The 57671-nt window shown below is 35.5% G+C and carries 61 protein-coding genes, 1 tRNA gene and 1 pseudogene (2 of these 63 only partly in view); 50 read left to right on the forward strand and 13 right to left on the reverse strand.

Features of this window, described 5'->3' with window-relative positions; genetic code table 11:
- From guaB to dhaQ, 27 genes and pseudogenes are all read left to right on the forward strand, one after another.
- Positions 1-775: the 3' portion of an IMP dehydrogenase gene (gene guaB, locus QJV49_RS08450; protein WP_031559132.1), read on the forward strand. The gene continues 707 nt to the left of window position 1, outside the view; only the last 775 of its 1482 coding nucleotides appear in the window; the start codon falls outside the window, past its left edge; it ends in the stop codon at positions 773-775.
- Between the two features lie 175 nt (positions 776-950).
- Entirely contained in the window at positions 951-2069 is a 1119-nt protein-coding gene (gene yqeH / locus QJV49_RS08455) for a ribosome biogenesis GTPase YqeH (protein ID WP_225513055.1), read from the forward strand.
- A gap of 69 nt (positions 2070-2138) precedes the next feature.
- A complete protein-coding gene (locus QJV49_RS08460) occupies positions 2139-2642 on the forward strand; it encodes an NUDIX hydrolase (protein WP_225513054.1) in 504 nt (167 codons plus the stop codon).
- 83 nt (positions 2643-2725) lie between these two features.
- Positions 2726-3970 carry a GTPase HflX gene (gene hflX, locus QJV49_RS08465; protein WP_225513053.1) on the forward strand — a complete coding sequence of 415 codons (1245 nt, stop codon included), beginning with the start codon at positions 2726-2728 and terminating at the stop codon, positions 3968-3970.
- 45 nt (positions 3971-4015) lie between these two features.
- Positions 4016-4330: a ribosome assembly RNA-binding protein YhbY gene (yhbY, locus tag QJV49_RS08470; protein ID WP_003129828.1), complete on the forward strand. Its 315-nt coding sequence runs from the start codon at positions 4016-4018 to the stop codon at positions 4328-4330.
- Positions 4331-4376: 46 nt separating this feature from the next.
- Positions 4377-4976 (forward strand): nicotinate-nucleotide adenylyltransferase, encoded by a 600-nt coding sequence (locus QJV49_RS08475; protein WP_012897052.1) that lies wholly within the window; start codon positions 4377-4379, stop codon positions 4974-4976.
- Positions 4969-5559, forward strand: coding sequence for a bis(5'-nucleosyl)-tetraphosphatase (symmetrical) YqeK (yqeK, locus tag QJV49_RS08480; protein ID WP_225513052.1), 591 nt, complete (start codon positions 4969-4971; stop codon positions 5557-5559). Before QJV49_RS08475 ends, yqeK begins: the two co-directional genes overlap by 8 nt.
- A gap of 45 nt (positions 5560-5604) precedes the next feature.
- Entirely contained in the window at positions 5605-6030 is a 426-nt protein-coding gene (locus QJV49_RS08485) for a GNAT family N-acetyltransferase (protein WP_225513051.1), read from the forward strand.
- Between the two features lie 165 nt (positions 6031-6195).
- On the forward strand, positions 6196-6555 hold the full coding sequence (gene rsfS / locus QJV49_RS08490) for a ribosome silencing factor (RefSeq protein WP_225513050.1): 360 nt from the start codon (positions 6196-6198) through the stop codon (positions 6553-6555).
- Between the two features lie 101 nt (positions 6556-6656).
- Positions 6657-7391 carry a class I SAM-dependent methyltransferase gene (locus QJV49_RS08495; protein WP_225513049.1) on the forward strand — a complete coding sequence of 245 codons (735 nt, stop codon included), beginning with the start codon at positions 6657-6659 and terminating at the stop codon, positions 7389-7391.
- Positions 7392-7441: 50 nt separating this feature from the next.
- Entirely contained in the window at positions 7442-8611 is a 1170-nt protein-coding gene (locus QJV49_RS08500) for a nucleotidyltransferase (RefSeq protein ID WP_225513048.1), read from the forward strand.
- A 69-nt stretch (positions 8612-8680) separates the two neighbouring features.
- Positions 8681-9106 (forward strand): hypothetical protein, encoded by a 426-nt coding sequence (locus QJV49_RS08505; protein ID WP_014570363.1) that lies wholly within the window; start codon positions 8681-8683, stop codon positions 9104-9106.
- Positions 9107-9261: 155 nt separating this feature from the next.
- Complete coding sequence (locus QJV49_RS08510; protein WP_010905223.1) at positions 9262-9978, forward strand: YebC/PmpR family DNA-binding transcriptional regulator; 717 nt, start codon at positions 9262-9264, stop codon at positions 9976-9978.
- Between the two features lie 66 nt (positions 9979-10044).
- Complete coding sequence (locus QJV49_RS08515) at positions 10045-10677, forward strand: GyrI-like domain-containing protein (RefSeq protein WP_225513047.1); 633 nt, start codon at positions 10045-10047, stop codon at positions 10675-10677.
- A gap of 13 nt (positions 10678-10690) precedes the next feature.
- Positions 10691-11350 carry a uracil-DNA glycosylase gene (locus tag QJV49_RS08520; protein ID WP_225513046.1) on the forward strand — a complete coding sequence of 220 codons (660 nt, stop codon included), beginning with the start codon at positions 10691-10693 and terminating at the stop codon, positions 11348-11350.
- 437 nt (positions 11351-11787) lie between these two features.
- Positions 11788-11964 carry a 30S ribosomal protein S21 gene (gene rpsU / locus QJV49_RS08525; protein WP_003129844.1) on the forward strand — a complete coding sequence of 59 codons (177 nt, stop codon included), beginning with the start codon at positions 11788-11790 and terminating at the stop codon, positions 11962-11964.
- Between the two features lie 208 nt (positions 11965-12172).
- Positions 12173-14536, forward strand: a complete 2364-nt coding sequence (locus QJV49_RS08530; RefSeq protein ID WP_281449128.1) for a cell wall anchor protein — start codon at positions 12173-12175, stop codon at positions 14534-14536.
- Positions 14523-15083 (forward strand): hypothetical protein, encoded by a 561-nt coding sequence (locus QJV49_RS08535; protein ID WP_058212104.1) that lies wholly within the window; start codon positions 14523-14525, stop codon positions 15081-15083. The genes QJV49_RS08530 and QJV49_RS08535 overlap by 14 nt, the downstream gene beginning before the upstream one ends.
- Before the next feature lie 14 nt (positions 15084-15097).
- The gene (locus tag QJV49_RS08540) at positions 15098-15514 is read left to right on the forward strand and encodes a hypothetical protein (protein WP_225513200.1); all 417 of its coding nucleotides are present in this window, start codon (positions 15098-15100) and stop codon (positions 15512-15514) included.
- A 42-nt stretch (positions 15515-15556) separates the two neighbouring features.
- Positions 15557-16057, forward strand: coding sequence for a hypothetical protein (locus tag QJV49_RS08545; RefSeq protein WP_225513198.1), 501 nt, complete (start codon positions 15557-15559; stop codon positions 16055-16057).
- 178 nt (positions 16058-16235) lie between these two features.
- Positions 16236-16892, forward strand: a pseudogene (locus tag QJV49_RS08550) (cell wall anchor protein); the annotation flags it as partial.
- 11 nt (positions 16893-16903) lie between these two features.
- On the forward strand, positions 16904-17503 hold the full coding sequence (locus QJV49_RS08555) for a hypothetical protein (RefSeq protein ID WP_225513194.1): 600 nt from the start codon (positions 16904-16906) through the stop codon (positions 17501-17503).
- Positions 17504-17523: 20 nt separating this feature from the next.
- Positions 17524-18123: a hypothetical protein gene (locus tag QJV49_RS08560; RefSeq protein ID WP_281449129.1), complete on the forward strand. Its 600-nt coding sequence runs from the start codon at positions 17524-17526 to the stop codon at positions 18121-18123.
- Positions 18120-18569, forward strand: coding sequence for a hypothetical protein (locus QJV49_RS08565; RefSeq protein WP_225512264.1), 450 nt, complete (start codon positions 18120-18122; stop codon positions 18567-18569). The genes QJV49_RS08560 and QJV49_RS08565 overlap by 4 nt, the downstream gene beginning before the upstream one ends.
- A gap of 88 nt (positions 18570-18657) precedes the next feature.
- A complete protein-coding gene (locus QJV49_RS08570; RefSeq protein ID WP_225512265.1) occupies positions 18658-19470 on the forward strand; it encodes an HAD family hydrolase in 813 nt (270 codons plus the stop codon).
- Between the two features lie 188 nt (positions 19471-19658).
- Positions 19659-20855 carry a phosphoglycerate kinase gene (locus QJV49_RS08575; RefSeq protein ID WP_012897069.1) on the forward strand — a complete coding sequence of 399 codons (1197 nt, stop codon included), beginning with the start codon at positions 19659-19661 and terminating at the stop codon, positions 20853-20855.
- 76 nt (positions 20856-20931) lie between these two features.
- Entirely contained in the window at positions 20932-21918 is a 987-nt protein-coding gene (dhaQ, locus tag QJV49_RS08580; RefSeq protein ID WP_225512266.1) for a DhaKLM operon coactivator DhaQ, read from the forward strand.
- On the opposite strand, the gene dhaS is transcribed toward dhaQ, so the two are convergent.
- A complete protein-coding gene (dhaS, locus tag QJV49_RS08585; RefSeq protein ID WP_225512267.1) occupies positions 21919-22461 on the reverse strand; it encodes a dihydroxyacetone kinase transcriptional activator DhaS in 543 nt (180 codons plus the stop codon).
- Between the two features lie 100 nt (positions 22462-22561).
- Here dhaS and dhaK point away from each other — a divergent pair, with 100 nt between their 5' ends.
- From dhaK to QJV49_RS08605, 4 genes are read left to right on the forward strand one after another with little or no spacing between them, the layout of a single operon-like run.
- Positions 22562-23554 (forward strand): dihydroxyacetone kinase subunit DhaK, encoded by a 993-nt coding sequence (gene dhaK, locus QJV49_RS08590; protein ID WP_225512268.1) that lies wholly within the window; start codon positions 22562-22564, stop codon positions 23552-23554.
- 9 nt (positions 23555-23563) lie between these two features.
- The gene (gene dhaL / locus QJV49_RS08595) at positions 23564-24142 is read left to right on the forward strand and encodes a dihydroxyacetone kinase subunit DhaL (RefSeq protein ID WP_225512269.1); all 579 of its coding nucleotides are present in this window, start codon (positions 23564-23566) and stop codon (positions 24140-24142) included.
- Positions 24139-24510: a dihydroxyacetone kinase phosphoryl donor subunit DhaM gene (gene dhaM / locus QJV49_RS08600; RefSeq protein ID WP_225512270.1), complete on the forward strand. Its 372-nt coding sequence runs from the start codon at positions 24139-24141 to the stop codon at positions 24508-24510. The genes dhaL and dhaM overlap by 4 nt, the downstream gene beginning before the upstream one ends.
- Positions 24511-24519: 9 nt before the next feature.
- Positions 24520-25236 carry an MIP/aquaporin family protein gene (locus QJV49_RS08605; protein ID WP_225512271.1) on the forward strand — a complete coding sequence of 239 codons (717 nt, stop codon included), beginning with the start codon at positions 24520-24522 and terminating at the stop codon, positions 25234-25236.
- A 38-nt stretch (positions 25237-25274) separates the two neighbouring features.
- Here the strand turns inward: QJV49_RS08605 and QJV49_RS08610 are convergent, their stop codons facing one another.
- Complete coding sequence (locus tag QJV49_RS08610; RefSeq protein ID WP_225512272.1) at positions 25275-26654, reverse strand: C69 family dipeptidase; 1380 nt, start codon at positions 26652-26654, stop codon at positions 25275-25277.
- A gap of 192 nt (positions 26655-26846) precedes the next feature.
- On the opposite strand from QJV49_RS08610, the gene QJV49_RS08615 reads away from it, so the two are divergent.
- The 4 genes from QJV49_RS08615 to QJV49_RS08630 all read left to right on the forward strand — a co-directional run bounded on the left by QJV49_RS08615 (position 26847) and on the right by QJV49_RS08630 (position 32113).
- On the forward strand, positions 26847-27593 hold the full coding sequence (locus QJV49_RS08615; RefSeq protein WP_225512273.1) for an ABC transporter ATP-binding protein: 747 nt from the start codon (positions 26847-26849) through the stop codon (positions 27591-27593).
- Positions 27590-28732 carry an ABC transporter permease gene (locus QJV49_RS08620; protein ID WP_225512274.1) on the forward strand — a complete coding sequence of 381 codons (1143 nt, stop codon included), beginning with the start codon at positions 27590-27592 and terminating at the stop codon, positions 28730-28732. Before QJV49_RS08615 ends, QJV49_RS08620 begins: the two co-directional genes overlap by 4 nt.
- A 97-nt stretch (positions 28733-28829) precedes the next feature.
- The gene (locus QJV49_RS08625; protein WP_139917701.1) at positions 28830-30014 is read left to right on the forward strand and encodes a class I SAM-dependent rRNA methyltransferase; all 1185 of its coding nucleotides are present in this window, start codon (positions 28830-28832) and stop codon (positions 30012-30014) included.
- 176 nt (positions 30015-30190) lie between these two features.
- A complete protein-coding gene (locus QJV49_RS08630; protein WP_225512275.1) occupies positions 30191-32113 on the forward strand; it encodes a fructose-1,6-bisphosphatase in 1923 nt (640 codons plus the stop codon).
- 79 nt (positions 32114-32192) lie between these two features.
- Here the strand turns inward: QJV49_RS08630 and QJV49_RS08635 are convergent.
- Positions 32193-32278, reverse strand: a tRNA-Leu gene (locus QJV49_RS08635).
- Positions 32279-32341: 63 nt separating this feature from the next.
- Positions 32342-33619: an NAD(P)/FAD-dependent oxidoreductase gene (locus QJV49_RS08640; RefSeq protein WP_225512276.1), complete on the reverse strand. Its 1278-nt coding sequence runs from the start codon at positions 33617-33619 to the stop codon at positions 32342-32344.
- A 140-nt stretch (positions 33620-33759) separates the two neighbouring features.
- Between QJV49_RS08640 and QJV49_RS08645 the strand changes: the two genes are divergently transcribed.
- From QJV49_RS08645 to QJV49_RS08660, 4 genes are all read left to right on the forward strand, one after another.
- Positions 33760-34587: an NAD(P)H-hydrate dehydratase gene (locus QJV49_RS08645; protein ID WP_225512277.1), complete on the forward strand. Its 828-nt coding sequence runs from the start codon at positions 33760-33762 to the stop codon at positions 34585-34587.
- Positions 34588-34706: 119 nt separating this feature from the next.
- Entirely contained in the window at positions 34707-36518 is a 1812-nt protein-coding gene (locus QJV49_RS08650; RefSeq protein ID WP_225512278.1) for an ABC transporter ATP-binding protein, read from the forward strand.
- Positions 36515-38392 (forward strand): ABC transporter ATP-binding protein, encoded by a 1878-nt coding sequence (locus tag QJV49_RS08655; protein WP_021723426.1) that lies wholly within the window; start codon positions 36515-36517, stop codon positions 38390-38392. The genes QJV49_RS08650 and QJV49_RS08655 overlap by 4 nt, the downstream gene beginning before the upstream one ends.
- Before the next feature lie 95 nt (positions 38393-38487).
- The gene (locus tag QJV49_RS08660; protein WP_225512279.1) at positions 38488-39141 is read left to right on the forward strand and encodes a YcjF family protein; all 654 of its coding nucleotides are present in this window, start codon (positions 38488-38490) and stop codon (positions 39139-39141) included.
- Positions 39142-39187: 46 nt separating this feature from the next.
- Here QJV49_RS08660 and QJV49_RS08665 read toward each other — a convergent pair whose 3' ends face one another.
- The 8 genes from QJV49_RS08665 to QJV49_RS08700 all read right to left on the reverse strand — a co-directional run bounded on the left by QJV49_RS08665 (position 39188) and on the right by QJV49_RS08700 (position 45303).
- Positions 39188-40207, reverse strand: coding sequence for a Gfo/Idh/MocA family oxidoreductase (locus QJV49_RS08665; protein ID WP_225512280.1), 1020 nt, complete (start codon positions 40205-40207; stop codon positions 39188-39190).
- Positions 40191-40358, reverse strand: a complete 168-nt coding sequence (locus QJV49_RS08670) for a hypothetical protein (protein ID WP_003131184.1) — start codon at positions 40356-40358, stop codon at positions 40191-40193. The genes QJV49_RS08665 and QJV49_RS08670 overlap by 17 nt, the downstream gene beginning before the upstream one ends.
- Before the next feature lie 210 nt (positions 40359-40568).
- On the reverse strand, positions 40569-41045 hold the full coding sequence (locus QJV49_RS08675; protein WP_003131187.1) for an S-ribosylhomocysteine lyase: 477 nt from the start codon (positions 41043-41045) through the stop codon (positions 40569-40571).
- A 209-nt stretch (positions 41046-41254) separates the two neighbouring features.
- Positions 41255-42409: a site-specific integrase gene (locus QJV49_RS08680; RefSeq protein WP_058223603.1), complete on the reverse strand. Its 1155-nt coding sequence runs from the start codon at positions 42407-42409 to the stop codon at positions 41255-41257.
- 74 nt (positions 42410-42483) lie between these two features.
- Positions 42484-42678: a hypothetical protein gene (locus QJV49_RS08685; RefSeq protein ID WP_058223641.1), complete on the reverse strand. Its 195-nt coding sequence runs from the start codon at positions 42676-42678 to the stop codon at positions 42484-42486.
- 68 nt (positions 42679-42746) lie between these two features.
- Positions 42747-44108 (reverse strand): Rep family protein, encoded by a 1362-nt coding sequence (locus QJV49_RS08690; RefSeq protein WP_225512281.1) that lies wholly within the window; start codon positions 44106-44108, stop codon positions 42747-42749.
- Positions 44109-44467: 359 nt separating this feature from the next.
- On the reverse strand, positions 44468-44863 hold the full coding sequence (locus QJV49_RS08695; RefSeq protein ID WP_225512282.1) for a hypothetical protein: 396 nt from the start codon (positions 44861-44863) through the stop codon (positions 44468-44470).
- Positions 44860-45303, reverse strand: a complete 444-nt coding sequence (locus tag QJV49_RS08700) for a hypothetical protein (RefSeq protein WP_225512283.1) — start codon at positions 45301-45303, stop codon at positions 44860-44862. The genes QJV49_RS08695 and QJV49_RS08700 overlap by 4 nt, the downstream gene beginning before the upstream one ends.
- Positions 45304-45565: 262 nt before the next feature.
- On the opposite strand from QJV49_RS08700, the gene QJV49_RS08705 reads away from it, so the two are divergent.
- The 10 genes from QJV49_RS08705 to QJV49_RS08750 all read left to right on the forward strand — a co-directional run bounded on the left by QJV49_RS08705 (position 45566) and on the right by QJV49_RS08750 (position 54639).
- Positions 45566-46366, forward strand: a complete 801-nt coding sequence (locus tag QJV49_RS08705; protein WP_225512284.1) for a helix-turn-helix domain-containing protein — start codon at positions 45566-45568, stop codon at positions 46364-46366.
- Between the two features lie 219 nt (positions 46367-46585).
- Positions 46586-47056, forward strand: a complete 471-nt coding sequence (locus QJV49_RS08710; protein WP_225512285.1) for a hypothetical protein — start codon at positions 46586-46588, stop codon at positions 47054-47056.
- 18 nt (positions 47057-47074) lie between these two features.
- Positions 47075-50134: a C47 family peptidase gene (locus tag QJV49_RS08715; RefSeq protein WP_225512286.1), complete on the forward strand. Its 3060-nt coding sequence runs from the start codon at positions 47075-47077 to the stop codon at positions 50132-50134.
- Between the two features lie 9 nt (positions 50135-50143).
- A complete protein-coding gene (locus QJV49_RS08720) occupies positions 50144-50392 on the forward strand; it encodes a hypothetical protein (RefSeq protein WP_225512287.1) in 249 nt (82 codons plus the stop codon).
- Positions 50389-50937, forward strand: a complete 549-nt coding sequence (locus tag QJV49_RS08725; protein WP_225512288.1) for a hypothetical protein — start codon at positions 50389-50391, stop codon at positions 50935-50937. Before QJV49_RS08720 ends, QJV49_RS08725 begins: the two co-directional genes overlap by 4 nt.
- Before the next feature lie 702 nt (positions 50938-51639).
- Positions 51640-52104: a GyrI-like domain-containing protein gene (locus tag QJV49_RS08730; protein ID WP_010905253.1), complete on the forward strand. Its 465-nt coding sequence runs from the start codon at positions 51640-51642 to the stop codon at positions 52102-52104.
- A gap of 64 nt (positions 52105-52168) precedes the next feature.
- The gene (locus QJV49_RS08735; protein ID WP_225512289.1) at positions 52169-53014 is read left to right on the forward strand and encodes an aldo/keto reductase; all 846 of its coding nucleotides are present in this window, start codon (positions 52169-52171) and stop codon (positions 53012-53014) included.
- Between the two features lie 164 nt (positions 53015-53178).
- On the forward strand, positions 53179-53691 hold the full coding sequence (locus QJV49_RS08740; RefSeq protein ID WP_225512290.1) for a cysteine hydrolase family protein: 513 nt from the start codon (positions 53179-53181) through the stop codon (positions 53689-53691).
- 118 nt (positions 53692-53809) lie between these two features.
- Positions 53810-54358 (forward strand): DUF6036 family nucleotidyltransferase, encoded by a 549-nt coding sequence (locus QJV49_RS08745; protein WP_309568398.1) that lies wholly within the window; start codon positions 53810-53812, stop codon positions 54356-54358.
- Positions 54355-54639: a hypothetical protein gene (locus tag QJV49_RS08750; RefSeq protein ID WP_003131192.1), complete on the forward strand. Its 285-nt coding sequence runs from the start codon at positions 54355-54357 to the stop codon at positions 54637-54639. The genes QJV49_RS08745 and QJV49_RS08750 overlap by 4 nt, the downstream gene beginning before the upstream one ends.
- A 37-nt stretch (positions 54640-54676) precedes the next feature.
- Here QJV49_RS08750 and QJV49_RS08755 read toward each other — a convergent pair whose 3' ends face one another.
- Complete coding sequence (locus QJV49_RS08755; RefSeq protein ID WP_225512292.1) at positions 54677-56002, reverse strand: LysM peptidoglycan-binding domain-containing protein; 1326 nt, start codon at positions 56000-56002, stop codon at positions 54677-54679.
- Between the two features lie 343 nt (positions 56003-56345).
- Here QJV49_RS08755 and nrdD point away from each other — a divergent pair, with 343 nt between their 5' ends.
- Positions 56346-57671, forward strand: the 5' portion of a protein-coding gene (gene nrdD, locus QJV49_RS08760; RefSeq protein ID WP_225512293.1) for an anaerobic ribonucleoside-triphosphate reductase. It continues 918 nt past the right edge of the window; only the first 1326 of its 2244 coding nucleotides appear in the window; the start codon lies at positions 56346-56348; its stop codon lies off the right edge, out of view.

Consider the following 57671-nt stretch of genomic DNA (forward strand, 5'->3'; position numbering starts at 1 on the left):
TGAGCGTGCGGAAGCTTTGTTTGCTGCAGGGGCTGATGCGATTGTTATTGATACGGCTCATGGACATTCGGCGGGTGTTTTACGTAAAATTCGTGAAATCCGTAATCATTTCCCAGACCGTACTTTGATTGCTGGTAATATTGCTACTGGTGAGGGTGCCCGTGCTTTGTTTGAAGCTGGTGTTGATGTGGTTAAAGTTGGGATTGGTCCTGGTTCTATCTGTACGACTCGTGTTGTTGCTGGTGTAGGTGTTCCGCAAATTACAGCCATTTATGATGCGGCAAATGTGGCGCGTGAATTTGGTAAAACAATCATCGCTGATGGTGGGATTAAATATTCTGGTGATATTGTTAAGGCACTTGCTGCTGGTGGAGACGCAGTTATGCTTGGTTCAATGCTTGCAGGTACTGACGAATCTCCTGGTGAATTTGAAATCTTCCAAGGCCGTAAGTTTAAAACTTACCGTGGAATGGGTAGCTTGGCAGCAATGAAAAAAGGTTCTAAAGACCGTTATTTCCAAGGGGCTGTTAATGAAGCTAACAAACTTGTTCCAGAGGGAATTGAAGGGCGTGTGGCTTATAAGGGAACAGCGACAGATATCGTTTTCCAAATGCTTGGTGGTTTGAAAGCAGGAATGGGATATACTGGTGCGGCTGATATTACTGCTTTGCATGATTCAGCACAATTTATCGAAATGTCTGGTGCTGGTTTGAAAGAATCACATCCACATGATGTACAAATTACTAAAGAAGCACCTAACTATTCTGTACAATAAAAATTACTGACAAGAATTCTGTCAGTAAAAAAAGGGAATTGACAAGTTGTCGTTCTCTTTTTTATTTTGAAATTTACTGACAGAAAAATTTGTCAGTAAAAGGATGATAAAAATAGGTCTTTTATTATAGGAAAAAAGGCTAAAAATGCTGTTGAAATGTGGTATAATAAGCAATATGATTGAAAATGAAAATACAATGGAAGATTTGTACTGTATTGGTTGTGGTGCAAAAATTCAAACTGAGGATAAAAATGCACTTGGTTTTTTGCCTGCGGGTGCTTTGAAGAAAAAAATTGAGAACGATGAGGATTTATACTGTCAGCGTTGTTTCCGCTTGCGTCATTATAATGAAATTGCACCGACAAGTTTGACGGATGCAGATTTTTTGCGTTTACTTAAAGAAATTGGTCAACATGATGCTTTGATTGTCAATGTGGTTGATATTTTTGACTTTAATGGCTCTTTGATTCCTAACCTTCATAAATTGACTGGTGGAAATGATTTACTCATGGTTGCCAATAAACGTGATGTTTTGCCAAAATCACTAAAAGTTGGGAAATTAACTGCTTGGTTGAGAGAACAAGCGACTTCACGTTCGCTTAAACCTAAAGATATCTTAGTGACTTCAGCTCAAAATAAAGATGATGTGGCTGAATTGATGGAAGCTATTGAATACTACCGCCGTGGGCGTGATGTCTATGTGGTTGGGGTAACGAATGTTGGTAAATCAACTTTGATTAATGCAATTATTAAATCAGCTTCAGGTTCTGAGGATGTGATTACAACTTCACGTTTCCCTGGGACAACCCTTGATAAGATTGAAATTCCGCTTGATGAAGATTCGGCATTGATTGACACACCGGGGATTATCCACCGTGGGCAAATGGCTCATTATTTGGAACCAGAAGATTTGAAATATGTATCACCGCGTAAAGAAATTAAGCCGAAAACTTATCAGCTCAATCCTGAACAAACATTGTTCTTTGGTGGTTTGGCACGGTTTGATTTTATAAGTGGCGAACGTCAAGGAATGACGGCTTATTTTGACAATGAAATCAATGTTCATCGGACGAAACTTGAAGGTGCGACTGAATTTTATGAAAAGCATAAAGGAGAACTTTTGGCTCCTGCTTTAGTTGGTGCCAAATTGGTTCATCGTGAGTTTAAAATCACTGACAAATCAGACATTGTCTTTTCTGGTCTTGGCTGGGTTCGTGTGCCACAAAAAGCAGTTGTTGCAGCTTGGGTGCCAGAGGGTGTGGATGTAGTTGTTCGTAAGGCATTGATTGGATAAAAAATAGGCACAGTTTATCTTGTAAAGTTACTGACAGAATTTCTGTCAGTAAAATCTTGGAGAATTAAAATGGAAGAGACTAGCCAGGATATTGGTTTTACGCGTAATAATCAGTGGTTTCGATATCGGGCAGCTGGAATTATTATTAAAGATGATGCTGTTTTAATGGTTGGCAATGACCACAATGATTATTATTATTCGGTTGGTGGTGCCGTGCAACTGGGTGAAACGGCCGAGGAGGCTTGTCTGCGTGAGCTTTATGAGGAAACTGGTTTACATCTTGAAATCGAAAGATTAGCTTTTATCCATGAAAATTTTTTTACGGGTCAGGAAAGTGATTTTTTAAATAAGGTCAATTGTCATGAATTGAGTTTTTATTTTCTGATGAGACCACTGACAGAAAATCTATCAGTAAAATCAGAGAGTTTTGGGACTGATGGTAGCAAAGAATTTTTGAAATGGATTCCAATTGCTGAGTATAAAAATTACAAAGCTTTCCCGACATTCTTTGCTGACGAGCTGAAAAATCTGTCAGTAAATTCTCAAATCAAAAGAATTGTGACAGCTGAATAAATAAATGAGCAGAGTTTGGCTCCATAACAATTTTAGTCTAAACTCAGCTGACAAAAATAAAAAAGGAAAATTTTACTAAAAATTTGATAGATTTAGAAGAAAAACAAGAAAGAGTTCTCCTTGCAGGAGTGGAAACAGCTGAAAATTTTCAGGCTTTTGAGTCATCAATGATTGAACTTGCTGAACTGACAAAAACAGCTGGCGGCTTGGTTATTGACCAATTCACTCAAAAAAGAGAACGTCCAGATAGTCGGACAATGATTGGTTCTGGAAAATTAGAACAAATGCGTTGGGCGATTGAAGTGGGTGAAGTTGATACGGTTATTTTCAATGACCGCTTATCACCAAGGCAAAATGTCAATTTAGAAGAAGCTTTGGGTGTCAAAGTCATCGATAGAATGCAATTGATTTTGGACATTTTTGCAATGCGTGCGCGCTCGCATGAAGGAATGCTTCAAGTTGAAGAAGCCCAGCTCAATTATCTTTTGCCTCGTTTGGTGGGGCAAGGAATCATGCTCAGCCGTCAAGGTGGGGGAATTGGTTCTAAAGGGCCAGGTGAAACCAAGCTTGAAACAGATCGACGTTATATTCGCACCCGAATTGAAAACATTGATAAAGCCCTCAAAAAAGTTGAAAAAACAAGGGAAAATATTCGTCAAAAACGCTCGAAATCAGGAATTTTTCGGATTGGTTTAATTGGTTACACCAATGCCGGAAAATCCAGCATTATGAATGCTTTAGTTGGGCTTGATAAAGAACAATATGAGCAAAATGAACTTTTTGCGACTTTGGATGCCACAACAAAAGCAGTTAAATTGGTTGAAGACTTTACGGTGTCACTGACAGATACTGTCGGTTTTATCCAAAACCTGCCAACAGAGCTGATTAAAGCATTCAAATCAACTTTAGAAGAATCAGCTAATGTTGATTTGCTGATTCATGTTGTTGATGCCAGCAACCCTCATCATGAAATTCATGAACAAACAGTTTTAAAAATCATGGAAGATTTGAAATTGACAAATATTCCTGTGCTGAATGTTTATAATAAAATGGATATAGCACCAAGTGATTTCTTGCCAACTTTATCGCCAAGTTTGCAACTCTCAATTAAATCTGAAAGTGGCGTGCAATGGCTGAAAACAGCTATTTTGGAAAAATTACATGAGCTTTTTGATGCTTTTGAGTTAGAGTTACCTTACGAAAAAGCCTATCAGTTACCTGAATTACGAAAAAGTGCCTTGGTGCAATCAGTGGTTGAGGGTGAAGAAGGGTATCTGATTAAAGGATTGATTGCGCCTGAATTGAGTTGGAAATTACCCAATAATTAAAGGTTGCTCGGAAATTTTAAAAATAGAAATAGGAAAAATTAAATCATGGAAATGAACGGAAAACAAAAACGCTACTTGCGTAGCTTGGCAGTTAATATTAAACCAATTGTTCAAATTGGCAAAAGTGGTTTGTCTAATGAAATTTTGACCAGCATTCGTAATGCTGCTGATGCACGTGAACTGATCAAAGTTAATATTTTACAAAACTCAGATGAAGTGGCAACAGATGTGGCAGAAGCAATTGAAGAAATGGGACTTGATGTTGTTCAAATCATCGGTCGAAATCTCATTGTGTTTAAAGTTTCTGACCGCAAAGAAAATCGCAAAATTTCGGTTGAAGTTAAAAATATTGTGAAATAAAGTGTTCTAAAAAATAATCAAAGACTAAGATATAATGGGTGAACAAATGGCAATAGATTTATTGACTCCTTTTACAAAGGTAGAATTAAAAGCTAAAGAAGACGAGAAACGACGGGCAATCGGACTTTTTTGGGGTAATTTTAATCCTGTTCATGTTGGCCATTTGACAATTGCTGACCAAGTGCGCCAAGAACTTAATTTGGAAAAAGTTGTCTTTTTACCAGAACATAATACTGACGGGCATGTTGCAGCTATGCTGACCGCAGCTATTGAAGATTGTCCTGGTTTAGAAGTAGACGCTTGTCGCCTGAAAGCTAAAGATGGCGCTGATATTTATCAAACGGTACTTGAGCTTCATGAAGAAAATCCAGATTGTGATTTTTATTTTATTATCGGTGGTGACATGATTTCTGGTTTAGCTCATTGGGCACATATTGATGAGTTATTAGAATTAGTTCAATTCGTTGGGATTCGTAGGCCTCGTTATCGGGCAGGAACTTCTTATCCGATTATGTGGGTGGATGTTCCAATGATGGATATTTCTGGAAATTTGATTCGGGAACAATTGCACCGTGGAATTAAACCACATTTTCTTTTGGCACCGAAGGTTTTAGATTACATTTTGAAAGAAGGATTATATGTTTGACTTTTATCCAGAAGTGAATTTATCAAGAGAGGATTTGTTAGCGAAAATTGCTAGCATGGTCAAAAAATCACGTTTTGAACATATGCTCGGTGTGGAAAAAGCAGCGATTGCGTTAGCGCAAAAATATGGAGTTGACCCGCATAAAGCAAGTTTAGCTGGACTTTTACATGACTATTGTAAAGAAGTGGATGATGAAACTTTTCTAGCCTTGATTGATAAATATGGCTTAGATGCTGATTTGAAAAATTGGGATAATAATATTTGGCATGGAAAAGTCGGAATTTATAAAATGCGTGAAGATTTCGGACTTGAAGATGAAGAAATTTTACGGGCGATTGAGATTCATACGGTCGGAGATAAAGAAATGTCTGGTTTGGCTAAGGTATTGTATGTAGCGGATTACATTGAAGATGGTCGAACATTTCCAGGGGTCATTGAAGCCCGTGCAGTTGCTAATCAAGATTTAAATCAAGCAGTTGCTTTTGAAACCATGCGTTTGGTTGAGTATTTGGCAGAACGTCGTTTGACCATCTACCCTCAAACTTTTGAAGCCTATAATGCTTTTATTGGTTATTTGTCTTGAAATATAGTTAGAGATAAACTGCTTATTATCAACAGAGGAAAATGAATGATTAGAAAAGCTGAAATGAAAGATTATATTGACATTGCTCGCCTTTCTGGAGTACTTGGTTATCCAATTTCTGAAGTGGCTGTTAAGAAAAATCTTGCACGTATTTTAAAAGATGCCGACCATGAATTTCTTGTTTTTGATTTGGGAGAAAGAGTGGTAGCTTTCATTGAAGCAGAAATTTATGCTCCAGTTTATGCTGAACAAGTGATGCTAAATGTCTTAGGTTTAGTTGTGGATGAAAAAAATCAAGGACAGGGAATTGGTGCTCAATTACTTAACACATTAGAAGAAATTGCTAAAACTAGAGAAATCAATGTTATTAGACTAAACTCCGGAGTGCAAAGGCATAAGGCGCATCAATTTTATGAACATCAAGGTTATACCAGTAATCATTCACAGAAGCGTTTTTTAAAATTTCTCTAAAAATAATGAATATAACAGGCAACTTTTGGTTGCTGTAACTTTTTATGTTAAAATAAGTGGGTCTAGTTTTTACATTTGATTGTAAAGGATCTAGAGAAAATGAATAATAAATCTTAAAAAGATTTTTAATGAATAAAAAGAGACAAAAAGTCTCGGAGGAAAGAATTGGATTCAAAAAAATTACTTGAAGTGGTTGTAAAAGCAGCCGATGATAAAAAAGCACTTGATATTGTGGCTTTAGATATGTCTGAAGTGACATTTGTTGCAGATTATTTTGTGATTATGGAAGCAATGAATAGCCGTCAGTTAGATGCAATTGCTGATAATATTGCTGAAGCGGCTGAACTTGCTGGAGCAAAAGTAGCAGGTCATATTGAAGGCGATGCAAAAACAGGTTGGGTTTTGATTGACCTTGGTGATATCGTAGTCAGTGTCTTTGGACATGATGAACGTGGACACTTTAATTTAGAAAAACTTTGGTCTGATGCACCAATGGTAGATATTTCTGGATTTATGGCTGAATAATTAATAGCTTTGTCGGTTTTACTGACAGAGCTCTTATTTATTTTAAAAATTTACTGACAGCCCTATTAAAAGAGCTGTCACTAATTCTAGAAAGGGTTGAAATGGCATTTTACGAAGATTTTTCAAGAGTCTATGATCAGGTTATGGACCAAGAACTTTATGAGCAATGGCTTGATTTTACAAAAAGACATTTACCAAAAGAAATAAAATCAGTTTTTGAGTTAGCTTGCGGCTCTGGTGCTTTATCGGTTCGTTTGGCCCAAGAAGGCTACAAAGTGACCGGTCTTGATATTTCTGAAGAAATGTTAACTTTGGCGAGTAAAAAAGCTCGTCAAGCCGGTTATCAACTTGATTTTACTGCTGGGGATATGCGCGAACTTTCTGGTCTTGGCAAATTTGATGCGGTAACTTGCTATTCTGACTCACTTTGCTATTTGGAAAATTTGGATGAATTACAAGCTACGTTTGATGGTGTTTTTGAAATACTAAATGAAGGTGGAACTTTTATTTTTGATGTGCATTCAACTTATCAAGTAGATGAAGTTTTCCCAAATTACTCTTACCATGAAAATGCGGAAGATTTTGCTTTTTTATGGGACTCATTTGAAGGAGAAGTTCCACATTCTATTGTCCATGAATTGAGCTTTTTCATTCAGGGTTCTGATGGGAAATTTACAAGAAAAGATGAAGTTCATGAAGAACGGACTTATCCAATCGACGATTATCTCGCGCGCTTGGCAACTGCCGGCTTTAAAGAAGCGATGGTCTGTGCAGATTTTACTGACGAGGCGCCGAGCGAAGATAGTGCGCGTTGGTTCTTTGTCTGTAAAAAATAATCGAAAAAATATTTCTGTCAGTTACTGACAGATTTTTTTAGAGGTAGAAAATGAATAAGATTACAGGAATTATTGCCGAATTTAATCCATTTCATAAGGGACATGAATATCTTTTGAACCAGATTGAGGGGATAAAAATAGTAGCAATGTCAGGGAATTGGATGCAGCGAGGAGAGCCTGCTATTTTTGACAAATGGACGAGGGCTCAAATGGCTTTAGCTTGTGGTGCTGATTTAGTGGTTGAATTACCTGTCACTGTTTCGGTACAGGCAGCTGATTTTTTTGCAAGTGGTGCTGTGGCTATTTTAAAAAATCTTGGAATTACTGACCTGGCTTTTGGTTCAGAATCAGCAATTGATTATAATGAAATTGCTGATATTTATGAAAAAAGAGGGGAGGAAATGGAAAGTTACATTCAATCATTAGCTGACCAGCTTTCCTACCCTGAAAAAACTCAAAAAATGTGGCAGCATTTTACGGGAATTGAATTTGACGGGAACACACCAAATCACGTCTTAGCTCTTGCCTATGCTAAAGCAGCGGCAGGTAAACAAATTAATTTACAAGCGATTAAACGCGTCGGAAAATTCCATTCACTAGAGCTGACAGAAGGATTTGCTAGTGCAACCGCACTCCGTCAGGAGTTATTTTCACTGACAGAAAAGCAAAATTTACTGACAGAGCAAACTAATCAATCTGTCAGTAATAAATCGGTGCCGACAGACTTGTCAGCAATAAAAAATCATGTTCCGTCAGCCATTTTAGCGGCTTATGCAAGTCCAAAAACTAATTGGGCAGCTTATTTTCCACTTCTGCAATATAAAATTCGAGTTGATGAGCACTTGGAAAATATTTTTCAAGTCAATCAAGAACTTTCTGTCCGCTTAAAAAAGGCGGTCAAATCTGCTAAAAATTTTGATGAATTGGTCGAACAAGTTTATACCAAACGTTATACGAAAGCGCGTGTTCGTAGGCTTTTAACTTATATTTTGTTAAATATTCCAAAGCAGTTTGATTTACCAGAACAAATTCATGTGTTAGGTTTTTCAAAAACTGGTCAAGAAATTTTAGCTCAAAATCGGGGAAAAATTATCAGTAAAATTGGGCAAAACCCATGGGACAACTTGACCCAAAAAGCTGATGAAATTTATCAATTAGGAAATGTTCAATTTGAAGAACAAAATTTTGGTCGAAAACCAATTCGTTCATCAATCAGATAGACATTTACGATAAATATTTGTAAATAACGTAAAAAATATGTTATGATAAAAAGAAAAGGAATTTTTATTATGACTGAAAAAAGCATGAAGAATCTTGTCAAAGTGACGGGGATTCTTAACATCATTGGTGCTGCCTTGGTTGTGCTTTCAACCATCGTTTCAATGGCTTCACTATCGCAAGCACTCAATTCAACTGGTTCAAACAGCTTTGAAGCCGGATTTAATGCAGCAAATTCTGGCCCTGCTATGTTTATCAAAATTATTATTGGGTTTGTAGGAATAGCAACATTTATCCTTGCGATTATTTTACTTCGCCAAAATAGAAGATTCAATTTGAGCAATGCAGCAGCAATTTTAACACTGATTGCAGGAATCTTTGCTTGGGTTATTATATTTGTTTCGCTTGTTTTATGGATTATTGCTGCCGTGTTCTTATTAAGAATGAAAATAAAAGAAGGTGAAGAAAACTCTAATGAAATTTCCTCACAAGAATAATCCCTGATGAAATTAAAGTAAAATCCCGTAAAATCGGGATTTTTTTGATTTCTCATAGACGAGCCTTTACAAATTGTGATATAATATGATAGAAAAAATCATGCAGATTAATCCTCTGCCAATAATTTAAATAAAATTTCAAGGAGATTATTCCAATGGGACGTAAATGGGCCAATATTGTTGCTAAAAAAACCGCTAAAGACGGTGCAACTTCTAAAGTATATGCAAAATTCGGTGTTGAAATCTATGCCGCTGCTAAACAAGGTGAACCAGATCCAGAATCAAATTCATCATTAAAATTCGTTATTGAACGTGCCAAACAAGCGCAAGTTCCAAAACACGTTATTGATAAAGCAATCGATAAAGCTAAAGGTGGCGGAGATGAAACTTTCGTTCAAGGACGTTATGAAGGATTTGGACCAAATGGTTCAATGGTTATCGCCGAAACTTTGACTTCAAATGTTAACCGTACAATCGCTAATGTCCGTACTACTTTCCACAAAAATGGTGGGAATATCGGGGCAGCCGGTGCTGTCAGCTATATGTTTGACAATACAGGCGTGATTGTTTTTGAAGGAACTGACCCTGACCATATCTTTGAAATTTTGCTTGATGCTGAAGTTGATGTTCGTGATGTGACCGAAGAAGAAGGAAATATTGTTGTTTATACAGAACCAACAGACCTTCATAAAGGAATTGCAGCACTTAAAGAAGCTGGAATTACTGAGTTCTCAACAACAGAATTAGAAATGATTCCTCAATCAGAAGTTGAACTTTCACCAGAAGATTTAGAAATCTTTGAAGGACTTATTGATGCTCTTGAAGATGACGATGATGTTCAAAAAGTTTATCATAACGTTGCAAATCTCTAATTTGAAAATGAAAAATCTGTCATTAAGGCAGGTTTTTTTTATTTATAAATTTGATATAATAAAAGCATGTCTAGCCCGAAAATTGATTATAAAAAAAGTGATAAAAATTATTATTTACCAAAAGGAATTTCTTTAATTGAGTTGCCTACCCTTAATTATCTGATGATGGATGGCAAAGGAGCACCAACAAGTCCAGCTTTTCAAGAAGCAATTCAATATTTGTATGCAACAGCCTATATGATTTCAATGTCCTATCGAAACCCAGACTTTACAATTGAAAATTTCCAACCTTTTGTCGTTCCACCTCTTGAAGGTTTATGGACCAGTAAAAATGAACCTAGAGCTGGTAAACTAGATAAAAATGACTTTATTTGGCGATTGATGATCAGAATGCCAGATTTTGTGGATTCTGAAATAGTTGAAAAAGCTAAGAAGTTAGTTGAAAGTAAAAAAGGATTTGATTTATCAAAAGTTAAATTTGAAGCTATTCAAGACGGATTATGTCTGCAAACCATTCATTTAGGTTCTTTTGATGATGAAGGAGAAAGCTTTGAAAAACTCTTTGAGTATGCTAAAGAACATAATTTAAAAGCTGTTCACAAAGAATTTCATCATCGAGAAATTTATATCAGTGATTTCAGAAAGACAGCAACAGAAAAATTGAAAACAACGCTCCGAATTTTTGTGGAGAAGTTTTAAAGGAATATGAAAGATGAAAAAAACAGATTGGTCACAGCCTTTACGTAGCCGTTTACCAGAAGATTATTTTCCCAAAATGCTTGAATTTATTAATGAAACCTATCGAGGAGGGAAAATTTATCCAGCAGAAGATCAAATTTTTCGAGCGATTGAGTTGACTCCTTTAGCAGAAACCAAAGTTATTATTGTCGGACAAGACCCTTACCCTCAGCCAGGAAAAGCACAGGGATTGGCTTTTTCTTATCCTGCTACTTTCAAAGTGAATCGTCCAGACTCGATTGTTAATATCCAAAAAGAATTGCGTGGGGAAGGTTTTGAGAAAAAAGATAGTGATTTGACTAATTGGGCGCGTCAAGGTGTCTTACTCTTAAATGCGGTATTAACTGTGCCGGAGTTTGCTTCAAATGCCCATGCAGGAAAAATTTGGGAACCTTTAACAGATGAATTAATTAAGATTGCCTCTGATGATCTACGTCCAAAAGTATTTATTCTTTGGGGGGGATTTGCAAGAAAAAAAGCCAAATTAATTGATGGAAACAAACATCTTATTCTAGAAGCGGCTCATCCTTCTCCTTTATCAGCCAATCGGGGATTTTTTGGCTCTCATCCTTTTTCAAAAGCCAATGATTTTCTGGTTGAATCTGGTCAGACTGCAATTGATTGGAGTAAATAAAAGGAGACTTCAATTTTTCTTTTTTCTGATGCTTCAGTTGTTAGTTACATTGAAAATGTTATTTATCAAAAAGTGGTTTCAAGGGCAACTTTTTCTACAAAGGGTGGAATAAATGATGAAAATTTTGGTAAACTAAATTCGGGGATTTCACGAAGCAAGAGAATTAGTGCTATTTACCATTATTTCTGATTGAATTTAGTACAAATTAAAGTATAGATATGATTAAATAATAGTTGGGTTCATAAAAGCTAACAAAAAGAAATGGCCAAACCGGAAAAATCGATGGCTTATTTGGATAAAAATTAATATTCATCAAGAACGCTTAAATGAGGAAACGATAAAGCTAGTCTAGTTTGACAAGGTCTTTTCCATTTGATATAATAGGAAAGTCGTGTGAAAGACCACGAACTCTCGAGCTGGAAATGGGGTGAAAATCTATGTCAAAAACACTTGTACGCAAAAATGAATCACTTGACGACGCACTCCGTCGCTTCAAACGTTCAGTAACAAAAGCTGGAACTCTTCAAGAGCTCCGCAAACGTGAACACTACGAAAAACCTTCTGTAAAACGTAAACGTAAATCAGAAGCAGCACGTAAACGTAAAAAATACTAATTAGAATTTTTAATCACTGACTTCTGTCAGTGATTTTTTTAGTTTTAAAATAGCAGCCTGCCACTTTTGGTAGGCTTTTTTGTATTCTAAAAGTCTTGTTTTTAAATTAAGTTAAAATAATTACTTTATTTTTACCAAAGCTTCTAATTAAGCGTATAATGTTAAATAATCAGAAAACAAAAAATATTCACTAAAAGGAGGTTTTGCATTGGAAAATCAGAAAAAGCACTTTCAGATGAAGTCATCAAGTAAATTTTGGTTACTTAGCACTGGATTTCTTTTAAGTTTGTTAGTGACTAGTCTGCCTTTAGCAGTAAAAGCTGATGAAAATTTAGCTGATAGCCCACCAAACCAAACTGAAGCTGTCACCGATCCAACTGTAAATTCTTCTCTTGCCGTGTCTGAATCGACAACCGAAGAAGATACAGGAAGTTCACAGGCAGAAATGCAAACTAAAGCGAAAAGCTCACTAGCTTCGCAGGCAAGCACAGCCCCAAGTGCCAGTTCAGATTTATCATCTTCAACCAGTTCGGCTCAGGCTTCAAGTGGAGAAACAAGCTCTAATTCGTTAGGAACTGCAAGTTCGACCAGTTCAGGCTCGGAAACAAACGCCTCGACTTCAAAAGCCCCAAGTGTTCCTCTTGATTCATCAAAAGCAAACGTCACAATTACTTCAAGCCTGTCGACAAGTGGAACAATCATAAATCCTGCTCTCACAAATGGTTCAATTGCCAGCCAAGCCAATGGTCAAGACCCTGTCATAAGCTCGATTTCTGCGACAGGTTCAGTCGCCAATGATATTACGGGTTCGTCCACACTGGATGATGTCAATATTACAATCAAGGCTAACAACCTTGTGCCAAATAACTTTTTAACGCCTGATGGTCTTCACTGGTCAGAAAACACGGAGGTTATTCCAATCAAAGGTCAGGCAACAGGTCAAATCAGTACTGAAAACTTTGGACAAACGGACGGCCCAACCATACCTGCGACCACTTATACTATGAATGCAGGAGATTCTGGACGAATTACTAATGTTGGAAGGACCCTAGCCGGAACGAATCTAGATTTGATCTACAAAGTCATCTCAACAGATGAATCAAGCTGGCAAGCCCCCGCAGAAAGTACGTCTGACTGTCCGATTGGATTGGCTTTTACAGGCGAGCAAAATATCGCTAACTCCGACGGAAACTCGATTGTCTCCCTCTACTACGGGGCAAATAATGTCAACCTCAATTATCAAATCGTCGTACATCATACGAATTTTCAAATCCCTGTCCTCGCCTCATTTATCACAACGGATATTGATATGGCACAAGGAGTCAAGACCAATCTTGCCAACCTTTTAACGGTCATTCCAAAGACCACTAATCTTGCGACCGATTCAAGTGGTGTTATTTATGATACGACAAGCCCTGATACGGATTTGAATGGTCAAGCTAGTCTGCCTTATGGCGGTTATCTGGGTGCCGGTTTCCTGTCAAATTTTGACTATGATTTTTACAGCCCAGCACCTGCTCGTAGTGGAAATTCTTATCAATATTCGCAAGGGGTTCGCTATGACCTCTTTGGTTCAGCGCTTCAAGCACATTTAACGACACAAGTCAGGGATATTGTCTATCTTAACTATTATGATGCGGATGAAAACAATCAGCTTATCGTTCCCCAACATCAATTTATCTGGTTTCCAAATGTTTCTTGGAATGTTCCAGCCAGTAAATTCCCACATTATGCTTATGGACAAGAAAGTCAACACAGAAATGGGAACACAATAATAGTTGGTGATTATTATCACATCCAAAGTACCGTCACTTATGATTACTATGGTATGGACGGGGTTTATCTCGGTCAAGAATCCACCACGGGACTTTATAACAAACCTTATTCGGTCAATGTGCCTTATCAATTTGGCAATTACTATATTGAGGGCAATACGACGCGGTCTGGACTTTATCCGAAAACTGATGAAACGCTAAACGTTTACTACAAATATGTTCCACCGATTGTTTATTACAACACGAGCAATCCTTATGCGACGACTTATTATGCCAATGGCTACGAGTATGTGCCGAATTATATTGCGCCAGTGATTTATTATGCACCAACTTATGATAGTTATGATTCTGGTGGTTATGGTTATTCATCAGGAGGAGGATATAGTAATTCTAGTGCTTACTATCCGACTTATATTCCACAATCTGCTTATTACACCAAAGAAGCTCAACTTGTGGCAGAAGAAAACATTACATACAAAACGACCGAAAAAAGGTCGTCAAGTGTAGAAAATGTCGATGACGGTTATGAATATATACAAAATGGGAAATTGTATGTAAATTGGGGAGCGATTGATACTAAAATTTTGGGAGGACTTTCAGTTAGTCTTGCTTCAATGGGATTTGCGGCAGCAGGAATGAAATTTGATGATGATAATTGGCCTATTACTCCCAAAAATGGTACCAGTCCCGATTGGGGGGAATCAGGAGAGGGACTCGGAGATTTTGGAGAATATGAGGAGGAAGAAAAAGAAGATGACGATTTATATGAAGGAGGTGGAGCTAATGACCCTCAATGATAAATCTGAGAATTTAGATGATATTTTCTTGACCAAAGATAAAAATAAATCTAAAAGAAATAATGAAAAAACGAGCGAAGAAAAAGCCAGAGAAACTGAGCAGATTGTTTCGAGTCTTAAAGAAATGCAAAAGCATGGGAAAGAATGGTATGAAGAACATAAGAATGAGGTTCGTTATGAAAGAAATGGACTTGTCAGCTTTGAAAGTCTTACTAAGCAAAAACCAAGAACTATCAAAAGAGGAAGAAAGTATGAAAGATTAATGGAGGGTATTGATGCTTATCTTACTTCTAAAGAAATAAGTCCGGAAATCAAAAAATTACTTCAAGATACTAAAGACTATTTACTTCAAGGAATCTTTGATGTTTTTGACGCTAAACGTTATCTTACGATTAGTTTTGCTTTACTTATTCAACATGGTAAGCAGTTAAATAGGTCTGAGAAGCAAGTCGTGAAATCATTCAAAAATAGGATATTTATAAAAAATATCGTAACAATCATAATCATCTGTATTGGTACATATTTGATATTTAAATACATAAGATAGAGGAAGAGGATAAAATGTCAAATTCAAAAAAATTTGTATTTCTGGCAAATATTATTAGTAGCCTAATGGCTGTGATAATTGGAGGACCACAGATTTGGGAAAGCATTATTCAGCCTTTTATTGTAACTTTAAATAATCCACAAATAAATTGGAACTATTCTTCAAACATTATTAAATTGATTCTGGTAAACCTTGTATTATTACTCTCATGGCTTATTGGTTGGTTACTTTTTCCAATACTCTCATGGATTGTTTTTTCTAAAATAGATAAAAAATATAAAAAAAAATGGAGAAGAGTTTTGCTTATTGTAGGAGTTCTTAGTCTATTAAGTGCTTTTATTAATATCTATAATATCCCAATTTTTATTTTTAAATTTATAGTGGGAGCGCTCTTGATTTCCAGTTTCTATATAGGAAAGGAAACGTCTTAGTTTAAGTTGATCATTTTTATGGATAAATATTAGGAGGCACCGGTGACCCAGAATAAAGAAAAGATTGATGTTTCTTCTATGAATGATTTTTTAGAAAGAAATAAAAAGTTAGAACAAGAGAAAACAGAAAAGCAAAAGCATTCAAATAAAGTTCTACTATATGCCTTTTCAAATCAGGTAACTTTTGAAAGTTTAACGAAACAAAAACCTAGAAAGATTCATCATGGTAGGGCATTTAAAAAGATGTCTAAACTTATTTCAAGTTCATTGGATTCAGATGATTTATCTGATACGATACGCTTAATTTTGGAAAATACTAAAAAATATATGGACTTGAAGGTATTTGATTTGCAAGATGCTAGGCGTTATCTTCAAGGGGGAATTTGGCAGTATTCTCAATCTGATAAGGACAATGAATTAACAGAACTAGAGAAGAATATATTATCAGAAATGAAAAAAAGTATATTTCTTAGAATACTTATTTATCGGATTGTTATTCTACTATTCATTTGTTCGATAATAATATATTTACTGTGGAGATAGGAGTTGGAGGCACCAAATGACCCCAAATAAAGAATCTGAAAGAAAGCAGATAGACCTAAAAGATGTGAATAAATTTGTTAATGGGCTTAACGATTATCGGGATAACTGGATGACTGAAATTAATGGTAAAGACTATCTAACACCAACACAAAAAATTGAGGGAAATAAAAAAGTAAACAAATACGTCCCACCGATTGTTTATTACAACACGAGCAATCCCTATGCAAGTATTTACTATGCCAATGGTTATGAATATGTGCCAAATTATATTCCACCTGTGGTTTATTATGTGCCAACTTATGATAGTTATGGTTATGGTGGAGTCTACTCTTACTCTGGTGGTTATGGTTATTCATCAGGAGGAGGATATAGTAATTCTAGTGGTGCTTACTATCAGACTTATGTTCCGCAATCTGCTTATTATACGAAAGAAGCTCAGCTTGTTAGTGAAGATAATTATAACGGTGGAGGTAATAGAAATGGTGAAAATTGGTGGGCAGATGAAGGAAGAGACCAAGTTTTTGGTTTGGGAGCAGAAAAATTTGCTCAATGGGGACTTATGATAGGAGAAGAAAGTCCTGTTAGTCCTATTGTTGGACCTGCCATAACTTTTGGTACTGAACTTGCGAAAGGAAAAGGGATAGATGATGCGACAGCTAAATCTTCTGCAGAATTGGGGATAAATTTAGTTGTAGGTGGGATGGCTACACTAGCTATTGCTGGTACTACTGCACTTGCACCTGCAATAGCTATCGGAGTAGCTGCTTTTATTGTAATGCATGGGATATCTATTGGATATGATTATCTTTATGACCACCGCAGGAAACGGAAGTGAGGTGTCGGTAGATGATTATCAATTTTTATACTAATGAAGAATCTTGTTACGGTTTTGAAAATAAAACACAAATGATATTTGTGAGAAAAAATGAAGTCACTAGTGAAGGAAATCAAAAAATGCTGTGGTCAATAATTGGAGGCGGTTCCTTATTGTCACCATTTTTGACAGATTTTTCTTTATACTTGAATCATTTCTCAAATGAAATGAATATTTTATTGTGGCTGTTATTATCTTCCCTAGGGCTTTGCATAATTGCCTTTTTAATATCTTGTGTTTTTATTTTAATAACAGATAGGAAAAATGAAAAGTTATTTAAAGCTAGTGGACAAAATCGTGCCCTATCCCAGAACGAATGGAGGGATATTGAAAAATATGAGAGCTCAAATCGTCTAAGGTTAGCTATGATTTGGGGAGCTATTGTTTTATTTATGTCGATAATTTTGCCATTAGGAAATTTCTATCTTACTCACAATGATGGGTTTATTTTTGCTTTAATACAAACTTTGATTTTTGGTATAACTGTATGTTTCCTTTTGTTTTATATAAATCATAGAGCGACTAAGAATAGAAGAAAAATTTTAAACTTACATAATAGTATGATTACTTAAACAACCATAGAAAGAAAAAGATGAAACAGACATACGCTAATAGAGTTATAGTTGACATCGGAGGAAACGCAGATGAACGATATGGCTATAATTATAAAAATAAAGAACTATTTATAAAGAGTAATAAAAAAATAACAGGGATGGGCATAGTAACTTTTGCAATCTTATCATCAGTTTTTCAGTCTTCCACGGTAAATTTTGTAGAAAGCCATTCTCCCAAGATTTCTCCTGTAAAATGGGCAATTTTGACGACGACTATTTTATTATTTTTATCTTTTGTTATGGCATGGTTGAGCTTATATCTTTCAGAAAAATTTACTAATTATCGAAATTTTGAAAAAGTAGAAGATATAAAAAGACTAGAAAAACTTTATAAAATCAAGGACAAGGTATTTGGAAATATCCTCATAATCTGTGTTTTGATTTTTGGAGGAATAGGTATAACATTAGGTGGAACTTATACTGAGTCAGGAGATATAGAACTTTGGTTAATCTACATTATTGATTTAATGCTTGTCAATATACTTGTCTATATTTACTGGTTTTATATCAGTAGGGCAAGAAAATTTAGAAATCAAGCTATCAAAGAATTAGAAAAGAGAAAGGAGGTTGAAAAATGAAAGATGATATTGATGAAAATAAAGAAAAAGAAGTGATTCAGAAAGCGTATCATTACAATAAATTTCTGGTAATCTGGTTTATAGCTGTGTTCATAATTCTTGTGCTGCGGATTACAAAGATTATAACAAACTCATACTTAGCTTGGGGTTTTGGTTTACTTATCTTGATTTATGCGATTTCCCTTCATGTTCAAAATCATAAATTAAAAATAAAAAGCATTGCTTCGATTTTAGTTTATATTTTCAATATTTTGAGTGGTTTGAGTGCTTTCTTAATTATTTTAGCAAATCAAGCTCATAACCTTTTAGAATTAGAGATAGGCGCGCTGTTAGCATTATTAAATTTTATCTTACAAGTTTTAGCTGCTATTTTTGCACTATTATCAGCGAGAAAATTGCGAAAACTCCATCCTGATATTCTTGATAACAGAAAAAAGAAAATATAATAATTTTTCCCTCTTTATAAATTTCGTCTTTAAAAATTACTTTATCTGTCAGTAAATTTTGTTAAAATAGAGGATAGAGGGGGATAAGATGACTAAGATTAAACATATTTTTTCTGACCTAGACGGGACTTTACTTGATGACCAAGGGAAAATTTCCAAAAAGACTCAAGAAGTGATTGAAAACTCTAATCTTCCGTTTTCTTTGGTTTCAGCAAGAGCGCCTCAAGCGATGGAGAGTCTAATTAATCAATTGAATTTAAAAAGCTCACAAGTTGCATTTAATGGTGGGCTTATTTTTGCTAAAAAAGAAGTCATTAAAGCAAATCCATTGGTTCATGCTAGCGCTCAGAAATTAATTAAGACAATCAAAAAAGATTATCCTGAAATAAATCTATCCCTGTATAGTTTAAGCGATTGGTATGTTGAAAAGATTGATAAAGACATCAAACAAGAAATGCATTTTACTCCACAGGTTCCCAAGTTAGTAGATTTGGAAGCATTGGTAACTGAGCGACCAAGACTAGAAATATTTAAAATTCTTTTGATTACACCAAATGAAAGTAAGTTAGAAGAAATTAAAGAACATTTAGAAAAGCTAAATTTTCCTGATATTATCATTCAAAAAACTTGGGAAACGTATCTTGAGATTACGCATCTTGAAGCACAAAAAGCTAAAGCAGTTCAATTTATTGCTCAAAGAGAACAGTTAGAACAAAGTGAACTTGCAGCATTTGGCGATAATGAAAATGATCTGACTATGTTGAAAGCTGTTGGCCTACCAATTGTTATGGCAAATGCTTCTGATGACTTAAAAAAAATAGGAAAAGTGATTACGAAAAGCAATACAGAAGATGGTGTTGCTTATGGAATTCAAAAATATATTACTGACAGTCCTTTTTAAATTCATTTTTAAAAATAAAAAAACTGTCAGTAAAAATCTTTTAAAAGTAACCCTTTACAAGCTAAAAGTAAAATTCTCAAAGCCAAATTATTCGAATTTGTGATATAATTAACCTATCGATTTGAATTGAATCAGCATGGTGCTTTTTCAATCTCAACAAAAATATCTTATAAGGAGAATTTTTCCAAATGGCAAAATTGACTGTAAAAGACGTTGAACTTAAAGGCAAAAAAGTCCTCGTACGTGTTGACTTTAATGTTCCAATTAAAGATGGTGTAATCACAAATGATAACCGTATCACTGCTGCGCTTCCAACAATTAAATACATCCTTGAACAAGGTGGACGTGCAGTCCTCTTCTCTCACTTGGGACGTGTTAAAGAAGAAGCTGACAAAGCTGGTAAATCACTTGCACCAGTAGCTAAAGCTCTTTCTGAAAAACTTGGTCAAGATGTTGTTTTCCCAGGAACTACTCGTGGAGCAGAACTTGAAGCAGCAATCAACGAACTTAAAGATGGAGAAATCCTTCTCGTTGAAAACACTCGTTTTGAAGATATCGATGGTAAAAAAGAATCTAAAAACGACCCAGAACTTGGTAAATACTGGGCTTCACTTGGTGACGGAATCTTCGTTAATGATGCATTTGGTACAGCTCACCGTGCTCACGCTTCAAACGTTGGTATCTCAGCAAACGTTGATAAAGCCGTTGCTGGTTTCCTTCTTGAAAACGAAATTGCTTATATCCAAGAAGCAGTTGAAGCTCCAGAACGTCCATTCGTAGCCATCCTTGGTGGTTCAAAAGTTTCAGATAAAATCGGTGTTATTGAAAACCTTCTTTCAAAAGCTGATAAAGTTATCATCGGTGGGGGAATGGCTTACACATTCTTGAAAGCCCAAGGTTACGAAATCGGAACTTCACTCGTTGAAGATGACAAACTTGACCTTGCTAAAGAATTGCTTGAAAAAGCAGCTGGAAAATTGATTTTGCCACTTGACCACAAAGTTGCTAACGCATTTGCTGGTTACACAGAAGTTAAAGAAACTGCTGACCAAAATATCCCTGCAGGCTTCATGGGACTTGACGTAGCAAGCAAAACAATTGCAGACTACAACACACAACTTGAAGGCGCTAAAACAGTTGTTTGGAATGGCCCAGTTGGTGTATTTGAAAACCCAGACTTCCAAGCAGGTACTGTTGGATTGATGGAAGCTATCGTTAAACAACCAGGTGTTAAATCAATCATCGGTGGTGGTGACTCAGCAGCAGCAGCAATCAACCTTGGCTATGCAGATAAATTCTCATGGATCTCAACTGGTGGTGGAGCTTCAATGGAACTCCTCGAAGGTAAAGTCCTTCCAGGACTTGCAGCTTTGACTGAAAAATAATCTAAAAGCTAATAAATAAAAAGAGTTTGAGTTTTGAAATCAAGCTCTTTTTATATCTGTGCTATAATTTGGTTATATGAAATTCTATACTTCAACAAAAGAAATTCCAGAAGAGATGTTAAAAGGGATTGATTTGACTTACCCTCAATTGACTTATCTGCCAGAAACTGGGATTCTCTATGATAATACATTTAGTGAAAAAACAGTACCGATTATTTCAGGTGGAGGAAGCGGACATGAACCGGCTCACGTAGGTTATGTTGGGTCTGGAATGCTTGCGGCAGCTGTGACTGGACCTCTATTTACACCACCAAAGTCTAAAAATATTTTAAAAGCCATTCGCCAAGTTGACACAGGCAAAGGTGTTTTTGTGATTATGAAAAATTTCGAAGCTGACTTGAAGGAATTTAATGAGGCAGTCAAAGAAGCGAGAAACGAAGGAATTGATGTAAGATATATTGTCAGTCATGATGACATTTCTGTGAATGCTTATAATTTTCATAAGAGACATCGCGGGGTTGCCGGAACAATTTTGCTTCATAAAATTCTCGGTGCCCTTGCAGAAGAAGGCGGAAGTATTGACGAAATTGAACAATTGGCTTTGTCACTTTCCCCAGAAATTTATACTTTGGGCGTCGCCTTAGCACCCGTTCATTTTCCTCATCAGAGGGCTTCATTTGTTCTAGCTGAAGATGAAGTTTCTTTTGGAATTGGAATACACGGAGAACCCGGTTATCGTGTTGAAAAATTTGAAGGCTCAGAGCGTATTGCCGTAGAGTTAGTAAATAAGTTAAAAGCAGAAATTAACTGGCAAAAAAAAGTAAATAAAAATTATATTTTGCTTGTAAATGGTTTGGGTTCAACAACATTAATGGAACTTTATAGTTTTCAATATGATGTGATGCGCCTTTTAGAACTTGAAGGCTTATCTATTAAGTTTTGCAAAGTTGGAAACCTAATGACAAGTTGTGATATGTCAGGAATATCACTAACCCTTTGTTCTGTCAAAGATACGAAATGGTTGGATTATCTGAATGCTCCAACGGGAGCTTTTGCATGGTAATCAGCTTTCAAAAACTTTAATTTGAGCAAGTAAAAGTTTTACAATCTGAGAATAAAGCTTTTCTAAAGAATGTCCTCTGATGATTGACTCTTTAGTTATTGCACAAATTGCTGCAGCGTTATAACGACATATAAATGATTTTTCTAAGTCTGACCAAAGGTAGTCAGACTTATTTTCTTGGTCAAAAATAACCTTATCAAGCAAGTTTTCCCATTGAATGAGAAAAAAATGCTCAAAATTTTTATCAATAACAAATATTTTTTGATAAAAAATTTGATTTTCATCTAAGTAGCGTAATAAGAGTAAGAGTTCATTTTTCCAGTCATAATAATTCAGATTATCATTGATTAATTCGGCAAAATCATTCTCAAAAATCCAAGATAAAAGCTCTTCTTGGTTCTGAAAATAATTATAAAAAGTTTGCCGTCTAATTTTTGCAGTTTGCATAATATCACTGACAGAAATCTGGTGATAAGCATTGCTTTGCATCAGTTCTTTAAAAGCTTTAGCAATAATTTTTTGGGTAATGATTGATTTTTTCATATTTTAAAAGAAAGCGGACACATTTTGCAATTTGTCCCTTATTTTTGTGTAATTTTTTATTTATACTAAGTATAACATAAGAAACTCAGGAGGATGAGCGATGAAAAAAATTATTAATCAGCCACAAGATGTGGTCTCAGAAATGTTAGCAGGATTGACTTATGCTTATGGAGATTTGATTGAAAAAGTTCCAGATTTTGATATCATCCAACGTAAAAGTCCTAAAAGTGGAAAGGTTGCTTTAGTATCAGGCGGGGGTTCTGGACATGAACCAGCTCATGCTGGTTTTGTTGGAGAAGGTATGCTGTCAGCAGCTGTTTGTGGAGCTATTTTCACATCACCAACGCCTGATCAAATTTATGAGGCAATCAAATTTGCTGACGAAGGTGCTGGAGTACTCTTAATTATCAAAAATTATTCAGGCGATGTGATGAATTTTGAAATGGCACGAGAAATGGCTGAGATGGAAGATATTAAGGTTGAGCAAATTATTGTTGACGATGATATCGCCGTTGAAAATTCGCTCTATACTCAAGGAAGACGAGGAGTTGCTGGAACAGTTCTTGTTCATAAAATATTAGGCGCAGCTGCCCATCAAGGAGCTTCTTTAGATGAAATCAAAGATTTGGCTGATAAGGTCGTAAAGAATATCAAGACTATTGGCTTAGCTTTGTCAGCCGCAACAGTTCCAGAAGTTGGAAAACCTGGTTTTGTTCTTGATGATAATGAAATTGAATATGGCGTAGGAATTCATAGTGAACCAGGATACCGTCGGGAAAAAATGAAAACTTCTTATGAGTTAGCAACAGAACTGGTTGGAAAGTTGAAAGAAGAATTCAAATTTGAAGCTGGTCAAAAATATGGAATTCTTGTAAATGGTATGGGAGCGACGCCACTAATGGAGCAATTCATTTTTATGAATGATGTTGCAAAATTACTGACAGAAGAAAATATTGAAATTCTTTTTAAAAAAGTTGGAAATTATATGACTTCAATTGATATGGCAGGCTTGTCACTTACAATGATTAAGTTGGAAGATGACCAATGGCTCAAAAATCTTAATGAAGACGTGAAAACTATTTCTTGGGGATAAGGAGAGAGAATGTTAACAATAGATAAAACCATTGAGTGGTTAGGAAAATTCAACGAAAAAATACAAGAAAATAAAGCTTATCTAAGCGAACTAGACGGACCTATTGGTGACGGGGATCATGGTGCAAATATGGCTCGTGGGATGTCTGAAACAATGAAAGCATTGGAAGTTTCAAACTTTGGAAATGTCTCAGAAATCTTTAAAAAAGTGGCCATGACCTTAATGTCAAAAGTAGGAGGAGCTTCTGGTCCTTTGTATGGTTCAGCCTTTCTAGCCATGAGTAAGACTGCCGCAGAAACTTTGGATACAAGCGAATTAATTTATGCTGGACTAGAAGCTATTCAAAAAAGAGGAAAAGCTCAAGTCGGTGAAAAAACGATGGTTGATATCTGGTCAGCATTTTTAAATGACTTACAAACTGATTCAGCTTCCAAAGATAATTTAGAAAAAGTTGTTAAAGCAAGTGCAGGACTTTTAGCTACAAAAGGAAGAGCTTCTTATCTTGGGGAACGCTCAATTGGGCACATTGACCCTGGAACACAATCAAGTGCTTATTTATTTGAAACACTTTTGGAGGTAGTAGCATGACTTATGGAATTGTAATCGTTTCTCATTCCTCTGAGATTGCTTCAGGACTTCAAAAATTAATTCGCGAAGTTGCTAAAGATATTTCTCTAACCGCTATAGGTGGATTAGAAAATGGAGAAATTGGTACCTCTTTTGACCGAGTAATGGCAGCTATTGAGGAGAATAAGGCAAATCATCTTTTAACATTTTTTGATTTAGGAAGCGCTCGAATGAATTTGGATTTGGTTTCTGAAATGACAGACAAAGAATTAACCATTTTTAATGTCCCGCTCATTGAGGGAGCTTACACAGCGAGTGCCCTCTTAGAAGCAGGAGCAACTTTTGAAGCAATAAAAGAGCAGTTAGAAAAAATGATGATAGAAAAATAAGGTAAAGCAATGACATTACAAATATTGGGAGAATTTCTGGGCACTTTCATCCTTGTATTATTGGGAAATGGGGTTGTCGCAGCAAATGTTTTAGGTAAAACAAAATCGGAAAATGCAGGTTGGGTGACTATTGCAATTGGCTGGGGCTTAGCCGTTGCTGTCGCTGTCTGGGTAGTTGGCTTCTTTTCACCTGCTTATCTCAATCCAGCCTTGGTCATTGGTTTTCTTGTCTTAGGGAAAATAAAGATTGGCTTAGCATTTGCTTTTATTGTAGTCGAATTTTTAGGTGCTATGTTAGGTGCTGTCGCCGTTTGGTTACATTATTATCCTCATTGGGAAGAAACAAAAGATTCTTCTCTAATCTTGGCAAGTTTTGCCACAGCACCCGCTATTCGTCATTCTTGGTCCAATTTTTTAGGAGAAGCTTTTGATGGGGCGCTACTCATGATACTGATTATGGCAATGGGCCATTATCGTCTGGAAGGTGGTTTTGGTCCAATTATTGTCGGTTTTCTTATTATGGCAGTTGGTTTTTCTTTAGGACCAACAACTGGCTACGCGATGAATCCAGCACGTGACTTAGGTCCGAGAATAATGCACGCCCTTTTACCAATCAAAAATAAAGGAACTTCCAACTGGAGCTATGCTTGGATTCCAGCAACTGGTTCAATTGTTGGTGCTGTAATTGTTGGACTACTCTATCAATGGATGTTGACGCTTCATTGATAGTATCTAAAAAAATACGGTTAATTAACCGTATTTTTTTAATCATTAAAATCAAAGCGAAGTTTCATGTGATTGGAACCAGAAATCACCATTTTACCAAGAAGTTCAGTTTGAGCAATCAGAGCAATCTGTGCAAGTTTTTCGTTCACTGCTTCAAGCGATTGGTCACTTCCTTTATCAGTTTCATTTTGTAAGGCTCTTAATTTTGCCATTGTGTTCAGTTCAAAATTGTCTCTTTTATCGACATAGCCTTGGAAATTACTGTCTCCTAGCACAGCGGTAATTGTAGTTAACCAATACATTTTGGTTGGATCAAAGTCGACTTTTGTATCGCGATAACAAGTGGGTGTATCACTTACTCTAGCATAAAATGGAACAAGGCTATTGAAACTGTTAGGTCCAAAAGCAAGCCAATGAATGCCAGCAAGCTCCTTGTCTATATTATCTCGAATTTGTAAAACATGGAGTTCCAAATTACGATTGAGTCCAATTGGTCGAATCAATTTTTGTTCTGCGGCACTTGAAGTTGTACTGTAAGGGTCATAAGCTGTATTTTCATAATGACTTGACATGACAAACTTAATTTCTTCAATGGAAATTTTGCGATTGGCATGGCAGATGAAAGGTAAATCTTGGTTAAATGGATCGTCATTTCCTGTGGTTTCTGGAGAAAAATAGTTTTGCACATACCAAGCGCGTGGATTGTTGTAGCGCGTGTCTTTAATGGTACTTGAACCAAAAATATGACGAAGGTTATAACCATCAAAGTCTGGATTAAGCTTGTTCTTATCAATAAATTCTTTTAAACCAGTTGAATAAATCGTGTCAGAACTTTCAAAATCATACCAATCAATATTAAGACGATTAGGAGCAATAACATAAGCGTCGTCGGGGATACGAATAGCTGCCCATTGATGTCCACCCAGTGTTTCTAACCACCAAATTTCATCTTTATCAGAAAAAGCCATCCCATTTGATTCATAGGTCCCATATTTTTCTAAGAGATGTCCCATCCGTTCAACGCCTTCACGCGCACTCTGGATATAGGGAAGGGTAATTGTTGTGAAATCTTCTTCACCAAGGCCTGTTTCAACATAAGGATCCAATCCCAAAATGCGACTATTTGTCGTTGAGGTTTCTGTTGCAGTCATGGCAACATTTGCACTATTAATTCCAGCCGCTGCCCAAATCCCATAGGTTGAATCCGCATCAGGTGTCGAAGTATATGATAGGGGATTTTCTGGTAAGTCAAATTCACAAGCTGTGGCAATAGAGCGATAGTGCTTGGGTTGATTTTCAGGATTGATGATGACGAAACGTTGGGGATTGGGTTTATCGCCACCATCTTCGTTGCGTGCAATTAAAGTTGTACCATCTAATGAGGCTTTTTTACCGACGAGAAATGTTGTACAGGCCATATGAACTCCTTTATAAAGATATAAATGATTTGTGCTAAGTTTCTCAAAACTTAAAGTTCTTATCATTATACTACAAAATAACTTTTATATGCAGTTTCTAAAGGGTAAAATAATTTGAGGTTCAAAAATGAAATGTTACAATTAGTTTAACATCAAATCTAAAGAAAGTTTATGCCATCAAAGGAGAAGAATATGACCTCACCAATAACTATTAATGATATTAGTGTGAAATTTGGCGATAAAGCAATATTAGACCATTTATCCTATGAGTTTGAAAGTGGAAAAATTATTTGTTTGATTGGACCTTCTGGAGCTGGAAAGTCAACCTTTATCAAAGCCATTGTTGGAATGCAAAAATTGGATTCTGGCAATGTTGAGATTCTTGAAAGAAAAATTCCTGACAGAGAAGTATTAGGAAAATTAGGCTATATGGCGCAAGAAGATGCCCTATTTAAGGAATTGACAGGTAAACAAAATTTAGAATTTTTTGGTTCTTTGCAAGGAATCAAAAAAAAGGATTTACAAGGCAAACTTGATAAGGCAGCTACTACAGTAAATCTGACTAAGCAGTTAAATCAATCAATTTCTAATTATTCAGGAGGAATGCAAAGGCGCTTATCACTCGCTATTGCTCTGCAAACGGATGCTCCGATTTTACTTTTAGATGAACCAACTGTTGGGATTGATCCAGAATTACGTCAAGAAATTTGGGAAGAGCTGCGAAATCAAGCAAATCAAGGGAAAACAATATTAATTACGACGCATGTTATGGATGAAGCTGAACGTTGTGATGTCGTACTGATGCTTAGAAATGGTAAATTTATAGCAGAAGGTTCGCCAAAGGAAATTAAGGAAAAGTATCAAGTTGCCTCGGTTGAGGAAGCCTTTATTGTTGCGGGAAAAAATTTAGAGTTAGAAAATAAGGGGGCAGCGAAATGAGAACACTTGCTATCTTTAAACGAATTATGCTTCAACGGCGTGGTGACCCTAGGACGCTGGCAATGATGTTTTTAGCTCCAATATTTATTTTGACGCTCATGTACTTTCTCTTTCAAGTACCGTCAAATACTGCTTACAGAGTGGGTTTGAAGTCTGATAATACAGAATTAACAAGAGCTTTGAAGGATATGCCAAATGATAAAGCACATCTGAAAGTGATTAGTGTTTCTGAAAATAATCGCTCAACAATGAATGAGAAAGATTTGAGTGCAATTGTTAGTATTTCGGGAAAAAATATTGATGTTAGTTATGCTAATCAGTCAAATGGAACAAGTTCTGCGATTAAGCTACTTTTAACACAAGTCATTCAAGAAAGCCAAGTTAAGGCAACTAAAGAGGAGACTAAGCAGGCTCTGCAAAATTTGATAAGTAAGTTACCTCAAACATCAGGTCAAAGTTTTTCAACAAATTTCAGGGTTGATACAGAGCAGTATAAAGTAACGAGTCACTATTTGTACGGAGATCCTAGTAGTACAAATGCTACTTTTGATGATTTAGCACCGATTTTAGTTGGAGCCTTTGCTTTCTTCTTGGTGCTTCTAATTTCAGGTATTTCATTAGTGAACGAGCGAACCTCAGGGACGCTGGGGAGAATGTTAGTCACTCCTGTAAAACGGACTGAAATCGTGACTGGCTATACTTTGAGTTATGGAATTCTTGCAATGATCCAAACAGCACTCATGGTCATTTTTACTTATTGGATTTTAGGGGTTCATAATAACGGGAATATTGGTTGGGTCTTTGTCATTAATTTCTTTATCGCTATTATTGCTCTATTGTTTGGATTACTTTTATCCACATTAGCAAAAACAGAATTTCAATTTGTACAGATGATTCCTTTAGCGATTGTTCCCCAATTTTTATTTTCTGGTTTGATTCCTGTGGATACGATGCCTGTCATTCTTCAAGCAATCGCTCATTGTATTCCGGTTTATTATGGAATTTCTGCCATGCAAGAAGTGGTTAAAAGAGGAGTTGGATTCTCTGGAATCTGGTTTGATTTGCTTATTATGTTACTATTTGCGGCCGTACTCTACCTTGCGAATGTTTTAGCCTTGAAAAATGTTCGTCGGACTTAAAAATATGTTTTTGATTATATAACTACTGGATAGTCTATCTGGTGGTTATTTTGGTTTTTAAAAGAAAAAGAAAGTACTTTTTTGCTATAATTAAAGCATGAAAAAAATTACAGTACGGACAAAAGCAGCAAAGAAATTGCGGGCTGGCTATCCACTTTTGGTGGCAGAAGATTTAAATTCACCTTTCTTGGAGGATGATTTTGCACAATTTTTTGATGAAAAAGGGCAAGCGCTTGGAACAGGTTATCTTTCAAAACAAAATAAAGGAGTGGGTTGGCTTTTAGATTCTTCGTCAGTAAAAATTGACCATCATTTTTATGTGGAAAAATTTGTCAATGCACGCGCTTTACGGGCGAACTTCTATCAGGATGAATTAACGAACGCCTTTCGTCTTTTTAATGGTGAAGGAGATGGATTAGGCGGCTTAACCATTGATTTTTATAATGGTTTTGCTGTCTTTTCTTGGTACAATCAATTTATATATAGTCAAAAAAAAGCGATTGTTAAGGCTTTTCAAGTCGTGTTCCCAGATATTAAAGGGGCTTATGAAAAACTTCGTTTTTCTGAGGCTGCTTTAGAAAGTCAACATATTTTTGGCCAAGAAGCGGCTGAACCTTTGTTGGTCATGGAAAATGGCGTGACTTATGCGACTTATCTAAATGAAGGGTTAATGACAGGAATTTTTCTTGACCAAAAAAATGTTCGCGGGGCACTTGCGAGTGGTCTTTCAACTGGTAAAACTTTACTAAATATGTTTAGTTATACAGGCGCTTTTTCAGTTGCAGCAGCTTTTGGAGGAAGCAGTCAAACAACGTCAGTCGATTTGGCGAAACGTTCGCTTGATAAAACGAGAGAACAATTTTTGGTCAATGGAATTGAACCAGAGAGTCAAAAAATCTATGTGATGGATGTTTTTGGTTATTTTAATTATGCTAAGAAAAAAGAATTGACTTATGACATGATTGTCCTCGACCCTCCTTCATTTGCCAGAAATGGTAAAAAAACATTCTCAGTAGCTAAAAATTATGGCGACCTTGTTAAAGAAGCTGTTGAAATTTTAGAAAATAATGGGACATTAATTGCATCAACAAATGCAGCAAATGTTTCTGATAAAAAATTCCGTCAAATGATTGAAGAAGCGCTCAAAAATAAGGGAGTAAAATTTACCGTTTTCCAAGAAGAAAAATTACCAGCTGATTTTCATATTGCTGACAACTTTCCAGAAGGAAATTATCTTAAAGTATTATTTATTAAAATCAAAAAAAAATCTGTCAATTACTGACAGATTTTTTTGTCAGTAAAAATTTTACTGACAGAAATAATGATTAATTACAAATGTGAGCGCTTTACTATCTGCTTTCTATATGATAAAATGCAAGAATAAGTCTAATAATTCCCGACTTTTTTAGATAGAAAGCAGAGTGTGAATGAGGGATCGAAACCTCATTTACTTTTATTATGGATAAAAAATATTATCAATTACTAAAAAAACAGTTTTCGTCAAAGGAAGCAGTACTGACAGAAATTATTAATTTGAGTGCTATTTGTGAACTACCAAAAGCAACAGAGCATTTTATGAGTGATGTGCATGGTGAATATGATGCTTTTAATCATGTTTTGAGAAATGGTTCTGGCAGTATCAAAGAAAAACTTAGAGATTGTTTTCCAGAATTTTCTGCGACAGAAATATCATCACTTGCAACCTTGATTTATTATCCACAAGAAAAACTAGATTCTGAGTGTCAACTAAAAGAGACAGAAGAATTTGAGAACTATTGTCAAATCAATTTAGTTTATCTTTTAAAGACTGTAAAATTTGTCGGTCAAAAATATACTCGTTCAAAAGTCCGAAAAGCTTTTCCAGAAAAATTTCGATATATCTTAGAAGAGTTAATCAATGAAGTGGATTCGACGACTGATAAAAGAGATTATTTTGATTCAATCCTTTCACAATTGCAAAATTTGGGTGAACTTACTCGCTTAATTGTTGCACTTGCAGATACGATTCGCAGATTGACGGTTGACCACCTTCATGTGGTGGGAGATATTTATGATCGAGGACCTTATCCAGATAAAATCATTGACCGCTTAATAAAAATGCCCTCAGTTGATGTTCAATGGGGCAATCATGATATTGTATGGATGGCGGCTTTTAGTGGTTCACCTTTAGCCATGATGAATGTAATTAGAATCTGTGCCCGTTATGGAAATCTCGATATTCTTGAAGAATCTTATGGGATTAATTTACGGATGATTTTAGAGTATGCTGAACGTTATTATGAGCCAAGTGAGGCTTTTCAACCACGTTTGGTTGACGGGGTTCGTTTGTCAGATGATGAAAAGGCACTCCTTAATAAATTACAAGAAGCCACAGCCATTTTACAATTTAAGTTAGAGAGTCAGTTGATAAAACGCCGACCTGATTTTCAACTTGAACATCGTGATGTCCTTCATTTCATTGATTTTTCCGAAAAAACAATAAAATTGGGAACTGAAGTTTATGAATTAACTGATTTTCAAGCGCCCACAGTAAATCCTGAGCAACCTGAAAGTTTGACTGCTGAAGAAGAAAAAATAATCAGTCATTTATTAAATAATTTTAGAAGTTCTGATAAACTTAAACGTCATGTTGAATTTTTACAAGAGAAGGGAGCCATGTATCTTTCTTATAATGGAAACTTGTTGATTCATGGCTGTCTTCCCTTACATGAAAATGGTGATTTTAAATCATTTACGGTTAACAAAGAGACTCATGCTGGCCGTGATTTGCTTGATTTCTTTGACCAAGAGGTTAGAAAATGTCTTGCTCATCCAGAAAATTCGACGGATTTAGCAACAGATTTGATGTGGTATCTTTGGGTGGGAGAATGCTCTTCATTATTTGGTAAAACGGCAATGACAACCTTTGAACGCTATTATATCAAGGATAAGAATACGCATGTGGAAAAGAAAAATCCTTATTATCAATTGCGTGAGGAAGCTGAAATTATCAGGAAAATTTTAGAAAACTTTGGTTTAGATGAAGGGGGACATTTGGTGAATGGGCACACCCCTATCAAAGAAAAAAATGGTGAAAATCCAATCAAGGCAGATGGAAAGTTGATTGTGATAGATGGTGGTTTTGCAAAAGCTTATCAAAAGGAAACAGGAATTGCTGGATATACTCTTCTTTATAATAGTTTTGGCATTCAACTGGTTGCTCATCAACCCTTTTCAACCGTTAAAGAAGCAGTTGAAAAAGGGACGGATATTATTAGCCTGAAACGCTTAGTAGCCGAAGTTGACCAAAGAAAACGAGTCAAAGATACGAATGTTGGGCAAACTTTGTTAAGTGAAATAGCAGATTTAGAAGTGCTTTTTGAACATTATGAGGAATTTTAAAAGTACCAGTCTTGGTACTTTTTATTTGTTTTCCAAAAAAGGCAATAAAAAAACTCAGCCTTAGCCGAGTTATTATTAGTGCGGTGGGCGGGACTTGAACCCGCACCAAGAAAATTCCCGACAGGATCCTTAATCCTGCGCGTCTGCCAATTCCGCCACCACCGCAAAACAGTACTTTAATATAGTACCATTTCTATAAAGAATGTGCAAGCCTGAGCTAGGGCTGACTTATTGTTGGAAATAAGAAGCGATTTGTGCAGCGTGCTTTCCAGCAACAAAACCTGTCACAAAGGCGCAGGTAATATTATAGCCACCAGTATATCCATTAATATCTAAAAGCTCACCGGTCATGAATAACCCTTGGGTTTGTTTACTTTCCATACTTTTAGGATTGATTTCTTTGAGAGAAACACCACCACCGGTTACAAAAGATTTCTCAATTGGCAAAGTTTTGCTAATTTCGATTTGCCAATTTTTGAAAAGAATTGCAATTTTATCAATTTGCTGTTCAGATAGGGTCTTGGCAGAAAGACTAGGGTCAATCCCAGCTTTTTCAAGGATGAATAGAAGCATACGCTCTTGGGTCAATCCTGAGAAGGCATTTTTAATTGATTTATCTGTTTTAGAAAGGCTAGTCAGTTCATTTTTCAAAGAGCCTAACTTTTTTTCGGGGAATTGGTCTAAGCTGACTGTGACCATTTTTTCACCTTTAGCAAGAAGTTGGTTAATGAAACTTGAACAACGGAGAGCAGCTGGACCAGAAATTCCGAAATGTGTAAATAATAAGTCATGCTGATGAGAGATTATTGCTTTTCCCTTAGAATTGAGTACTGAGAGTTTGATTTCGCGTAGGGAAATGCCTTGAAGACTTTTGTCTAAAATGAATGGTTCGTCAGAAATCAGGGCAGATTCAGTGGCATAAAGTTGTGAAATACTATGCCCTGCTGAGCGTGCTAAACGATAACCATCACCAGTTGAACCTGTGGAAGGATATGCGCGTCCGCCTGTTGAGAGGATAATTGTAGGGCTTAAAAAGCTCTCACTGTCCGTTTCAAGACCAATTACCGCTCCGTTTTCAATGAGGAGCTTATCAACTGCTTGGCTTGGAAAATAAGAAACATGGAGACTCAAAATTTTATTAAAGAGGGCATCAACAATTGTTTTTGATTTGTCGGTTATAGGGAACATGCGCCCGTGGTCTTCTTCTTTTAATTTAACACCATTGCTTTCAAAAAATTCGATAATATCAAGGTTAGAAAATTGAGAAAAGGCTGAATGAAGAAAACGACCATTTCCAGGAACATTTGTTAATATTTCGTCAACAGAACGGGCATTTGTCACATTACAGCGTCCGCCACCTGTCATTAATAATTTTTTTCCGACTTTTTTATTTTTATCAATAAGAGCAACTTTTGCTCCGTTTTGCGCGGCTGAGATGGCAGCCATCATTCCAGAAGGGCCTGCGCCAACAACAATAACGTCAAATGTTTTAGCTGATTTTGTCATGCTTTAATTTTAACATGATGTGAGCAGAAATAGGGGAAAGAGTATTGAAAAATAGTAAATTTAAATTCAGCGAGCGATAAGGATTTTAAATATTGATATTTGATATTGGAAATCGATATGAAATGCGGTAAAATAGCATTATGATTGAACTGACTGATGAAATTTTAGGAAAAGTAATTAAAAAACGTAAAAAAGCTTCTTACAAAGGAACTTATGGTCGCTTATTAGTGGTTGGTGGCAATAGTCAATATGGTGGTGCTGCTATTTTGGCGACGACAAGTGCAGTTTATTCAGGTGCTGGATTAGTTTCTGTGGCACTGGCTAAAGAAAATCATAGTGCTTTACAGGCAAGACTTCCAGAAGCAATGACTTTAGATTTTGATGATTTGATAAAGCTAAGAGAAGTAGCAAAAGCTGCTGACGTCATTGTTATTGGACCGGGCCTGGGTTTGGAAAGAGTAGATTTATTGACAGAAGTTTTGAATTTACTGACAGAAAATCAAAAGTTGGTCATTGATGGCTCGGCACTGACCCTTTTTGCTAGAGAGCATTTAGACTTACCATTTCCTGAAAATACGGTTTTTACACCTCATGAAATGGAATTGGAACGACTTTCTGGTTTGAAAATTGGTCAACAAACCAAAGAAGAAGTTCAAGATTTTGTTAATCAACTCGGAGCGATTGTCGTTGCTAAATCTTCAGAAACACGAATTTTTGCGCCAAATCGGGAATCATTTATCTTGAAAATAGGAAGTCCAGCTCAGGCAACTGGGGGAATGGGGGACACTTTAGCTGGGATGGTTGGTGGCTTTTTAGCTCAGTTTCATGGAGAAACAGAGGAAGTAGTTGCTGCTGCAACTTACTTGCATAGTTTAATCGCAAGCGTCTTAGCTCGGAAAACATATGTGGTCTTGCCAAGTCGATTAATTGAAGAAATTCCATTATTTATGAAAAAATATGAATGCTGATTAATTCTGTCAGCATTTTTTTCTGTTAATTTCCTCTAAAAGTGCTATAATATTTGAATGAAAACTAAGAAAAATAAAGAAAAACTATTAAAGATAGTTTATGTAGAGAAGAGGAGACTATGCTAACAATTGGAAGGCGATATTTAAATTTTTGGCCCGTTTTTTGGGCACTTTTTTTGTTAGTTATTCAAGTTGTGACTAATCTTTGGCTTCCAACGATTACGGCGGATATTATCAATAAGGGAATTAGTCAATCTGATATGAAATATATCTGGTTTATGGGCTTAATTATGCTTTTTGTTTCCCTGACCAGTTGGCTTTCGGCGATTGGAAATGTTTATTTTGCTTCCAAACAATCTCAAGGATTGGGTCTGAAATTGCGTCGTGATTTATTTAATAAAGTATTATTTATGGATGAGCGTAATTTTCAGGAATTTGGCGATGCAACTTTGATTACACGTACAACAAATGATGTGACCCAATTACAAAATGTCTTTCAAACCATGTTACGGATGATGCTCATGGCACCGATGATGCTCGTCGGTTCTATTTTTATGGCTTGGAAATTATCGCATGATTTGCTTTTGGTTTTTCTAATTGCTTTACCTATTTTAACTTTAGCTGTGGTCATTAATATTTCCATTTCTATGCCACGTTTTCGGTCAATGCAAACAAAAGTTGATAAAATTAATCTGATTTTTCAACAAGGCTTGACTGGTGTTCGGGTGATTCGTGCTTTTAGACGAGACCAATATGAAATTGATAAATTTGATGAGGCTAACCGCGATTTGACACATACCAGTCAAGTGGTTTTAACGACGATTGCGATGTTAATGCCAATTATGACAGTTATTCTCAGTTTTACAAATATTGGAATTGTTTGGTTTGGCGCTCATCTTATCAGTAAAAATATGATGGAAATGGGTTCACTAGTTGCCTTTTTGACCTATGCAACCCAGATTTTGATGTCATTCATGCAATTATCAGCAGTTGCTGTTATGTTGCCGAGGGCCCAAGTTTCGGCTGTACGGGTTCGAGAAGTTTTGGACACGAAAGATAAAATTACTGATGAAAATTCGAGCATATCTGTCAATGTGTCGATTTCCTCTGACGGAACGACTAATGTTTCTGTCAGCAATTCTCTAGCTCTTAATCATGTGTCTTTCAAATTTGATGAAGCAAAAAGACAAGCGCTAAGTGACTTGTCAGTAAATGTAGCAGCTGGTCAGACCTTAGCAATTATTGGGGGGACTGGTTCTGGTAAATCAACGATTTTGAATTTGATTGCCAGATTAATTGACCCAACAAATGGAAGTGTCACAATTGATGGTACTGATATTCGCCAAATTTCACAGTATGATTTGCATGAAAAAGTATCTTTTACGCAACAAAAAGCTCAACTTTTTTCAGGAACTGTCCGCTCGAATCTCCAATTTGGGAAAAGTGATGCAACAGATGAAGAAATGTGGCAAGTTTTGGAAATTGCACAAGCTGCTGATTTTGTCAGGGAACAAGGCGGACTTGACATGGCAGTCGAACAAAATGGGGCAAATTTTTCTGGGGGACAAAAGCAAAGACTTTCCATTGCCAGAACCTTGATTAAAGAGGCAGAAATTTATCTATTTGATGATTCATTTTCAGCCTTAGACTTTGCTACTGACAGACAATTACGAACAGCTATTAATCATTCGGCAAAACATAAAAATAAAATCAAGGTGATTGTGGCTCAAAGAATCGCAACTGTTATGTCAGCTGACCAAATCTTAGTTTTGGAAAATGGAATTGCCGTAGGACTTGGTACTCATGAAAGTTTAGCAAAATCATGTCCGCAATATCAAGAAACAATGCAATCTCAACTCTCGGATGATGATTTGGTCAAGATGGGTGTTTCAATTGCACATTTGAACGTCAGAGGAGGTGATGACCAATGATGAGAGGAAATTATCTCAATCGAGGTGGCAAGGGGGCTGACCGTTTTCAAAAAGGTCGTCGAGCTCAAAATTTCTTTCCAACGATTATTCGACTTTTCAAATACATGCGGAGAGATTTATGGGGACTCCTTTTTTCAATTTTAATTGCTTCGCTGTCAGTAATTTTGTCGGTTCAGGCACCCAAAATTTTGGGAAATGCAACCACAGTGATATTTGATGGCGTAACAAAAAGTCTAAAAAATCATACCGCAATTCAAATTGACATGGCTAAGGTCGAATCTATTTTGCTTTATGTCATGGTCATTTATCTGATTTCATTTATCTCTGGGATTTTGCAACAAAGCATTATGACACGCATTTCGCAACGAACAGTTTATACTTTACGTCGTGAATTTAAAAACAAAATGAAAAAATTGCCAGTTTCATATTATGATAGTCATAGTAATGGGGATATCATGAGTCGAATGATAAATGATATGGATAATATTTCAGGGACTTTAAATCAAACTTTGATTCAGCTTATCACAAGTCTCTTGCAATTTGTTGGAACTATTTATTTCATGTTGACCATCTCTTGGCAGTTGGCACTCGTCGCCTTTATCACAGTTCCTTTGGCAATGATTACGGTAAGGATTGTTGCACCTTTATCGCAAAAATTCTTTGCTGAACAACAAAAAAATCTGGGATTATTGAATGACCAAATTGAAGAAAATTATGCAGGACATGCGGTCATTAAAACATTCAATCATGAAGCCTCAGCTGAAAAAGAATTCGCAAAAAGAAATGATAATTTTTATAAATCAGCTTGGAAAGCTCAATTTGTATCAACTTTGATTTATCCAACCATGCGATTTATCAATAATTTAGATTACTTAGCCATGGCCGTAATTGGTGGTCTTAAAGTTATTTCAGGGACGGTTAATCTCGGAGATGTTCAAGCCATGTTGCAATATACCAATCAATTTGCACAGCCAATCACAAATATCTCGAATATGCTCAATACCATTCAGGCTACAGTTGCGTCAGCCGAACGAATTTTTGAAGTATTAGATGAAAAAGAAATGACTGACGGAATTCCTGTCAGTGAAAAAGTTGCTGACGAAAGTTCAAAAAAAGCTGTCAGTAATTTAGGAGCGACTGACAAGACTGATTTCATCAATTTTGACCAAGTCGCATTTTCTTATAATGAAAATCAATCCTTAATGACAGATGTTAATTTTTCCGTTGAAGTTGGGCAAATGATTGCCATTGTGGGACCAACTGGAGCAGGTAAAACAACAATGATTAACTTGCTCGAACGATTTTACGATGTCACTTCGGGAAAAATTTTACTTGAAGGAAAAGACATTCGCGAAATTGACCGTGAACAATTACGTGGACGAATGGCAATGGTTTTACAAGAAACCTGGTTGTTCTCAGGGACAATTATGGATAATTTACAGTATGGTCGTCTTGAAGCAACACAAGAAGAAGTGATTCAAGCAGCTAAAATGGCACATGCTGATGAATTTATCACCACTTTACCTCAAGGTTATCAAACCCTTTTGAATGAAGCCGCAAGCAATATTTCTCAGGGGCAAAGGCAGTTATTAACCATCGCCCGTGCCTTTTTAGCAAATCCAGAAATATTGATTTTGGATGAAGCCACATCCAGTGTAGATACAAGAACGGAGCGCCTGATTCAATCAGCGATGAATCGTCTATTAAAAGGACGGACAAGCTTTGTCGTTGCTCACCGTTTATCAACTATTCGTGATGCCAATCAGATTTTGGTTATGGAAAATGGAAATATTGTGGAAATGGGGAACCATGAAAGTCTCCTTAAAGAAAATGGATTATATGCCAGCCTTTATAATTCGCAATTTGCAAAATAAGATATCGAAAAATCAGTCTCTTTTAGATTGATTTTTTCGTGTATTAAGAGACTATTTTGTTATAATGAGTTAAAAATAGGTGAGAAGGAGAGATAATGTTTAAAAAATCAGATAAGAAAATAAAAGAAAAAGATCAAGAAAGTAATGTAGCTTTTGAGGAGTTTTTTAATCAAGTGCTCAAAAAAATGCCTGCTCGTTCAGCAAAAGTAATCAGCTCTTCGCTAACTGTTTCAAAAGCAAAAGCAGAGCAGTTCTTGGCTAACAATTCTCAGAAATTTGACCACCTCTTTGATGAATTTTTAGTTGGCGTTGACGCTCAAAAAAGAAAAAAATGTCATGAAACCATCCATTTTGCTACCTTGACGGCGGCAATTGTTGGCTTTTCACCAATTCCCTTTTCAGATGCTGTCTTGCTTGTTCCAATTCAGCTGACGATGATGATGCGACTTTATAAGATATTTGGGGCCTCTTGGTCAGAAGCATTAGCAAAAGGAATCACCAAAGAATTAGTTGTTGTAGGTTTAGGTCGAAGCCTTGTAGGGAATGTTTTAAAATTTGTTCCTGCGGTGGGAACAGTTGCAGGTGGAGCAATTAATGCCACAGTGGCAACAACAATTACAGAAGCTTTAGGCTGGGTAACGGTTAAAATGCTTAATGATGGCGAGGATATTTTCAATAATGTCCTGACTTTTGAAGGTCAATTCAAAGGTTTGGTCAGTAAATTACAAAAAGCCAATAAGAAAAAATAGGCTGTCAGTAAAAAAAAGACTTATCAGTTGATAAGTCTTTTTATTATTATTTAGAAAAACCATTTTCCAAAGTTTTAATGACAGCCAAAATTTGTTCATCTGAAACCAACTTGTCAGCTCCATTAATAATTGATTCATAAGCTGAATCATAAACTCTGCCATAATCACCAGCAACAGTTGGAATATGTTTCACAATACGGTCACCATTTTGATTGAAATAGGTAAGTTGCCCAAAATCAGCTGGACTGTCTTGCCCAAAACCTTCATCACCTGGGAACATGCCAACTTTTAAATCATTTTCTTGTTGGTCAACATCCATTTTGATAAAAGTTCCTCTCGTACCATAAACAAGCCATTTTGGATGTGGTAGAGCAGCAACTTCAGTAGCAGCAACAGTTGCTCGCAAGTTTGGATAAATAAGATTGACAGAAAAATAATCATCGACACTATCATAATCTCTTGTTGCTCGAATATCATATTGAACTTCTTTGGGAGCGCCAAAAAGCGAAACCATTTGGTCCACTAAATGAACACCGTGACCATACCAAGCGCCATCAAAATTTCCACCTTGACTGGCATCATTAGGTCTAAAGTGGTCCATATTGACAGTAATATCTACTAAATCACCCAAATAACCTTGCTCAATCACTTTTTTGACGGTCAAAAAGTCGCTGTCAAAGCGTCGATTTTGGAAAGGCATGAAGAAAAGATTTTTTTCTTTGGCCAGATCTACCAATTCTTTAGCTTGTGCCAAGGTTTCGACTAATGGTTTATCACAGAGTACATTTTTTCCTGCTGAAAGGAGCTCCTTAGCATAGTCATAGTGAGCAAAAGCTGGAGTCACAATGACTACTAAATCAATTGAATCATCATTGATAATATCAGCGATGTCAGTGGAGAACAAAGTTCCATTTGCTTCTAATTCTGCTTGTTCAGGACGTTTTCCTAAAGTCCGGTTGACAATTCGTTTAATCACAATATTCTCACGTTCTTTCACGTAAGGAATATGATAGCGATTTGTTGATTTACCAAAACCAACATAGGCAATATTAAGCTTTTTTGTCATTCTTTTTATTCTCCATTTTGGCACGGAGGGCTTCAATTTTAGCTTGAGTGGCATTCTTTGTATTAATGCCTTTTCCGCCTACCGTTGAGTTTTTTTCGTGAAATTTTCCGACAGATTTCTGTCCTTTATTATCAAGTTGATATTTTCCCATAAGATAAATTAGGTTTCAGTAAGTAAGCAAATGCCTACTGAATTCAGTTCCTTTCTAAGTGGATTTGACTGATAAAAGCCAAAAAGTTACTGACAGAGCTGTCAGTATAAATTTGACCGATTAAATTCCTTACTAAAGGAAATGAAGTTGGGTGCGTAATCTAAAAATACCGAGATTTTCAAAACATTTCCCAATCTACTGGAGTAAACTTTAAATTACTTTACGTTCGTAAGGGTCAGTAGAAATTCCTTCAGAAAGAATTTTCTTAGACCATTCTTTAGCACCGAAAAGTGAGTGATTACGGTAATTTCCGCATTCTTTTTCAGCAACACCAGGGACATTATCCCAACCAAATTCGTCACTTGCAAGCTCTTCTAGAGAAGATTTAATTACTTTAGCAATTTCTTCTGAACTATGTTCACCCCACATAATCATGTGGAAACCAGTTTGACATCCAAAAGGTGAAAAGTCAATCATGCCATCAATTCTATCGCGAATTAAACTAGCCATGCTATGCTCAATAGTGTGTAAAGCGGCCATTCCAATGGCATTCGCATTAGGTTGAACAAAACGAACGTCAAAATTAGTGATAACATCGCCTTTAGGCCCAGTTTCGCTACCGATTAAGCGGACATAAGGGGCAAGTACTTTTGTGTGGTCTAATTGAAAAGATTCTACTTCAGCCATAATTTTTCTCCATTTTTTCTATTTTTCATTATGCTTCACAAAGTTGATAATAGCAGGCTATTTCAGCTTTTTTATTGTTTCCAAAATTAATTAAAAATCACTATGTTTCATTAAAAAGTTGTGCTTTCCGTTGTGCTTATTCTATACCAAACCAGCCAATAAAATCAAGTATTCGGAAATATTTGATAGAGGAAAATTGTACTTTTTTATCATGAAATTCGAGGAAGGTTATTTAAAATTTTAACAGCTTCTTGTTTTTGAGATGAAATTAAATGTGTATAAATTTCACTTGTAGTTCGTGGGTTAGCGTGTCCAACTCTATCCATGATAATTTTCTGAGACACTCCTGCTAGAACAAGAAGAGTAATATGAGAGTGTCTTAACATATGGGTTGAAAAGTATTTAGGATTTTTCCCCATACCACCATAATCGCCAACTTTTTTCATAAATTTATTTAAAGCATAGTTGGAAAAAGGTTGTTTATGGGTAGTTGCAAAGACAAAATTACAATCTGACCTAGTTTTCATCTCTTCTAAAATTTCCGCTGTTCGTTCATCAATTGCAATATGTCGGACAGATTGCAAATTTTTAGTTGGTCCAACTTTTCCTAAATTAATCTGCCAGCTTTGGCGGATATAAACATCTCGCATTAATATATCAACATTTTTCCACTCAAGGGCAGCAGCTTCACCATATCTACACCCTGTTAAAAATATGAATTGAAGCATGAGCAATCGCCGAAATCCTAATTCACGATGATAAGCTGAACGTAAATTTTTAATATAGCACTTTGCAGAATCTATAAATTCGTTAAATTCATCTGTAGTAAAAAATTTTAAATCATGTTTTTCCTTTTGCTCAATTGTTGGTTTGATTTTAGGTATTCTAATACGCTTTGCTTCATTCACGTCAACATATCGCATATCAAAAGCAAAATCAAAAAATTGTATTAGGTGTCGTTTGTACTCTTGTCTAGTTGTAGGCTTATCAAAAAAATTTACGAATTTTTGAAGTTCTATACTTGATATAGATTTTATTTTTTTATTTCCAAAATCAAAATCATGTAGAAAAGTATCAAATTGATTTTTTTCTCGAAAAGCATAGCTATCAGAAATTTCCTGTTTTCTTGTATTCCAGTACATTTCAAAAATTTGAATCACAGTTGCATTATGCAGATTATCATCAGCTTCACGTTCAGCCTTTAATTTTTTCTCAATTCTTTGTGCAATCAAATTTTTTGCTTTTCTTTGGCTTTGAGCGCTTGCAGTTTCTAGTGTTATAGTTACTTGTCGACGCTTTCCATTCAAAGTTTTGTAAGTGTCAAAAAATTTAACCTTTCCATTTGATAATTTTTTATAATACATATCGTTTTACCTCTTACTATATAAAAAAGGCGAAACAGGTACCTTTATTATACCATATTTCACCGTTGTTGATTTTAGCGTTGTTCTTGTCGCCAACGTAGATATTTTTCATAACCTAGAGGGTCAATCAGTACCCGTTTGATAGTGGGATTAATGATGTAATTATAAAATTCTGGAAGTCTACGCATTGCTGTTAAGTCATTTCCAAGTGTTCCCTTATTTACTGAAAAACATTCAGATATTTCATCTTTTGTCATGTATTTCTTCATTATGTGTGCAAAATCCTTTCTAATTATTATAATCTGGTTCATGATTATGTCGAAATTTTTAAACATATCTAATCAGAGCTTTCTGTCATTTTAGATTTTAAAAATTCAAAATCTTTTTCTATTTTTGGATATATCCGAGGGAGGAGATATCGAGCTAAAAGTTTTTCTGTGAATTCTTCTTGATTATCAGTTGAAAAGATTGCTTCTAAGTCAAAGTTAATTTCTTCTTTTTCATAAGCACTAATATTTCTTACTTTTGGAGAAAATAAGCGTTTGGTTTGTGAGAGTTGGTAATAAACCCCGCCCTCATAACCTTTTCCTTGTTGTTTCTCTGATAGAATCGTGCAAAAGTTAATTCGTCTGATATATTGGTCTAGTGCTTCATCTTTAAAAATATTAAAGAACTGTTCCGGAAGTTGTGTATTAGTAATCAATATCAGCCGAGGCACCACTTGTTTATTAGTGAATCGAGCAGACATTCGAGAAGTGTTAATAGGGTCTAAGAGTTTAAGCCAATCTGCTTTTCGTAAAGAATCGGGGCGGATATCATCTAATAGGATAATATCTTCTCCATAGTAGTCGTCAAAAGGATTAGAAGAAGAGGCGGAGTAGATACGACTTTTAAATTTACTTTCTTCCGCATATTCTCGAACTTTTTGAGCAATTGTTCGTGCAAGATATGATTTTCCGAGGGAGCTTTTGCCTTGAAAGTACATAACTGTCAATTTATATTTTCCTGTGGCTAAATCTTTTAAATTCTTAAAAGCTAACCGTTCAGCGTAAGAATCAAAAGCCTGTTTGAATTGTAGCTTGTGATTACTGTAGAGGAGAAATAAATCATCATCTGCTAAGATATCTTCAAGAAAAAGTTCGCCTTTTAAGATTTGCTGATTGATTAAATCTAAGCTTTCATCAGTTCGTTTTCTTTTTACCGTGGCACTTTGTTTCTCAAATTTCTTAGTATTGATTAAAATAAAATTTGAATAATCAAAAGTTCCAAAAGTTTCGACTTCATGAGTGGGGTATTGGTATTTATCTGGTTGTTGAGCATGAGTAAGATAGGCAAGTTGATTTTCTTCAAAATACTTGTTCCCATTTTTAGGTATTTCAATATACTGTTCTTTAATTCCGAGGACTTTTGCAATCCTAGTAAGCGTCCGTTTGTCAGTGTATTTACCATAAAGATGAACATGGGGAAAAATGAATTCGTTTAAATCATTCTTATCTAAGTAGTGAACGATGATTGCGATGCATTCTAATTTGACTTTTTCTGATTCTAACGTTTTGAGTCGACGATAGATCTCTTCAAAAATAAGTAGTTTGTTTTCTTCCCAACGTTTAAAGAGTTTTAACTTATCTTCTTCCCAATCCCAATATTCTGCTTTTAATTGTTGTTCAAAAACAAATTGTTTAATGCGTTTGTCTTCCATATGGAATTTCTTTCTTAATAAAAATGTCTAGGTAAAAGGCTAAAAGTGTCTAGCTAGATTTACCTTGCCAGTGACCTAGACAGTAAAAAGTGGAGATTTTACTGGTAAAGATGAAATTGATGAAGTGCTGTTAAGTCTTGGTGTGTTTGGGGTTACACCATTTTGTTGACAAGCCCTAAAATGGTGCGCACGTAGGCAACTGTCTAGGTAAGCTAGGTTTTATCTTCTTTAGGGCATGACTTCCACAGGCTGTTTGGTTCATTCGCCAGCGTTCCCCATGTGTTCTGCCCTACTCGTCTTCTGCTTCGCAGACGTCAGGCATCCCACATGGCTTGTCGCATTCACACATCCTGTGGGAGTCATTCGCCTTTAGATAAAGTGATTTTATCAGTTACGAGTTTAACCCCTCGCCAAGCACTCATTCCCATGTCCCAAAGTAAGCGAACTTGCGGATTTGTACATTCTATGATGGCTTCTTTTTCTTCGTCTTTGTAATCTTGAAGTTCATCTAGTCCACCATAAACTTCAATCGTGATAGGTTTCAATTGTGAAAGGTCAACACCAGCTTGTTCTAACACGAGGGCAGTTCCAGCGTCAAGCGCTTGTAAAACAGCTTTATTTCCGTCTTTAGAAAAGCGAGCTTTTGCGAAATTGACTTGATATTTTTTCGGAATATCAAAGTTATTTTTATTAAGGTTTACTCCCCCAAGTTTTACAGTATTGTCGTTAAGTGTTAACTTATTATTATTATTCATTTGAATAGTCCTTTTTTCTTTTTGTTGTTTTCTTGATAAGCTTTAAACTCTTGTGTGAGTGTATTAAATCCTGTTTTTAGTGACTGATTTTCTTTTTTTAGAAAATCAATCTGTTTATTTGTTTGTAATCGATATTTGATAAAAGCTTGTGCTAAGTGATTATGTTTACCTTGGATATGCTCTAAGGTCAAAAGTTGTGCATTTCCCCAGACTTTGAAAATTGTTTGTTCTAAACCTTTAGAATCAATTAATTGTGCCATTTTTTGAAAACATTTCACTTCTTCTGAATCGAAGTCAGGGACTTTTTGAACTTGATTTCTTCCAATTTGAATGGTTTTTTCTTCAAATTCATATTCCGCTAAGTGCTCAATTTGTTTTTTCCAACGTTTAAGAGTGGAAACAGATTTTCCCAAGTCGTGAGCAAGGGTTTGAATATCCATATTAATATGCTCTCTAATGTTTAATTTTCAAAGGTCGGTGTGTTATAATTAAGTTGTAAATTTAAGTAAGTCGTCTTTTTGCCTGTCAGCGAAGACGATTTTTTTATTGGTGGGTCATTCATTTTTTTCTCCTTTATGGTATAATTTAGTTGATAAATCTAAAAATCAGAGATTTTAGATTTTAAATCTAACTATAATTGTATTTTAGATTATTAATCTAAAAATGTCAACTAATAAATATTAATTTTAGAAAAGAATAAAAATGAACTTTTATGAACGATTACAAGACTTAGCGAAAAAACAAGAAAAATCATTTAATGAAATTGAGCAAGAACTTGGTTTGGGGAAGAATACTCTCTATAGTTATAAAAAAAATCAACCGACGGCTCAACGCTTAAAACAATTTTCGGAATATTTCAATGTGTCTGTTGATTACCTCTTGGGAAGAGCGGGAGGTAATTATACTCAGTATTTTAATAGTGTTAAAGAAAATGTGCGAGCAAATCGATTAAAAAAAGGATTGACACAAAAGCAATTAGCTAAGCTTATTGGAACATCTGTTCGGGATGTACAAGAAGTTGAAGAGGGGACAATGTATCTAAATGATGAAGCTTTGGTTGAATTAGCACTTGTCTTGGAAGTTCCGATTGAACAATTAATGGTTGATAATCCTGAGGTGTCAAAGACCGTACAGGCGGGTTTGATTTTAGAAAGAATAGATACAAATTTTAGATACGAAACTGCTGTTAATGATATTAATGTTATTGAACTACTCTATAAAAAAGTAAGATTTGAAAATGAGAAAGATGAACTATCTGATGAAGACATTGATTTCATTTTAGGTGGAAATACAGGACTTGATAGAGATAGAAAAATAGAACTCATTTCTTTTGAGAATTCTCAATTGGTTATTAATGAGATTGAGAGATTAGAAGAAAAAGTAAAAGAAAAATTGGACTTATATGATGAACTTTTTGGATATTACCAAAGAGGAGAATCACATAAACAATCTTTGAAAGAACTTTACGATGACAGTAATCCTTTTAAATTTAAAAAAAACTGACCACTTAATATGGTCAGTTTTTATATAGGAACTTATTGTAGTAAAAACGAGAAGGAATTCAAATGAGTTTGTAGTAAATTTAATAACTTTTTGAAGTAAAAATAGCAATAATCAAAAAATGTAATCAATCAATAATTGTGTTGTTTTTAGAAAAATTGTATGATATAATATTTTCAGAAAACTTAAAATAAACTTAAGGTAAGCGTTTTAGGAGGGGAAATGAGAAAGAAAAGATGGATGCTTTGGGCAGGCTTGATTATTATGATTGCTGTCGTGATTACAGGTAGTGTATATGCGTTTACTCGACCTCATGAGATGGCTCAACAGAAAATAAAAAAAGTGAGTACTGTCCAATCGAGTTTGAAAGTCTCTGAGAAAAAGGTGGAGGCAAAGGTTTCGAAGTCCTCAACTGTATCTTCAACTTCAGAATCAACCACTCAAAGCTCACAAACAGCAAAATCAACGGCTCAATCGGAAACACAAAACTCAAAAGCAGATTTAAAAGCTTTCAATCAAAAAGCAACAGCTGAAGAAGTTTATGTTAAGTATCCTTATGGAAGAACGATGAATTTCGAACGGGCAACGGATGAAAAATTAAAAGTTCTCGAAAAGGAATATACGCTTAAAGAAATGACAAATTTAAGAGATGACTATGATGGTCAGACGAAATCAGTCATTATTTTTGAATAAAAAATTTAGGAGAAGTTTATGAAAGTGAAATGGAAACCGATTCAATGCTTGGTTAGTTTAGGAGTAGGTTTACTACTTTTTTCAAGTATTGCTCCCTCTGCTGCTGCATTTACCGTTCAACAGTCTGTCAGCAATGAAGATAATGTCTCGGTCAATATCAAGCAAATTGATAATTTTAAAAATCTATTTTCGAATCTTTCGGCAGTACCATCGAATTCTTTAGCACAAACTTTAGTAAGTGTACTTTCTCATGATAAACTGGGAGATTCAGGAAATTTTACAGTAAATGCCTCTATTCAGGACATATTAAGATTTACCTATCCAAATGCTACAAATCAACAATTGAATGGGTTAACTATTAATGGAGAGCAAGCAGTAAAATGGTTAAATCACGTGGGTTATACTGCTACTTTAGTTAATCGTCCTCTTACGACAGATGAAATTAAACAGCAGTTAGATGATTCAGATCCCATAATTCCTATTTTAACCAACCAAAATAATGATGCTTGGTTAAATGAGAGCGTGGCGGGAGTGCTCTATGCACATGATGATGTAGAAGCAGGTACAGAGAAACTTCACAAATCGTTCATAGAATCAGTTGGCTTGGGTGAAGCGATGGTTCAAGATGGTCAAGAAGCACAGCCCATAACATTTCCTGAGCAAAGTAATGTAATCGATCCTATACAAGCTGGTGGTACTTACTTATGGGCACAAACCATCATGAACATTAAGCAAGATCCCTCTGTAAATAATGTTAAAACACTTAATACTAATACAAAAAACGGGGTGTTTGCGTCGAAAGTAACCACCTCTGGAACATATTCTCAAGTCGAATTTACTGAACCACTTCTCAGTGGTTTAAAAAACAAAGTGCCAGATTCTCCTCAAATTACAGCAAGTGCTCAAGTACAAAATAAAGGTTGGCTCCCCGAATCTAAGAATGGAGAGCCGATTGGAACAGAAGGACAAGGTCTCCGAATGGAAGCCTTTAAAGTAGCTCTCTCTCATTTACCCGCAGGAGAAACAGGAGGGATCGCTTATAGCGCTCATGTTCAAGGAATTGGTTGGCAAAATGATGTCGCCAATGGAGGAATTGCTGGAACTGTAGGAAAAGGATTGAGAGTAGAAGCGATTAAAATGCATCTTACAGGTTCTTTAGCTGAACACTATTCAATTTATTATGCTACACAAGTTCAAAATATTGGATGGACGCCTTATGTTAAGGACGGAGAAATATCAGGTACCACAGGAAAGTCACTTCGAGTTGAGACAATAAGTATTCGATTGGTCAAAAAGAAGTTACAAAAAACTCCTTCAGATGAAACTAAACGTTCAGCTGTGGCTTTGGTCAACCTCTATGAAGATGCGAATCATCAAAAAACAGTGGCAGACTTAGAATCTTTCGCAGGAGTTGCTCCAACGGATGCAATTACTTCAAAACACATTATGGATTGGTACCATTTTCTTGGTTTAGAATTTGATACCCAAAATGGACGATTTTCACCAGATAAAGCAAAAAATTTAAGTAAGACAGGACGTTTATACTATACATTCTTGAAAGCTAAGACAGCACCTGATAACATTCAAAATTTTGGGGCGATTGGAATGGGCTACATGGAAAATTCCATGAGTTATAGCCCATATTTGTCTTACTTAAATGAAGACTTTGCTCCATCCGCCTTTTGGTCGCAGAGAAAAAATGAACTTCTGGGACAAATGAATGAACGGATGAAGACGTATGATTATGATAATGTTTTTACTCTTGATGAACAAGGCAAACAACTTTCTGAATATGAAGAAGAAGTAACTCTTTATAACATTCGTGCCAAGGAATCAACGGAAACTGCGAATGTAAATCCACCTGAGAATTCACCTTCAAGTCCAGCAACACCTGTGAATGCTATTAATGCATCTTATCATCCACTAAGCTATTTTAATATTACAGAAACCCAAGGGTCAGAACCATGGTGCTCAGAGTATGTAGCAGCTGCGGAGATTAATACACTTAATCAGGTGAATGGATCGAGTCCACAAGATTCTCGAGTAACCGCTCAAAATCTTATGCAAGCTTATTATCCTGGTATAAGTCTTGACCAACTTAAAACTATGAGTGGAGGGACTATTGAGAATGCTCTGCAAGCTCTTCAAAGCAAGTATCAAGTCACTGCTGATGTAGAAAATCGTGCATTGAGCTTTGACGAAGTTAAAAAAGAATTAGATGCTGGACAAACGATTCAAATAGATGTTAATGATCCAGAAGAAACTGCTCCTCAAGGGTCAGCTGACAATGCTGGACACTCCTTAGCTATTGTGGGTTATGTTTTGCCTGCAGATGGTGACACAACAAAACATGCTCCATATTATGAAGTGTGGAATCCGTGGTGGGAGAAAACTTTCTATGTTTCTAGTAAGGCGCCATATTTTAATTTAGCTGGAACTCAATACAAGTGGACACGGACTTGGCATAATTGGCGCAAAGTGGCAGGAGAAACAAACACTAAAACGTCTCCAGCAATTGCTCAGCAAAAAGTGGCGAGTTCAGCCAATCCAGAAGCGGTTAAAGTGAAAACACTTACTCGATTGACTCCCAAAGTACAACTTTATAATCCTACGACTCCTAATCCAACAGACTATCTCTTTAAAGATTCACCACTCCCTCAGAGTAATGTTTTAAGTCAAATAGTCTCTCAATTAGGTCAGGAAACTACACTATCAACTGTTTTCTCAGGAGATTGTTATGGATATGCTTCACGAAATGGACAATTTAGGGCAAGAAAAAATAATTATAAAAAACCTATAGTTTCAAGTAATAATTCTGGTGCAAAAGATTTTAAAAATGCTATACTAAGTACTATTACTGATAGAAATAAGATTGCAGCATTTGTAGTAAGTGCTGCGGTGGTGATGATGGTTGTAGCTATTCTGGGTGCAATACCTGTTGTTAACTTAGCCGTACCAGTTGCATTACACGCTCTTGAAACTGTTGTAGGAGTTGAGGCAGCAAGGGATTTAATTTGGACATGCGTAGATTATCGTACAGATTTTGATCAAGTCGAAAAGAGTTTCGATAGAATTTAAGGAGCTTTAATGAAAAAGAAATTGTATTTAGCACTCTTATTTTTAATACTGGTGTTTATTGTTTGGATATTTGTAATTGGAAAGCTTTTAGGCCTATCACTTGGTATCTTAGCATTTAATGGGTTAGTATTTACTATATTTGCATATTATATAAGTATTTTAATAAATGGAATTAGGCTGTTAAAAAAAGGTGGTAATGAATTAGTGAATGAATTCTTTTCTGACTTGAAAAAATTTCAAAATAAATACTTCAAATGAATAGTGTACTTAATAATTCGTTAAATATCAAAATAATCGTTGCCATCGTACTTTCTTTAATACCTTTTATAATATATTTTGCTGATAAATTATTTTCTCGAAAATATATTAATGAAAAGAAAATAAATGAAAAAATTATTAAAACTGCCGAACTTGAGTCCTTAATATATGAGGTTCTTTATTCTTGGAATCAAGAACAAATAAAAAATAATGTTTATACTAAAAATTTAATAAAACTTCATACTAAAAATTTATTAGCAAATCAAAGTAAAGGTGAAAAAATATATTACGATGGTGTATTGATTGAAGGAATGTATAATTTTAAAAAAAATACATCCGGTTTTTCAATAATGGTTTGTTATCAATTGAAGTATAAAATTGAATTTCAAAAAGAATGGTATCAGCTTCATCAAAGAATTTCAGATTACTCATTTGATTATATGAATAGAAATAATCAAAGCAAGCAATTGAACATGAAAAAAATTGTGCAGAAATGGTACTTTTCTTACGATGAAGGAATATTAAAAGTTGATAAGTTTATATAATAATGTATAATTAACTTTTTAAATAAAATAAATTTTTATAGAATATAATTAGCTCATAACTCAAAGTTATGGGCTCTTTTATATCTAATATTTAATTTTTTGAAAAAGGTTAAGAGAAGGTAAAATGAAGAAAAAAATCCACTTCCTTATATGGAGGTGGATTTGATTACTCAAATATAAATTTCTCAAAGGTAGAGATTCAATTGATTTTTACTGAAGTGTAACGAAAGCCAAGTTTTTTCAAACACCTCTAAATCAATGTTTTACAAGTCTATTGACTCGTAATGAACCCCTATTTAACTTCTTTAAAAGTATGGGAAAAATTGATAAAGTTTCTGAGAAAAATCTAAAATCCGCTTCATATGAAGTGGATTTTATTTTATACCTATTTCGCTGTTATATTGTGCTTTTGGTTGTGCCTTTGTTTGAATAAATTTATAGAAATAGCATTTCTAGGAGGTTAAGAGTATAGAGTTCTACTTCAGCCATAAGATATAGGATACAAAACTCAGCTGATAAAAGTCAGCCTTGTTAGTATCTCCTCCTTTATTTTAAATTCTAATTCTATTCTATCATTTTTTGAGCGAAATGTTTTTTCATTTTAATTATAAAGTGGTAAAATGACTTTATAACGGTTTCAAAAGAAGCCTTATTGCTTAAAAAAGCAAGAAACATCATTGTCAAAAAGAGTGAGGAGGGGAAGTGAACATCAGAGAAGTTGAAAAGTCATCTTTCTCCATCATTGGAAAAGAAGGCTTAGGTAAAGCACAAGAAGCTGACATTTGGATTCCACCACTCTGGCAAGAAGCAACCAACGCTTTTGAGGAAATTATTCATTTGATTAAGCAGCCACTCACAATTTGGGGGGCCATGTCTGATGAATCAGGGCAATTTAAACCATGGAATAATGGTGGACTCTATCTGGCAGGCGTTGAAGTTGAAAATTCAGCGCAAAAGCCTGAAAATTGGACTAAATGGACACTTCCAGGCTTTCGTTATTTCGTTGTTGAAACAACAACTTATGAAATGAACAAGACTTATTCAGACATGTGGAATTATTTAACTCAAAATGATTTAAAAATTGTTGGAGCAGTACAAGAACATCAATCAATTTCAGCAGAAAATCCTGAAGAGTTAGAACTATGGTTTCCAATTGAAAGAATATAAAAGTCCAAAAAAATTCAGTGACAACAAGTTGTTATATTTTAAAAATTACTAAGGAGAAAAAATCATGGCATTAACAGACACTTATACACTAAACAATGGCATCAAAATTCCAAAAGTTGGTTTTGGAACTTGGCAATCTGCGAGCGGAGAGGAAGCTTATAATGCTGTAAAAACTGCACTTGAAGCAGGTTATCGCCATATTGACACAGCGGCAGTTTATAAAAATGAGGAATCAGTCGGTCAAGCAATTGCTGATTCAGGAATTCCCCGTGAAGAGTTATTCATTACAACAAAACTTTGGGGCGTAGGAACAACAGAAGATGCTGCCAAGGCCTTAGATGAATCCTTGAAAAAATTAGGACTTGACTATGTGGATTTGTACCTCATTCATTGGCCAAATCCTAAAGCATTCCGTCCTGATTTTGAAACACGTAATCTTGCAGTTTGGAAAGCCATGGAAGCAGGCGTAAAAGCTGGTAAAATCCGTGCGATTGGTGTTTCAAACTTCCACCCACGTCACCTAAAACCATTGTTGAAATTTGCTGAAATTAAACCAGCGGTTAACCAAATTATGGTTAACCCAAGTGATCAACAAGAAGAAATTGTAAGTTTTAATGTTGACAACAATATCTTGACTGAGGCTTATAGCCCACTTGGAACAGGTAAAATCTTTGAAGTTCCAGAACTTGCAGACTTGGCAAGTAAATACAATAAGAGTATTGCTCAAGTGGTATTACGTTGGTCTCTTCACAAAGGATATTTACCACTTCCTAAATCAGTAACCCCTGCAAGAATTAAAGAAAATGCAGAAATCTTTGATTTTGATTTAAGTATTGAAGATATTGCTTTTATTGACAGTCTTCATGGAAAAGCTGGTTTGGCTAAAAACCCTGATGAAGTTGATTTCTAAAGAATAATTATGAACATATTTTACTGACAGATTGTTTACATCCCTTAAAAGACAGCAGAAAATTTGATCAGTAATTTAAAAAGGTCTGTCAGTAAAATTTTGCTGACAGGCTTTTTAGATTTTTGCTATAATAAAGAAAAAATATCAAATATCAAGGAGAAATGATGAAAAAAGCACTTGTTTTAGTTGATTTTCAAAATGATTTTATTGACGGAAGTTTGGGCACAAAGGAAGCACAAGCGATTCTTCCCAATGTCATTGAAAAACTCTCTCAATATTCTAAAGAAAATCGTCTTGCAACGCAAGATACCCATTATGAAGACTATTTAACGACACAAGAAGGTAAAAATCTTCCAGTTATTCATTGTCAAAATGGTACTTTTGGTTGGGAAATTCGTAAAGAAGCTCAAGTCGGCTTTGCTAAGATTTTTGAAAAAACAACTTTTGGTTCAAGAACACTGGCAGAATTTATTCGAGATGAAAATTATGATGAAGTTGAACTTGTGGGAATTTGTACGGATATTTGTGTTGTTTCCAACGCCTTGTTAATCAAAGCCTATGCGCCAGAAGTAAAAATAAGCGTTGATGCTTCTTGCTGTGCTGGAGTTTCACCTGAAAAACATTTAGCAGCACTTGAAACAATGCGCTCTTGTCAAATAGAAATCACGAATGCCTAATTTTGGTAAAAAGTTACTGACAGGTCTATCAGTAATTTCAACTTGACAAAATCCTTATGATAATTGATAATGGAGTGAGCAATAAGAAAAATTTTGAAGGTGAGTGCGAGGTATAGATTTGGATTATCATCAATTATTTTCCCGCTTGAACGAAAAACTTTCAGAAGAAAATTTGCAACTTCACTTACACTGTGTTGGTGGTTTCGTGCTTGAATACTATGGAATGAAGGCAACAGAGGATATAGATGCCTTTTATGAAAGTACCGAAAAAGTTGAAAAAATCATTCAAGAAATTGGTGAAGAATTTCATGTCGGAACCTCTAATGAACCTTGGTTGAGTCAAGCAGTCGGCGAAGTCATGTCTCATTCAAAAACGGATGAAACAATTATTTTCGTGGAAAGTCATTTGACTGTTGGTCTGTCATCACTCGAATCTATTCTTATCGATAAAATACAGGCTGGCCGAACCAAAGATGTTCCAGACATCGCAAAAATAATGAAAAAATTAAAAATTGAAAGCCCAGATCCTCTCTTAGAACGATTTAAACATACAGATGGTTCAGCAGACCCAGCGGTCATTTTAGAGGCTTTTAGTTTAGCTTATGGCGAAGAATCCTTAAAAAATTATTTACGAAAAAATCCAAAAATACTGAGGTTATTGCAATGACGTGGATTGAATATCTCCTGAATGCTGCTCAAAAGTCTAAATGGAATTTAGAACTTTGGGTCCGTTATTTAAATAAAGTGATTCAACGGGACAAAATTTTACTTTCAAAAACAGATATTGATTATTTAATGAGTTCTGAAGAATTAACTTCTTTTCAACGCGTTTTTCTTGAACTTGCTCTTGAAAAAGAAACAACACCTTGGGAAATGACTGTTGGTATGTCTGAACCGACTCAATCGATTCATCTTCAGTCTGTTTTAAAAGAATTAAAAAAAGAATGAAAGTTAATTCATTCTTTTTTATTTTATAAGTTATATCTTATTTAATCCGGAGATATTGACCAATTAAAATAGTATCACTTGATAAATGATTCCAAGCCTTGATTGAAGCAATTGGGCTGCCAGATTTTTGTGAAAGTCCCCAAAGCGTATCTCCTTTAACAACCTTATGAATAGAGGTATTTGAAGCCGCGGAAGGGTTAGAAGTTGAACTCGTAGAGGCTGAGCTTGAACCTGTTGAAGAGCTTGAAGAGCCGGCAGATTGTGAAACAATCAAGTTTTGTCCAATATAAATTGTATCAGAACTCAAGTGATTCCAATTTTTGAGTTGAGCAATCGTTGTTTTATATTTGACAGAAAGCCCCCAAAGCGTATCGCCAGATTTAACCTTAATCGTCGTTTGTGACGCTGGTTTAGCAGGAGTTACCGAAGTAGTAGGCGTTGTGCTTGCGGCAGAATTTCCAGAAGCATTTGAACCATTTGTATTAGACGAAGGACTTGAAGTTGTCAATACAAGTTTTTGACCAATATAAATGATTGTACTTTTAAGATTGTTTGCACTTTGGATTTGAGCAACACTAATTCCATATTTTTGCGAAATTCCCCAAAGCGTATCACCAGATTTAACAGTATAAGTGGTTGAGCTTGTACTTGTATTTGAATTATTATTGGTATTTGTAGCTGTTGAACCACCAGTATTAGAAGTACCAGCTGAAGAAGCTCCGTCAAAACGAGTCAGATTATATTGAGAAATAATTCGATTCAGGGAGGCTCCATAATTAGGGTCAGTTGCATATTTTCCTGTTAAAGCTGCGGTTGCATCTTGATAAGTTGCCGCGTTTGCTCGCCAAGCTTTAGCATAATAAGGACCATTTCCGAAGTTTGTAGTTTTTAAAACATAAGCATTATCCTGGAAACTTTGATTAAAGGATGGATAAACCCTGAATGGCATATCTTTTGTGACCCATTTACCATTAAGATATTCTTGAGTTTTAAAAACAACGCTTTTTCCTTGGTAAGTTCCTTGAATACCGAATAAATTATAATAGGGGGCACGAGAAAGTTGGCTTGAACCCCAGTTACTTTCCAAAATAGCTTGGGCAATCATGACTGAAGGATAAAGACCATTACTATCGGCAACTGGTTTTGCTGATGCAGCAATACTTTCAATAAAAGCTTCTGTCGAATTGGTTGCAGCCTGAACCATTGGGCTTGTTTGTTGGAGCAAAAGCTCATGAGTGGTCGTCAAAGTTCCTGCAATGAGAACGGCGCCAGCAAATTTAGTCGCTGGTTTATAAAAAGCCAGTGGTTTTTTGGCTTTCTTTTTTAAATGTCTATTTTTAACTTTAATACGAGAAACTGGCATAAATAATTCCTTTCCTGAAAATACAGAATAAAATAAGTACTACCTTATTTTACCACGGTTAATGGAAGAAAAAGATGACAATTATGTGGCGGTTTGTAAACGTTTTTTATTTAATGTTTTATATTGGCTAGAAAATGTGAGAATTTGGAGAAAAAATCTGATTTAAGACGTATTAGTTACATTTTGAATACAAGTGGATTATATTTTGCTTTATGAAATTGAGAAAAGGGAATGAAAACAAGCAACACAAGATATTGTGTGTGTTTACATAATTTAACCTATATATTGTGTCATTTCTGAGAATTTGATAAAATAGATGATGTAATTGAAGAGGATGGTTAATATGAAAAGTGAAGTAAAATATCAAGATGTAACACTAGAAGAAATTAATGTGATAAAGCGTGACGGACGCTCAGTGAAATTTAACAGTGAGAAAATTTTTGATGCTTTGACTAAAGCGGCTAAAAAAGTTGAACTGACAGATATGGCGGTTCTTTCAGAGCTTACTGACAGAGTAGTCAGTGAAATCTTTACTCGTTTTTCTGAAAATGTCAAAATTTATGAAATTCAATCCATCGTTGAGCAAGAACTCCTTGAGTCTGGAGAAACTCAATTGGCTGAAGAGTATATCTCTTATCGTGCTAACCGTGATTTGGCACGTACTAAAGCAACAGATATCAATTTCACGATTGAAAAATTAATTAATCGCGACCAAACTGTCGTTAATGAAAATGCCAATAAAGATTCTAACGTTTTTAATACTCAACGTGATTTGACAGCTGGTGCGGTTTCCAAAGCAATTGGTTTGAAACTTCTTCCACCACATGTGGCAAATGCTCACCAAAAAGGTGATATTCATTATCATGACCTTGATTATAGTCCATTTACTACAATGTCTAACTGTTGTTTGATTGACTTTAAAAATATGTTTGAAAATGGCTTTAAACTTGGAAATGCGCAAGTAGATTCGCCAAAATCAATTCAAACAGCAACTGCTCAAGCCAGTCAAATCATCGCTAATGTAGCTAGTTCGCAATATGGTGGTTGTTCATTTGACCGTGCCGATGAAGTATTGGCACCTTACGCGAAGTTAAATTATAAAAAACATTTAAAAGATGCACAAAAATGGATCGATGGTGCTGAAAAACAAGAAGCTTACGCTCGTGAAAAAACAGCCAAAGATATCTATGATGCAATGCAATCTTTAGAATATGAAATTAATACTTTGTTTACTTCAAATGGTCAAACGCCTTTTGTAACGGTTGGTTTTGGTCTTGGAGATGATTGGTATGCGCGTGAAATTCAAAAAGCAATTTTAAAAGTACGGATTGGTGGTTTAGGTTCAGAACACCGTACTGCTATTTTCCCTAAATTAATTTTCACACTCAAACGTGGACTTAACCTCGAAATAGGGACACCAAACTATGACATCAAAGAACTTGCGCTTGAATGTTCAACAAAACGGATGTACCCTGATATTTTGAGCTATGATAAAATTGTTGAATTAACAGGTTCATTTAAAGCTTCAATGGGTTGTCGTTCATTCTTGCAAGGCTGGAAAGATGAAAATGGGAATGACGTGACTGCTGGACGTAATAATCTTGGAGTTGTTACAGTTAACCTTCCACGTATTGCTCTTGAAGCCGCTGGAAATAAAGAAAAATTCTGG

The sequence above is a fragment of the Lactococcus sp. NH2-7C genome (assembly GCF_029953655.1).
Classification (GTDB): Bacteria; Bacillota; Bacilli; order Lactobacillales; family Streptococcaceae; genus Lactococcus; species Lactococcus lactis.

Bases quoted from the DNA above. Each gene is read 5' to 3' on its own strand.
- yqeH (WP_225513055.1), top strand. From the start codon at position 951: ATGATTGAAAATGAAAATACAATGGAAGATTTGTACTGTATTGGTTGT.
- QJV49_RS08460 (WP_225513054.1), top strand. From the start codon at position 2,139: ATGGAAGAGACTAGCCAGGATATTGGTTTTACGCGTAATAATCAGTGG.
- yhbY (WP_003129828.1), top strand. From the start codon at position 4,016: ATGGAAATGAACGGAAAACAAAAACGCTACTTGCGTAGCTTGGCAGTT.
- QJV49_RS08475 (WP_012897052.1), top strand. From the start codon at position 4,377: ATGGCAATAGATTTATTGACTCCTTTTACAAAGGTAGAATTAAAAGCT.
- yqeK (WP_225513052.1), top strand. From the start codon at position 4,969: ATGTTTGACTTTTATCCAGAAGTGAATTTATCAAGAGAGGATTTGTTA.
- QJV49_RS08485 (WP_225513051.1), top strand. From the start codon at position 5,605: ATGATTAGAAAAGCTGAAATGAAAGATTATATTGACATTGCTCGCCTT.
- QJV49_RS08495 (WP_225513049.1), top strand. From the start codon at position 6,657: ATGGCATTTTACGAAGATTTTTCAAGAGTCTATGATCAGGTTATGGAC.
- QJV49_RS08500 (WP_225513048.1), top strand. From the start codon at position 7,442: ATGAATAAGATTACAGGAATTATTGCCGAATTTAATCCATTTCATAAG.
- QJV49_RS08505 (WP_014570363.1), top strand. From the start codon at position 8,681: ATGACTGAAAAAAGCATGAAGAATCTTGTCAAAGTGACGGGGATTCTT.
- QJV49_RS08510 (WP_010905223.1), top strand. From the start codon at position 9,262: ATGGGACGTAAATGGGCCAATATTGTTGCTAAAAAAACCGCTAAAGAC.
- QJV49_RS08515 (WP_225513047.1), top strand. From the start codon at position 10,045: ATGTCTAGCCCGAAAATTGATTATAAAAAAAGTGATAAAAATTATTAT.
- QJV49_RS08520 (WP_225513046.1), top strand. From the start codon at position 10,691: ATGAAAAAAACAGATTGGTCACAGCCTTTACGTAGCCGTTTACCAGAA.
- rpsU (WP_003129844.1), top strand. From the start codon at position 11,788: ATGTCAAAAACACTTGTACGCAAAAATGAATCACTTGACGACGCACTC.
- QJV49_RS08535 (WP_058212104.1), top strand. From the start codon at position 14,523: ATGACCCTCAATGATAAATCTGAGAATTTAGATGATATTTTCTTGACC.
- QJV49_RS08540 (WP_225513200.1), top strand. From the start codon at position 15,098: ATGTCAAATTCAAAAAAATTTGTATTTCTGGCAAATATTATTAGTAGC.
- QJV49_RS08555 (WP_225513194.1), top strand. From the start codon at position 16,904: ATGATTATCAATTTTTATACTAATGAAGAATCTTGTTACGGTTTTGAA.
- QJV49_RS08560 (WP_281449129.1), top strand. From the start codon at position 17,524: ATGAAACAGACATACGCTAATAGAGTTATAGTTGACATCGGAGGAAAC.
- QJV49_RS08565 (WP_225512264.1), top strand. From the start codon at position 18,120: ATGAAAGATGATATTGATGAAAATAAAGAAAAAGAAGTGATTCAGAAA.
- QJV49_RS08570 (WP_225512265.1), top strand. From the start codon at position 18,658: ATGACTAAGATTAAACATATTTTTTCTGACCTAGACGGGACTTTACTT.
- QJV49_RS08575 (WP_012897069.1), top strand. From the start codon at position 19,659: ATGGCAAAATTGACTGTAAAAGACGTTGAACTTAAAGGCAAAAAAGTC.
- dhaQ (WP_225512266.1), top strand. From the start codon at position 20,932: ATGAAATTCTATACTTCAACAAAAGAAATTCCAGAAGAGATGTTAAAA.
- dhaS (WP_225512267.1), bottom strand. From the start codon at position 22,461: ATGAAAAAATCAATCATTACCCAAAAAATTATTGCTAAAGCTTTTAAA.
- dhaK (WP_225512268.1), top strand. From the start codon at position 22,562: ATGAAAAAAATTATTAATCAGCCACAAGATGTGGTCTCAGAAATGTTA.
- dhaL (WP_225512269.1), top strand. From the start codon at position 23,564: ATGTTAACAATAGATAAAACCATTGAGTGGTTAGGAAAATTCAACGAA.
- dhaM (WP_225512270.1), top strand. From the start codon at position 24,139: ATGACTTATGGAATTGTAATCGTTTCTCATTCCTCTGAGATTGCTTCA.
- QJV49_RS08605 (WP_225512271.1), top strand. From the start codon at position 24,520: ATGACATTACAAATATTGGGAGAATTTCTGGGCACTTTCATCCTTGTA.
- QJV49_RS08610 (WP_225512272.1), bottom strand. From the start codon at position 26,654: ATGGCCTGTACAACATTTCTCGTCGGTAAAAAAGCCTCATTAGATGGT.
- QJV49_RS08615 (WP_225512273.1), top strand. From the start codon at position 26,847: ATGACCTCACCAATAACTATTAATGATATTAGTGTGAAATTTGGCGAT.
- QJV49_RS08620 (WP_225512274.1), top strand. From the start codon at position 27,590: ATGAGAACACTTGCTATCTTTAAACGAATTATGCTTCAACGGCGTGGT.
- QJV49_RS08625 (WP_139917701.1), top strand. From the start codon at position 28,830: ATGAAAAAAATTACAGTACGGACAAAAGCAGCAAAGAAATTGCGGGCT.
- QJV49_RS08630 (WP_225512275.1), top strand. From the start codon at position 30,191: ATGGATAAAAAATATTATCAATTACTAAAAAAACAGTTTTCGTCAAAG.
- QJV49_RS08640 (WP_225512276.1), bottom strand. From the start codon at position 33,619: ATGACAAAATCAGCTAAAACATTTGACGTTATTGTTGTTGGCGCAGGC.
- QJV49_RS08645 (WP_225512277.1), top strand. From the start codon at position 33,760: ATGATTGAACTGACTGATGAAATTTTAGGAAAAGTAATTAAAAAACGT.
- QJV49_RS08650 (WP_225512278.1), top strand. From the start codon at position 34,707: ATGCTAACAATTGGAAGGCGATATTTAAATTTTTGGCCCGTTTTTTGG.
- QJV49_RS08655 (WP_021723426.1), top strand. From the start codon at position 36,515: ATGATGAGAGGAAATTATCTCAATCGAGGTGGCAAGGGGGCTGACCGT.
- QJV49_RS08660 (WP_225512279.1), top strand. From the start codon at position 38,488: ATGTTTAAAAAATCAGATAAGAAAATAAAAGAAAAAGATCAAGAAAGT.
- QJV49_RS08665 (WP_225512280.1), bottom strand. From the start codon at position 40,207: ATGACAAAAAAGCTTAATATTGCCTATGTTGGTTTTGGTAAATCAACA.
- QJV49_RS08670 (WP_003131184.1), bottom strand. From the start codon at position 40,358: ATGGGAAAATATCAACTTGATAATAAAGGACAGAAATCTGTCGGAAAA.
- QJV49_RS08675 (WP_003131187.1), bottom strand. From the start codon at position 41,045: ATGGCTGAAGTAGAATCTTTTCAATTAGACCACACAAAAGTACTTGCC.
- QJV49_RS08680 (WP_058223603.1), bottom strand. From the start codon at position 42,409: ATGTATTATAAAAAATTATCAAATGGAAAGGTTAAATTTTTTGACACT.
- QJV49_RS08685 (WP_058223641.1), bottom strand. From the start codon at position 42,678: ATGAAGAAATACATGACAAAAGATGAAATATCTGAATGTTTTTCAGTA.
- QJV49_RS08690 (WP_225512281.1), bottom strand. From the start codon at position 44,108: ATGGAAGACAAACGCATTAAACAATTTGTTTTTGAACAACAATTAAAA.
- QJV49_RS08695 (WP_225512282.1), bottom strand. From the start codon at position 44,863: ATGAATAATAATAATAAGTTAACACTTAACGACAATACTGTAAAACTT.
- QJV49_RS08700 (WP_225512283.1), bottom strand. From the start codon at position 45,303: ATGGATATTCAAACCCTTGCTCACGACTTGGGAAAATCTGTTTCCACT.
- QJV49_RS08705 (WP_225512284.1), top strand. From the start codon at position 45,566: ATGAACTTTTATGAACGATTACAAGACTTAGCGAAAAAACAAGAAAAA.
- QJV49_RS08710 (WP_225512285.1), top strand. From the start codon at position 46,586: ATGAGAAAGAAAAGATGGATGCTTTGGGCAGGCTTGATTATTATGATT.
- QJV49_RS08715 (WP_225512286.1), top strand. From the start codon at position 47,075: ATGAAAGTGAAATGGAAACCGATTCAATGCTTGGTTAGTTTAGGAGTA.
- QJV49_RS08720 (WP_225512287.1), top strand. From the start codon at position 50,144: ATGAAAAAGAAATTGTATTTAGCACTCTTATTTTTAATACTGGTGTTT.
- QJV49_RS08725 (WP_225512288.1), top strand. From the start codon at position 50,389: ATGAATAGTGTACTTAATAATTCGTTAAATATCAAAATAATCGTTGCC.
- QJV49_RS08735 (WP_225512289.1), top strand. From the start codon at position 52,169: ATGGCATTAACAGACACTTATACACTAAACAATGGCATCAAAATTCCA.
- QJV49_RS08740 (WP_225512290.1), top strand. From the start codon at position 53,179: ATGAAAAAAGCACTTGTTTTAGTTGATTTTCAAAATGATTTTATTGAC.
- QJV49_RS08750 (WP_003131192.1), top strand. From the start codon at position 54,355: ATGACGTGGATTGAATATCTCCTGAATGCTGCTCAAAAGTCTAAATGG.
- QJV49_RS08755 (WP_225512292.1), bottom strand. From the start codon at position 56,002: ATGCCAGTTTCTCGTATTAAAGTTAAAAATAGACATTTAAAAAAGAAA.